This is a genomic window from Comamonas sp. DB36 (assembly GCF_057914905.1).
On sequence record NZ_CP196631.1, the window covers coordinates 1,045,865 to 1,100,308 of the forward strand.

Annotated in this window: 57 protein-coding genes and 1 tRNA gene (1 of these 58 running past the window's edge); 32 read left to right on the forward strand and 26 right to left on the reverse strand. The window is 64.7% G+C overall.

Translation table 11 applies throughout. The features are described 5' to 3' along the window. Positions 1–281: 281 nt before the first annotated feature. The 6 genes from asd to ACSVDO_RS04975 all read right to left on the reverse strand — a co-directional run bounded on the left by asd (position 282) and on the right by ACSVDO_RS04975 (position 7,109). Positions 282–1,391, reverse strand: a complete 1,110-nt coding sequence (asd, locus tag ACSVDO_RS04950) for an aspartate-semialdehyde dehydrogenase (RefSeq protein ID WP_489595180.1) — start codon at positions 1,389–1,391, stop codon at positions 282–284. Positions 1,392–1,710: 319 nt separating this feature from the next. Beyond that, positions 1,711–2,595 carry a hypothetical protein gene (locus tag ACSVDO_RS04955; RefSeq protein ID WP_489595182.1) on the reverse strand — a complete coding sequence of 295 codons (885 nt, stop codon included), beginning with the start codon at positions 2,593–2,595 and terminating at the stop codon, positions 1,711–1,713. A gap of 289 nt (positions 2,596–2,884) precedes the next feature. Further along, complete coding sequence (leuB, locus tag ACSVDO_RS04960) at positions 2,885–3,955, reverse strand: 3-isopropylmalate dehydrogenase (RefSeq protein ID WP_332549921.1); 1,071 nt, start codon at positions 3,953–3,955, stop codon at positions 2,885–2,887. A 78-nt stretch (positions 3,956–4,033) separates the two neighbouring features. Beyond that, the gene (leuD, locus tag ACSVDO_RS04965) at positions 4,034–4,687 is read right to left on the reverse strand and encodes a 3-isopropylmalate dehydratase small subunit (protein ID WP_332536785.1); all 654 of its coding nucleotides are present in this window, start codon (positions 4,685–4,687) and stop codon (positions 4,034–4,036) included. A 44-nt stretch (positions 4,688–4,731) separates the two neighbouring features. After that, the gene (leuC, locus tag ACSVDO_RS04970; RefSeq protein WP_489595183.1) at positions 4,732–6,153 is read right to left on the reverse strand and encodes a 3-isopropylmalate dehydratase large subunit; all 1,422 of its coding nucleotides are present in this window, start codon (positions 6,151–6,153) and stop codon (positions 4,732–4,734) included. A gap of 41 nt (positions 6,154–6,194) precedes the next feature. Further along, positions 6,195–7,109: a LysR family transcriptional regulator gene (locus ACSVDO_RS04975; protein WP_332536790.1), complete on the reverse strand. Its 915-nt coding sequence runs from the start codon at positions 7,107–7,109 to the stop codon at positions 6,195–6,197. Between the two features lie 178 nt (positions 7,110–7,287). Here ACSVDO_RS04975 and ACSVDO_RS04980 point away from each other — a divergent pair, with 178 nt between their 5' ends. Continuing rightward, positions 7,288–7,896 (forward strand): DUF6630 family protein, encoded by a 609-nt coding sequence (locus tag ACSVDO_RS04980; protein WP_489595185.1) that lies wholly within the window; start codon positions 7,288–7,290, stop codon positions 7,894–7,896. A gap of 43 nt (positions 7,897–7,939) precedes the next feature. On the opposite strand, the gene dnaJ is transcribed toward ACSVDO_RS04980, so the two are convergent. The 3 genes from dnaJ to grpE form a co-directional block, all read right to left on the reverse strand. Further along, positions 7,940–9,076, reverse strand: a complete 1,137-nt coding sequence (gene dnaJ / locus ACSVDO_RS04985; protein WP_332537274.1) for a molecular chaperone DnaJ — start codon at positions 9,074–9,076, stop codon at positions 7,940–7,942. 91 nt (positions 9,077–9,167) lie between these two features. Further along, entirely contained in the window at positions 9,168–11,120 is a 1,953-nt protein-coding gene (gene dnaK / locus ACSVDO_RS04990) for a molecular chaperone DnaK (protein WP_489595187.1), read from the reverse strand. Positions 11,121–11,207: 87 nt separating this feature from the next. Then, positions 11,208–11,762, reverse strand: coding sequence for a nucleotide exchange factor GrpE (gene grpE / locus ACSVDO_RS04995; protein WP_332549790.1), 555 nt, complete (start codon positions 11,760–11,762; stop codon positions 11,208–11,210). Between the two features lie 235 nt (positions 11,763–11,997). On the opposite strand from grpE, the gene rpsF reads away from it, so the two are divergent. From rpsF to dnaB, 5 genes are all read left to right on the forward strand, one after another. Then, entirely contained in the window at positions 11,998–12,360 is a 363-nt protein-coding gene (rpsF, locus tag ACSVDO_RS05000) for a 30S ribosomal protein S6 (RefSeq protein ID WP_159914409.1), read from the forward strand. 27 nt (positions 12,361–12,387) lie between these two features. Next, positions 12,388–12,678, forward strand: a complete 291-nt coding sequence (priB, locus tag ACSVDO_RS05005; RefSeq protein WP_332537278.1) for a primosomal replication protein N — start codon at positions 12,388–12,390, stop codon at positions 12,676–12,678. Positions 12,679–12,696: 18 nt separating this feature from the next. After that, positions 12,697–12,978 carry a 30S ribosomal protein S18 gene (rpsR, locus tag ACSVDO_RS05010; RefSeq protein WP_012207026.1) on the forward strand — a complete coding sequence of 94 codons (282 nt, stop codon included), beginning with the start codon at positions 12,697–12,699 and terminating at the stop codon, positions 12,976–12,978. Between the two features lie 12 nt (positions 12,979–12,990). After that, entirely contained in the window at positions 12,991–13,443 is a 453-nt protein-coding gene (gene rplI, locus ACSVDO_RS05015; protein WP_332537279.1) for a 50S ribosomal protein L9, read from the forward strand. 173 nt (positions 13,444–13,616) lie between these two features. Then, positions 13,617–15,032, forward strand: a complete 1,416-nt coding sequence (dnaB, locus tag ACSVDO_RS05020) for a replicative DNA helicase (RefSeq protein ID WP_332537281.1) — start codon at positions 13,617–13,619, stop codon at positions 15,030–15,032. A gap of 93 nt (positions 15,033–15,125) precedes the next feature. On the opposite strand, the gene ACSVDO_RS05025 is transcribed toward dnaB, so the two are convergent. The 4 genes from ACSVDO_RS05025 to ACSVDO_RS05040 form a co-directional block, all read right to left on the reverse strand. Continuing rightward, positions 15,126–15,524 (reverse strand): hypothetical protein, encoded by a 399-nt coding sequence (locus ACSVDO_RS05025; RefSeq protein WP_489595191.1) that lies wholly within the window; start codon positions 15,522–15,524, stop codon positions 15,126–15,128. A 3-nt stretch (positions 15,525–15,527) separates the two neighbouring features. Beyond that, a complete protein-coding gene (locus ACSVDO_RS05030; RefSeq protein WP_332537284.1) occupies positions 15,528–17,342 on the reverse strand; it encodes a PhoH family protein in 1,815 nt (604 codons plus the stop codon). 166 nt (positions 17,343–17,508) lie between these two features. Continuing rightward, positions 17,509–17,997, reverse strand: a complete 489-nt coding sequence (locus tag ACSVDO_RS05035; protein ID WP_332537286.1) for a peroxiredoxin — start codon at positions 17,995–17,997, stop codon at positions 17,509–17,511. 218 nt (positions 17,998–18,215) lie between these two features. Beyond that, on the reverse strand, positions 18,216–18,584 hold the full coding sequence (locus tag ACSVDO_RS05040; protein WP_332537287.1) for an Mth938-like domain-containing protein: 369 nt from the start codon (positions 18,582–18,584) through the stop codon (positions 18,216–18,218). A gap of 151 nt (positions 18,585–18,735) precedes the next feature. Here ACSVDO_RS05040 and ACSVDO_RS05045 point away from each other — a divergent pair, with 151 nt between their 5' ends. The 7 genes from ACSVDO_RS05045 to ACSVDO_RS05075 are packed head-to-tail and all read left to right on the forward strand — an operon-like array spanning position 18,736 to position 25,188. Then, complete coding sequence (locus ACSVDO_RS05045) at positions 18,736–19,965, forward strand: pyridoxal phosphate-dependent aminotransferase (RefSeq protein WP_332537289.1); 1,230 nt, start codon at positions 18,736–18,738, stop codon at positions 19,963–19,965. A 55-nt stretch (positions 19,966–20,020) separates the two neighbouring features. Further along, the gene (locus tag ACSVDO_RS05050) at positions 20,021–21,355 is read left to right on the forward strand and encodes a homoserine dehydrogenase (RefSeq protein ID WP_489595194.1); all 1,335 of its coding nucleotides are present in this window, start codon (positions 20,021–20,023) and stop codon (positions 21,353–21,355) included. Positions 21,356–21,365: 10 nt separating this feature from the next. Then, entirely contained in the window at positions 21,366–22,790 is a 1,425-nt protein-coding gene (thrC, locus tag ACSVDO_RS05055) for a threonine synthase (protein ID WP_489595196.1), read from the forward strand. A gap of 38 nt (positions 22,791–22,828) precedes the next feature. Further along, positions 22,829–23,380 carry a molybdopterin-guanine dinucleotide biosynthesis protein B gene (gene mobB, locus ACSVDO_RS05060; RefSeq protein ID WP_332548553.1) on the forward strand — a complete coding sequence of 184 codons (552 nt, stop codon included), beginning with the start codon at positions 22,829–22,831 and terminating at the stop codon, positions 23,378–23,380. 1 nt (position 23,381) lies between these two features. Continuing rightward, positions 23,382–24,611 carry a molybdopterin molybdotransferase MoeA gene (locus tag ACSVDO_RS05065; protein ID WP_489595198.1) on the forward strand — a complete coding sequence of 410 codons (1,230 nt, stop codon included), beginning with the start codon at positions 23,382–23,384 and terminating at the stop codon, positions 24,609–24,611. Continuing rightward, the gene (gene moaD, locus ACSVDO_RS05070; RefSeq protein ID WP_332548550.1) at positions 24,608–24,868 is read left to right on the forward strand and encodes a molybdopterin converting factor subunit 1; all 261 of its coding nucleotides are present in this window, start codon (positions 24,608–24,610) and stop codon (positions 24,866–24,868) included. Before ACSVDO_RS05065 ends, moaD begins: the two co-directional genes overlap by 4 nt. A gap of 2 nt (positions 24,869–24,870) precedes the next feature. After that, positions 24,871–25,188: a recombinase family protein gene (locus tag ACSVDO_RS05075; RefSeq protein ID WP_489595201.1), complete on the forward strand. Its 318-nt coding sequence runs from the start codon at positions 24,871–24,873 to the stop codon at positions 25,186–25,188. Positions 25,189–25,199: 11 nt separating this feature from the next. On the opposite strand, the gene ACSVDO_RS05080 is transcribed toward ACSVDO_RS05075, so the two are convergent. Both ACSVDO_RS05080 and ACSVDO_RS05085 read right to left on the reverse strand, forming a co-directional pair. After that, positions 25,200–25,538 carry a hypothetical protein gene (locus ACSVDO_RS05080; RefSeq protein ID WP_332537301.1) on the reverse strand — a complete coding sequence of 113 codons (339 nt, stop codon included), beginning with the start codon at positions 25,536–25,538 and terminating at the stop codon, positions 25,200–25,202. Between the two features lie 3 nt (positions 25,539–25,541). Next, positions 25,542–25,796, reverse strand: coding sequence for a hypothetical protein (locus ACSVDO_RS05085; RefSeq protein WP_332537302.1), 255 nt, complete (start codon positions 25,794–25,796; stop codon positions 25,542–25,544). Positions 25,797–25,866: 70 nt separating this feature from the next. Between ACSVDO_RS05085 and ACSVDO_RS05090 the strand changes: the two genes are divergently transcribed. The 7 genes from ACSVDO_RS05090 (at position 25,867) to ACSVDO_RS05120 (ending at position 33,258) form a co-directional block, all read left to right on the forward strand. Continuing rightward, positions 25,867–26,097 (forward strand): hypothetical protein, encoded by a 231-nt coding sequence (locus ACSVDO_RS05090; protein ID WP_332537303.1) that lies wholly within the window; start codon positions 25,867–25,869, stop codon positions 26,095–26,097. After that, positions 26,094–26,585: a molybdenum cofactor biosynthesis protein MoaE gene (locus tag ACSVDO_RS05095; protein WP_489595204.1), complete on the forward strand. Its 492-nt coding sequence runs from the start codon at positions 26,094–26,096 to the stop codon at positions 26,583–26,585. Before ACSVDO_RS05090 ends, ACSVDO_RS05095 begins: the two co-directional genes overlap by 4 nt. A 113-nt stretch (positions 26,586–26,698) precedes the next feature. Beyond that, positions 26,699–29,308 (forward strand): ATP-dependent chaperone ClpB, encoded by a 2,610-nt coding sequence (gene clpB, locus ACSVDO_RS05100; protein ID WP_489595205.1) that lies wholly within the window; start codon positions 26,699–26,701, stop codon positions 29,306–29,308. 31 nt (positions 29,309–29,339) lie between these two features. Next, a complete protein-coding gene (locus ACSVDO_RS05105) occupies positions 29,340–29,693 on the forward strand; it encodes a hypothetical protein (RefSeq protein WP_489595207.1) in 354 nt (117 codons plus the stop codon). A 130-nt stretch (positions 29,694–29,823) separates the two neighbouring features. Next, positions 29,824–31,263 (forward strand): coniferyl aldehyde dehydrogenase, encoded by a 1,440-nt coding sequence (locus tag ACSVDO_RS05110; protein ID WP_489595209.1) that lies wholly within the window; start codon positions 29,824–29,826, stop codon positions 31,261–31,263. Between the two features lie 274 nt (positions 31,264–31,537). Beyond that, the gene (locus tag ACSVDO_RS05115; RefSeq protein WP_159914499.1) at positions 31,538–32,059 is read left to right on the forward strand and encodes a GNAT family N-acetyltransferase; all 522 of its coding nucleotides are present in this window, start codon (positions 31,538–31,540) and stop codon (positions 32,057–32,059) included. A gap of 8 nt (positions 32,060–32,067) precedes the next feature. Then, positions 32,068–33,258, forward strand: a complete 1,191-nt coding sequence (locus ACSVDO_RS05120) for a methyltransferase (RefSeq protein WP_489595210.1) — start codon at positions 32,068–32,070, stop codon at positions 33,256–33,258. 57 nt (positions 33,259–33,315) lie between these two features. On the opposite strand, the gene ACSVDO_RS05125 is transcribed toward ACSVDO_RS05120, so the two are convergent. Then, on the reverse strand, positions 33,316–33,837 hold the full coding sequence (locus ACSVDO_RS05125; protein ID WP_489595212.1) for a hypothetical protein: 522 nt from the start codon (positions 33,835–33,837) through the stop codon (positions 33,316–33,318). A gap of 159 nt (positions 33,838–33,996) precedes the next feature. On the opposite strand from ACSVDO_RS05125, the gene ACSVDO_RS05130 reads away from it, so the two are divergent. After that, complete coding sequence (locus tag ACSVDO_RS05130) at positions 33,997–34,968, forward strand: tRNA dihydrouridine synthase (RefSeq protein ID WP_489595213.1); 972 nt, start codon at positions 33,997–33,999, stop codon at positions 34,966–34,968. A gap of 42 nt (positions 34,969–35,010) precedes the next feature. On the opposite strand, the gene ACSVDO_RS05135 is transcribed toward ACSVDO_RS05130, so the two are convergent. From ACSVDO_RS05135 to ACSVDO_RS05180, 10 genes are all read right to left on the reverse strand, one after another. After that, complete coding sequence (locus ACSVDO_RS05135) at positions 35,011–36,885, reverse strand: phospholipase D family protein (protein WP_489595215.1); 1,875 nt, start codon at positions 36,883–36,885, stop codon at positions 35,011–35,013. 115 nt (positions 36,886–37,000) lie between these two features. Beyond that, positions 37,001–37,630, reverse strand: coding sequence for a riboflavin synthase (locus tag ACSVDO_RS05140; protein ID WP_489595217.1), 630 nt, complete (start codon positions 37,628–37,630; stop codon positions 37,001–37,003). A gap of 44 nt (positions 37,631–37,674) precedes the next feature. Then, a complete protein-coding gene (gene ribD / locus ACSVDO_RS05145) occupies positions 37,675–38,784 on the reverse strand; it encodes a bifunctional diaminohydroxyphosphoribosylaminopyrimidine deaminase/5-amino-6-(5-phosphoribosylamino)uracil reductase RibD (protein WP_489595218.1) in 1,110 nt (369 codons plus the stop codon). A gap of 44 nt (positions 38,785–38,828) precedes the next feature. Beyond that, positions 38,829–39,269 (reverse strand): type IV pilin protein, encoded by a 441-nt coding sequence (locus tag ACSVDO_RS05150; RefSeq protein WP_489595220.1) that lies wholly within the window; start codon positions 39,267–39,269, stop codon positions 38,829–38,831. Positions 39,270–39,299: 30 nt separating this feature from the next. Then, positions 39,300–42,731 (reverse strand): pilus assembly protein, encoded by a 3,432-nt coding sequence (locus ACSVDO_RS05155; protein ID WP_489595221.1) that lies wholly within the window; start codon positions 42,729–42,731, stop codon positions 39,300–39,302. 10 nt (positions 42,732–42,741) lie between these two features. Continuing rightward, positions 42,742–43,446, reverse strand: a complete 705-nt coding sequence (locus ACSVDO_RS05160) for a pilus assembly PilX family protein (protein ID WP_489595222.1) — start codon at positions 43,444–43,446, stop codon at positions 42,742–42,744. Then, positions 43,443–44,291, reverse strand: coding sequence for a PilW family protein (locus ACSVDO_RS05165; protein WP_489595223.1), 849 nt, complete (start codon positions 44,289–44,291; stop codon positions 43,443–43,445). The genes ACSVDO_RS05160 and ACSVDO_RS05165 overlap by 4 nt, the downstream gene beginning before the upstream one ends. A 4-nt stretch (positions 44,292–44,295) precedes the next feature. After that, the gene (pilV, locus tag ACSVDO_RS05170; RefSeq protein ID WP_489595224.1) at positions 44,296–44,931 is read right to left on the reverse strand and encodes a type IV pilus modification protein PilV; all 636 of its coding nucleotides are present in this window, start codon (positions 44,929–44,931) and stop codon (positions 44,296–44,298) included. After that, positions 44,925–45,449, reverse strand: coding sequence for a GspH/FimT family pseudopilin (locus ACSVDO_RS05175; protein ID WP_489595225.1), 525 nt, complete (start codon positions 45,447–45,449; stop codon positions 44,925–44,927). The genes pilV and ACSVDO_RS05175 overlap by 7 nt, the downstream gene beginning before the upstream one ends. A 148-nt stretch (positions 45,450–45,597) precedes the next feature. Further along, positions 45,598–45,894, reverse strand: a complete 297-nt coding sequence (locus ACSVDO_RS05180) for a hypothetical protein (RefSeq protein WP_332548539.1) — start codon at positions 45,892–45,894, stop codon at positions 45,598–45,600. Positions 45,895–46,130: 236 nt separating this feature from the next. On the opposite strand from ACSVDO_RS05180, the gene rpsO reads away from it, so the two are divergent. The 11 genes from rpsO to nuoE all read left to right on the forward strand — a co-directional run. Then, complete coding sequence (gene rpsO, locus ACSVDO_RS05185; RefSeq protein WP_159914338.1) at positions 46,131–46,397, forward strand: 30S ribosomal protein S15; 267 nt, start codon at positions 46,131–46,133, stop codon at positions 46,395–46,397. A 207-nt stretch (positions 46,398–46,604) separates the two neighbouring features. Beyond that, complete coding sequence (pnp, locus tag ACSVDO_RS05190) at positions 46,605–48,812, forward strand: polyribonucleotide nucleotidyltransferase (protein WP_489595228.1); 2,208 nt, start codon at positions 46,605–46,607, stop codon at positions 48,810–48,812. A 122-nt stretch (positions 48,813–48,934) separates the two neighbouring features. Further along, on the forward strand, positions 48,935–49,921 hold the full coding sequence (locus ACSVDO_RS05195) for an NAD(P)H-quinone oxidoreductase (RefSeq protein ID WP_332539078.1): 987 nt from the start codon (positions 48,935–48,937) through the stop codon (positions 49,919–49,921). A gap of 2 nt (positions 49,922–49,923) precedes the next feature. Continuing rightward, positions 49,924–50,679 (forward strand): triose-phosphate isomerase, encoded by a 756-nt coding sequence (tpiA, locus tag ACSVDO_RS05200; protein WP_489595230.1) that lies wholly within the window; start codon positions 49,924–49,926, stop codon positions 50,677–50,679. A 38-nt stretch (positions 50,680–50,717) separates the two neighbouring features. Next, a complete protein-coding gene (gene secG, locus ACSVDO_RS05205; RefSeq protein WP_332539075.1) occupies positions 50,718–51,083 on the forward strand; it encodes a preprotein translocase subunit SecG in 366 nt (121 codons plus the stop codon). A gap of 121 nt (positions 51,084–51,204) precedes the next feature. After that, positions 51,205–51,289: transfer RNA gene (locus tag ACSVDO_RS05210), tRNA-Leu, on the forward strand. A 77-nt stretch (positions 51,290–51,366) separates the two neighbouring features. After that, the gene (locus ACSVDO_RS05215) at positions 51,367–51,726 is read left to right on the forward strand and encodes an NADH-quinone oxidoreductase subunit A (RefSeq protein WP_332539074.1); all 360 of its coding nucleotides are present in this window, start codon (positions 51,367–51,369) and stop codon (positions 51,724–51,726) included. A gap of 23 nt (positions 51,727–51,749) precedes the next feature. Further along, a complete protein-coding gene (locus ACSVDO_RS05220; protein WP_175504774.1) occupies positions 51,750–52,229 on the forward strand; it encodes a NuoB/complex I 20 kDa subunit family protein in 480 nt (159 codons plus the stop codon). Between the two features lie 10 nt (positions 52,230–52,239). Next, positions 52,240–52,848, forward strand: coding sequence for an NADH-quinone oxidoreductase subunit C (locus tag ACSVDO_RS05225; RefSeq protein WP_332539073.1), 609 nt, complete (start codon positions 52,240–52,242; stop codon positions 52,846–52,848). A 27-nt stretch (positions 52,849–52,875) separates the two neighbouring features. Continuing rightward, positions 52,876–54,129 carry an NADH-quinone oxidoreductase subunit D gene (locus ACSVDO_RS05230; protein WP_332539072.1) on the forward strand — a complete coding sequence of 418 codons (1,254 nt, stop codon included), beginning with the start codon at positions 52,876–52,878 and terminating at the stop codon, positions 54,127–54,129. Next, positions 54,126–54,444, forward strand: the 5' portion of a protein-coding gene (gene nuoE / locus ACSVDO_RS05235) for an NADH-quinone oxidoreductase subunit NuoE (RefSeq protein WP_332539070.1). 173 nt of this gene lie beyond the right edge of the window; 319 of the gene's 492 nt are visible here — the first part of the coding sequence; the start codon lies at positions 54,126–54,128; the stop codon falls past the right edge of the window. The genes ACSVDO_RS05230 and nuoE overlap by 4 nt, the downstream gene beginning before the upstream one ends.

Sequence of the window (54,444 nt, forward strand, 5' to 3'; positions counted from 1 at the left end):
GCCCGGGCGAGCGGCATAGTTGTTCTCAGGAATGACCGCCGTGCCGGCACAGCGTGCGAATCATAGTGAAAAATACCTTAGCAGCAATGCATAGCAGTGACAAGCCAAGGTGAAGAGGGCATTGTCCAACACCTGACGGGCAAGGCAGGGCGACACGCCCGGGGAACGCGCCAGATGTTGTCCCTGGGCAACGAGAAACCGCCCCCCAGCCCATTTTGCATGGTCCGGAGGGCGGCAATCGGCAGAAAAGGCTGCGGCGCAGGCCGCGGCCCGGTCCCAGCTTACTTGTCGAGCAGGATGCGCAGCATGCGGCGCAGCGGTTCGGCCGCGCCCCACAGCAGCTGGTCGCCGATCACGAAGGCCGACAGGTACTCGGGGCCCATGTTGAGCTTGCGCACACGGCCCACGGCGACTTCGAGGCCGCCGGTCACGGCCGCGGGCGTCAGTTCCTTGACGGTCACGGCGCGGTCGTTGGCGACGAACTTGACCCAGGGGTTTCCTGTCTGGATCAGCGTCTCGATCTCGGCCAGCGGCAGGTCATGCTTGAGCTTGATGGTCAGCGCCAGCGAGTGGCAGCGCATCGCGCCTATGCGCACGCACAGGCCGTCGACGGGAATCACGGCGCTGGTGCCGAGGATCTTGTTGACTTCGGCCTGGCCCTTCCACTCTTCCTTGGACTGGCCGTTGGGCAACTGCACGTCGATCCAGGGGATCAGGCCGCCGGCCAGCGGGGCGCCGAAGTATTCGGTGGGCACATCGTTGCGGATGGTGTGCGCGACCTGGCGGTCGATGTCGAGAATGGCCGAGGCGGGCGTCGCGAGGGCGTCGGACACGGCGGCGTGCACCACGCCCATACCCTTGAGCAGCTCTCGCATGTGGTTGGCGCCACCGCCCGAAGCTGCCTGGTAGGTCATGGAGCTGACCCATTCGACCAGGCCGGCCTTGAACAGTCCCGAAAGGCCCATGAGCAGGATGGAGTTGGTGCAGTTGCCGCCGATCCAGTTCTTGCCGCCTGCGGCGAGCTTGGTCTGGATCAGGTCGTCATTGACCGGATCGAGAACGATGACGGCATCGTCTTCCATGCGCAGCGACGAGGCGGCATCGATCCAGTGGCCTTGCCAGCCGGAAGCGCGCAGCGGGCCGAACACGGCCTTGGTGTAGTCGCCGCCCTGGGCGGTGATGATGATGTCGCAACGGGCCAGTGCCGCGATGTCGTTCGCGTCCTGCAGCGTGGTGTGGGTGCGGGCCTGGGCGGGCGCCTTGCCGCCGGCGTTCGACGTGGAGAAGAAAATCGGCTCGATCAGATCGAAGTCACCTTCGGCCTGCATGCGGTCCATCAACACCGAGCCGACCATGCCGCGCCAGCCTACCAAACCTACCAACTTGCTCATTTTCAACGCCCCTGTGGTTTAAGAAACAATGTTCGACCAGACTGGGACCCGGCTCGTCTGGCCGGGAGAGGGCGCGCGACGAACCGGGCTGGGTCAGCCTTTAATCGTCGTAATGGTGATTGCGCGCGCAGCCACGGCTGCCGCAGACGCAGCTGCCGTGCAGGCAGTGGTCAAAGGGGCGGTGCGGGAATGGGCGGCAAACATAGTTCGGTATTGTAATGGATTCCCCGCAGGCGCAGTCAAGCTGCGCACCTGCATGGTTGCAGGACGGCTGTCAGCCGGCGATGCTCATGACGCGACCGGCTGACAGCCTGCAGCCTCAATAGGCCATCACGGTGGCGCTGTGGCCCAGGTGGTTGTGCATCGACAAGCCTTCGAAAGCGTACGCCGCCGTGTAGTCCGCGTCGAAGTCTTCCAGGCCTTCGGCGGCTGCAAACGCATTCATTCCGATCTGCACGACTTCTTGCGCGCCGTCGAAATAGTCATGGTCATCGCCGGGAGCGCTGGAATCGCCTTGCGCGCTGCTGCCCAGGCTGGCCGCCAGCACCGAGGTCGACAGCACTTCGACGGGGACCAGGTTCGTGACCTGGGCCATGGCCGCGTGATCGAAATCAACGGCGAACGCGTCGAACTCCATAGGCTGGCCCGAAAGCACGGTCCAACCGTCCTTGGCCGCATCCGCGGCCAGGCCGGCCAGATGTTGGGCATCCTGCAGCAGCGCATGGCCCAGCGCCGGGGCCTGGACCTGCACTTCAGCCCAGATCGCCGAACCGGCTTGCGCGGCCTTGTCGGACAACAGGGCGTAGCCGCTCTTGAGCGCGCTGTAGCCGAAGTCCAGCAGCTTGCTGCCCGCTGCGCCGGCGAGTTCGGCGGCCATGATGGCGCTGCTTTTTGCCGGGGCATCGGCCGCGCTGCCGAATTGCCAGGCGTGGGCGCCGACCAGTGCCTTTTGGGCCAGATCCTTGACGCCATAGGCCAGGACCGGTGCGGCATTTGCCACTTCGCCCACGGCGTCGAGCGCTGCCTTGCCTACCTTGTCGGCAGCGGCTGCCGCTGCCAGCACGGGCAACAGGGCGACATCCTTCGCCAGATTGGTCGAGGTGGTCCAGTTGATGTTGTTGCTGTTGCAGTACTTCGCGATTTGAGGGAAGTAGGACGGTGCAGCGTTCCAGAGGCTGCTCAGGTTGTTGTAAATGAAGCTCATGGGTTAAAAAGTTTGATTGCATGAAATCAGGGTGCGCGTCTGGCTCACCCCGGAGGCTTTGCTGTGTGCAACCGTCTGCGAGGTCTTGCGGACCAGGCAGCTAGCCGCGCTACAGTGGGTTTATGTTCGCGCAATCAAAAAATAATATTGATAGGATAAAACTATCAAGGGTCGTAGGAATTGTCTTGCACCACAGCGCGGCCGGATCGGTTGCGGCAGGTCGTTGTCAGAACACAGGGGCAAAAAAAAGCAGCCATTGCTGGCTGCTTCTTGCTGGGAGGATGGGGGGTCAGCGCAGGGCCGCAACCACGGCATCACCCATTTCGGCGGTGCCCACGCGGGTCGTGCCTTCGCTCCAGATGTCGGGCGTGCGCAGGCCCTGGGCCAGCACGGCCTGCACCGCGTCTTCGATGCGCTGGGCCGCGGCTTCCTGGTTCAGGCTGAAGCGCAGCATCATTGCGGCCGACAGGATGGTGGCCAAGGGGTTGGCGACGTTCTTGCCCGCGATGTCGGGAGCGCTGCCGTGGCTGGGCTCGTACAGGCCCTGGCCCTTGGAGTTGAGGCTGGCCGAAGGCAGCATGCCGATGGAGCCGGTGAGCATGGACGCTTCATCCGAGAGGATGTCGCCAAACATGTTGCCCGTGACCACGACGTCGAAACGCTTGGGTTCCTTGACCAGCTGCATGGCGGCGTTGTCCACATACATGTGGTCCAGCTGCACGTCGGGGTATTCCTTGCCGACTTCGGTGACCACGTCCTTCCAGAACTGGAAAGTCTCGAGCACGTTGGCCTTGTCGACGCTGGTCACGCGCTTGCTGCGCTTTTGCGCGGCCTGGAAGGCCACATGCGCGATGCGCTCGATCTCGGGGCGCGAATAGCGCATGGTGTCGAAGGCTTCCTCGGCACCGGGGAAATGGCCGTCGGTGGCGACGCGGCGGCCGCGCGGCTGGCCGAAATAGATGTCGCCCGTGAGTTCACGGATGATCAGGATGTCGAGGCCCGCGACCAGCTCGGGCTTGAGGCTGGAGGCGTGCGTCAGCTCCTTGTAGCAGATGGCCGGGCGGAAGTTGGCGAACAGGCCCATGTGCTTGCGCAGGCCCAGGATGGCCTGCTCGGGGCGCAGCGGACGGTCCAGCGTGTCGTACTTCCAGTCGCCGACGGCGCCGAACAGCACGGCATCGGCTTCCATGGCCAGCTTGAGCGTGGCTTCGGGCAGGGGGTGTCCCGTGAGGGCATAGGCTGCGCCGCCGACCGGCGCCGATTCCATTTCGAAGTCCAGATCGAGGGCGTTGAGCACCTTGACGGCTTCCGCGACGATTTCGGGGCCGATGCCGTCGCCGGGCAAGACTGCAATTTTCATGGGAATTCTCTGTCGAAGTAAAAAATCGGGGGCTGCGGGCGCCGGCTTGGGCCGGAAGTCCCGCAGCAGGTCAAGCCATCAGCCCTGGACCAGGGTGTGGGCCAGCCAGGGCTTGGTTGCCAGGCGTTGGGCTTCGAAGGCCTTGATCTTGTCGGACTGGCGCAGCGTCAGGCCGATGTCGTCGAAGCCGTTGAGCAGGCAGTATTTGCGAAACGCATTCACCTCGAACGGGATTTCCTCGCCCTGCGGACGCACGATGACCTGGCGCTCGAGATCGATGGTCAGCTGGTAGCCGGGGAAGGCTGCGACTTCATCGAACAGCGCGGCGACCGTGGCTTCGGGCAGCACGATGGGCAGCAGGCCGTTCTTGAAGCAGTTGTTGAAGAAGATGTCGGCAAAGCTGGGCGCAATCACGGCGCGGAAGCCGAACTGGTCCAGCGCCCAGGGCGCGTGCTCGCGGCTCGAGCCGCAGCCGAAGTTCTTGCGTGCCAGCAGGATGGATGCACCCAGGTAGCGCGGCTGGTTCAGCACGAAGTCGGGGTTGGGCTTGCGGCTGGCCGGATCCTGGCCGGGCTCGCCGTGGTCCAGATAGCGCCATTCGTCAAACAGGTTCACGCCGAAGCCGGTCTTCTTGATCGACTTGAGAAACTGCTTGGGAATGATGGCGTCGGTGTCGACGTTCTCGCGGTCCATCGGGGCCACGAGGCCTTGTTGTACGGTGAATTTTTGCATGGAAATTATTCCTCGAAAGGGGAGCTCGGCGTTGTGGCGGTCGTTCAGACGAAGCGGCGCACGTCGACGAAATGACCGTGCACCGCGGCGGCCGCGGCCATCGAGGGGCTGACCAGATGGGTGCGTCCGCCCGCGCCCTGGCGGCCTTCGAAGTTGCGGTTCGAGGTCGAGGCACAGCGCTCGCCGGGCTCGAGCCGGTCGGCGTTCATTGCCAGGCACATCGAGCAGCCGGGCTCGCGCCATTCGAAGCCCGCGGCCTTGAAGATCTGGTCCAGGCCTTCACGCTCGGCCTGCTCCTTGACCAGACCCGAGCCGGGAACCACCATGGCCAGCTTGACGTTCTTGGCAACCTTGCGGCCGAGCTTCTGCACCATGGCCGCGGCTTCGCGCATGTCTTCGATGCGGCTGTTGGTGCACGAACCGATGAACACCTTGTCGATGCTGATGTCGTTGATCGCCTTGCCGGGCTCGAGGTTCATGTAGACCAGCGCGCGCTCGATCGCGCCGCGCTTGTTGCTGTCCTTTTCCTTTTCGGGATCTGGCACGACGGCGTCAATGCCCAGCACCATTTCGGGCGAGGTGCCCCAGGTGACCTGCGGCACGATCTGCGTGGCGTCGAGCGTGACCACCAGGTCGAACTGCGCATCGGCGTCCGACTGCAGCGTCTGCCAGTAGGCCACGGCCTGGTCCCATTCGACACCTGTGGGAGCGAGCGGCCGGCCCTTGACGTAGCGAATGGTCTTTTCATCCACGGCCACCAGACCGGCGCGCGCGCCGGCTTCGATCGCCATGTTGCAGACCGTCATGCGGCCTTCCATCGACAGGTCGCGTATGGCCTGGCCCGCGAATTCAATGGTGTAGCCGGTGCCGCCGGCCGTGCCGATCTTGCCGATGATGGCCAGCACCAGGTCCTTGGCGGTGACGCCGGGCGCGGCCTTGCCGTCCACGCGCACCAGCAGGTTCTTGGCCTTCTTGGCCAGCAGCGTCTGCGTGGCCATCACGTGCTCGACTTCCGAGGTGCCTATGCCGTGCGCCAGCGCGCCGAAGGCGCCGTGTGTGGAAGTGTGGCTGTCGCCGCAGACCACGGTCATGCCGGGCAGCGTCGCGCCTTGCTCGGGGCCCATCACGTGGACGATGCCCTGGCCCTTGTCCATGAACGGGAAGAACGCCGCCGAGCCGAACTCGCCGATGTTGTCGTTGAGCGTGGTGATCTGTTCCTTGCTGATCGGGTCGGCAATGCCTTCGTAGCCCAGTTCCCAGCCCGTGGTCGGTGTGTTGTGGTCGGCCGTGGCCACCACCGAGCTGATGCGCCACAGCTTGCGTCCCGCGACGCGCAGTCCTTCGAACGCCTGTGGGCTGGTCACTTCGTGCACCAGGTGGCGGTCGATGTAGAGGATGGACGTGCCATCTTCTTCGGTGTGGACGACGTGTTCGTCCCAGATCTTGTCGTACAGGGTGCGTCCCATGGCGTTCTCTCGGCTTTGTGGTTTCAGGTGGGTGGGTGATTTTAGGCGGCGGCCAGATGCTCTACCAGCAGCCGCGAAGTCATCGGCAGGGTCTCGAAATCGCGGGCCACGAGCAGCACTTCGCGCTCGGCCCAGTCGTCGGTCAGGACCACGGCGCGCAGGTGGCCCACGCCATGCATCAGCGCGAATGCGCGGTCGGGCAGCAGGCCCAGGCCCAGGCCGTTGTCTATCATGCGGCACATGGCGTCGAGGCTGGTGACCTGGATGCGCTGGCGCAGCGGCTTGCCCGCGTGTGCGGCCGCGGCCTGCATCGCCAGGCCTATGCTGGAGTCGGCCTTGAGGCCCACGATGTCCCAGTCGAGCACCTGGGCAAAGGCCACGCTGGGCGTGGACGCAAGCGGGTGGGCTTCGGGCACGACCACCACCAGGCGGTCGCTGCGGTAGGGGCGGGTCTGCAGGTCGCCCGCGCCGCCCGTGCCCAGCGTGCAGATGCCGATGTCGGCCGTGCCTTCCTGCACCGCATGCAGCACTTCGGCGCTCAGCCGCTCCTGCAGGTCGATCTTGATCTGGCTGTGGGCGCGCGCGAAGCGTCCCAGGTCTTCGGGCAGGAACTGCAGGATGGCCGACATGTTGGCGTGCATGCGCACATGGCCGCGCACGCCTTCGGCGTATTCGCTGAGTTCGCCCTGCATGCGCTCCAGGCCGAACAGCACGGTGCGCGCATGGTGCAGCAGGCTTTCGCCGGCCGGCGTCAAGGTCACGCCGCGGCTGTGGCGGTAGAGCAGGGCGGTGTCGACCGCGGCTTCGAGGTCGGACAGGCGCTTGCTGACGGCCGAGGCGGCAATGAACTCGCGCTCGGCCGCGCGCCCGATGCTGCCCAGCTCGCAGACGGCGACAAACAGCTGCAGGGAAGTGAGGTCGATGCGGCGCGCAAAACTGCGCTCGGAATTCTTCATGGGTTTTATATGCTTCTCGAAAAGAGAAGTTGGAGGTATTTTCGCTGATTATTTTGGCTCTGCCATCGTAAACGACGATGGCATGAATGTCTTTCAGCGAATCGTTCCCATCCCGTCACCCTCAGTGGCATTGCTAGACTGGTCACCGCCAGGTGTCTAAAGCCTGCGAGGAAGTGGAATGAAGTTCTGGAAAAAGCTGTTTGGTGCCGCCGCGCCTGCGCACCCTGAGCGCATGGAGCCTGACCGCACCGATGCGCAGGCACGCGCCCGGGCTGCGGCGGGGTTCGATGCGTTCATCGCGCTGTTGACGAACGCCAGCGCCGAAGAGGAAGCGCAGCGTATCCGCGGCGTCGCGCGTGCGGCCTGGCAGGCGCGCGCGGCCCAGGATGCGGCCGCCGGGGCGTTTGACGCCGTCGATGCCTATCAGGTGCTGGAGGAGGTGGCTGCGGGAGAGGATGGCCAGCGTCCGGGTCAGTGGCTGCTCATTCATCTCGACTGGAAAGCGACGGACGAGATCGGCTGGCAGGTCGCGGACATCCTGGCGCAGCGCGCTGTCGCGCCGACCTGGTCCGGGATCGAAGCGGAGTTCGACACCGTGCCCGCGGCCTTGATGGACCTGGCGCAATGGCTGCACCCGCGCGGGCTGGCGCTGCTGGACATAGAGACCGATGCAGATGCGTTCTGTTCCTTCATCGTCGATGCCGCGCAGGTCACGCACGCCAGGCAGCTGGCGGCAGCCGCGCGGCTCACGGTCTACGATGCCGAGGAATTCGCCGCGCGCAACTGAGCGCGGTCGAAAAAAAGCCCCGCGAGCGGGGCTTTCAGGGAGTTCAGCTGAAGAACTTCTTGAGCTTGTCGGTCCAGCTTTCGCCGCTGGGCGAATGCCGGCCGCCACCCTTTTGCAGCGATTCCTCGAGCTCGCGCAGCAGCTTGCGCTGGTACTCGGTGAGCTTGACCGGGGTCTCGACCACGATGTGGCAATACAGATCGCCAGGGTAGCTCGCGCGGATTCCCTTGATGCCCTTGCCGCGCAGGCGGAACTGCTTGCCGGCCTGGGTGCCTTCGGGAATGTCGATCGCGGCCTTGCCGGCCAGCGTGGGCACTTCGATCTCGCCGCCCAGGGCGGCCGTGATGAAGCTCACCGGCACCTGGCAATGCAGGTCGTCACCTTCGCGCTCGAAAATGTCGTGCTTGCGGATGCGGATCTCGATGTAGAGGTCGCCCGGAGGGCCGCCATTGGTGCCTGGCTCGCCGTTGCCCGTGGAACGGATGCGCATGCCATCGTCAATGCCCGCGGGAATCTTGACTTCGAGCGTCTTCTGGTGCTTGACCTTGCCCTGGCCGTTGCAGGTGGTGCAGGGCTCGGGAATGATCTTGCCCGTGCCGCGGCAGTGGGGGCAGGTCTGCTGCACGCTGAAGAAGCCCTGGCGCATCTGCACCGAACCCTGGCCCGCACAGGTGGTGCAGGTCTTGGCGCTGGTGCCGGGCTTGGCGCCCGAGCCATGGCAGGTGTCGCAGCTGTCCCACGAAGGGATGCGGATCTGCGCGTCCTTGCCCTTGGCCGCTTCCTCGAGCGTGATCTCCATCGCGTAGCTGAGGTCGTTGCCGCGGTAGACCTGGCGTCCGCCGCCGCGCCCGCCGCGTCCCTGGCCCTGGCTGAACATATCGCCGAAGATGTCGCCGAAAGCTTCGGCGAAGCCGCCATAGCCTTCGCCGCCGCCCATGCCGCGGTTCGGGTCCACGCCGGCGTGGCCGTACTGGTCATAGGCCGCGCGCTTCTGGGCGTCCGAGAGCATCTCGTAGGCCTCCTTGGCCTCCTTGAAATTCTCTTCGGCCTTGACGGCCGTGTCGCCCTGGTTGCGGTCGGGGTGATGCTTCATCGCAAGCTTGCGATAAGCCTTCTTGATTTCCTCGTCCGAGGCGTTCTTGGCAACGCCGAGGACTTCGTAATAGTCGCGTTTGGACATGTTGTTTCGTGGAGCCGGTTGGAACAGGAACGCCGCGCCGCCCCGAAAACGGGACGACGCGGCGGCGGTCAGTCACTGAAGACCTGGCGCGTCAGTCCTTCTTGACTTCCTTGACTTCAGCGTCGACGACGTTGTCGTCATGGGGTGCCGAAGCACCCTGGGCCGCGCCTGCTGCGCCGGCCGCACCGGCCGCAGCCGCTGCCTCGGCACCGCCCGCGGCCTGCGCGTCGGCGTACATCTTCTCGCCGAGCTTCTGGCTCACGGTCATCAGGGCCGTGGTCTTGGCATCGATCGCGTCCTTGTCCTCGGCCTTGAGCGCTTCCTCGACTTCCTTGACGGCCGCCTCGATCGACGCCTTCTCGGCGGCATCGAGCTTGTCGCCGTGCTCGGCCAGGCTCTTGGTCACACTGTGCACCGCGGCTTCGCCCTGGTTCTTGGACTGCACGAGTTCCAGCTTCTTCTTGTCATCGGCCGCGTTGAGTTCCGCGTCCTTGACCATTTGCTGGATCTCTTCTTCCGACAGACCCGAGTTCGCCTTGATGGTGATCTTGTTTTCCTTGCCCGACGCCTTGTCCTTGGCGGACACGTTCAGGATACCGTTGGCGTCGATGTCGAAGGTCACTTCGATCTGCGGCACGCCGCGGCTGGCTGGCGGGATGCCTTCGAGGTTGAACTCGCCGAGCATCTTGTTGCCCGAAGCGATTTCGCGCTCGCCCTGGAACACCTTGATCGTCACCGCGGGCTGGTTGTCGTCAGCCGTGGAGAACGTCTGCGCGAACTTGGTCGGGATGGTCGTGTTCTTGGTGATCATCTTGGTCATCACGCCGCCCAGGGTCTCGATGCCCAGCGACAGCGGAGTCACGTCCAGCAGCAGCACGTCCTTGCGGTCGCCCGACAGCACCTGGCCTTGCACGGCAGCGCCGACGGCCACGGCTTCATCGGGGTTCACGTCCTTGCGGGGTTCCTTGCCGAAGAATTCCTTGACCTTTTCCTGCACCTTGGGCATGCGGGTCATGCCGCCGACCAGGATCACGTCATGGATGTCGGACACGGAGATGCCGGCGTCCTTGATGGCCATGCGGCAAGGCGCAATCGTGCGCTCGATCAGTTCGTCGACCAGGCTTTCGAGCTTGGCGCGCGTCAGCTTGATGTTCAGGTGCTTGGGACCCGAAGCGTCGGCGGTGACGTAAGGCAGGTTGATGTCGGTCTGGGCCGAGTTCGACAGTTCGATCTTGGCCTTTTCGGCAGCTTCCTTCAGGCGTTGCAGCGCGAGCACGTCCTTCGACAGATCAACGCCTTGTTCCTTCTTGAACTCGCTGATGATGTAGTCGATGATGCGCTGGTCGAAGTCTTCGCCGCCCAGGAAGGTGTCACCGTTGGTCGACAGCACTTCGAACTGCTTTTCGCCGTCCACGTCGGCGATTTCGATGATCGAGACGTCGAACGTGCCGCCGCCCAGGTCATACACGGCGATCTTGCGATCGGCCTTGTCCTGCTTGTCGAGGCCGAAGGCCAGGGCTGCAGCCGTAGGTTCGTTGATGATGCGCTTGACGTCGAGACCGGCGATGCGGCCTGCATCCTTGGTGGCCTGGCGCTGTGCGTCGTTGAAGTAGGCCGGCACCGTGATCACGGCTTCGGTCACGGGCTCGCCCAGGAAGTCCTCGGCGGTCTTCTTCATCTTGCGCAGCACTTCGGCGCTGATCTGTGGAGGTGCCATCTTCTGGCCGCGCACTTCGATCCAGGCGTCGCCGTTGTCAGCCTTGGTGATCGTGTAGGGCATCAGATCGATGTCCTTTTGCACTTCCTTCTCGTCAAACTTGCGGCCGATCAGGCGCTTGGAAGCGTAGATCGTGTTGCGTGGGTTGGTCACGGCCTGGCGCTTGGCCGATGCGCCGACGAGAATCTCGCCGTCTTCCTGATAGGCAATGATCGATGGCGTGGTGCGCGCACCTTCGCTGTTTTCGATCACGCGGATGGTGTTGCCTTCCATCACAGCCACGCAGCTGTTGGTGGTGCCCAGATCGATACCGATGATTTTTCCCATGTTCTTCTCCGAAATATTAAATATATGAATGGCTGATAGCTTGTGGCGCGCGGGCCTGCTTCAAGCCGCCCGGCCGAAATTTTTCAGCTAGTTGGGGGCCGTGACGGTCACGAGTGCGGGGCGCAGGATGCGGTCGGCAATCGAATAACCCTTTTGCAGCACGGCGACCACGGTGTTGGCGGCCTGATCGGCGGGCACCACGCTGATCGCCTGGTGCAGGTGGGGATCGAACTTGTCGCCGGCCGCGGGATCGATGGGCTGGACCTTGTTGCGCTCCAGCGCCGAAATCAGCTGGCGGCGCGTGGCGTCGGCGCCTTCGCGCAACTGCTCGGACGTGGCCGACTGGATGGCCAGCGCGGCGTCGAGGCTGTCGCAGACGGGCAACAGGCTTTCGGCAAAGCTTTCAATGCCGAACTTGCGGGCCTTGGACACTTCGTCCTCGGCGCGGCGGCGTGCATTTTCCGCTTCGGCCTTGGCGCGCAGGAACTGGTCGGCCAGTTCGGCGCTCTTGGTCTTGATCTCCGCGAGCTCGGCCTGCAGGCGGGCGATTTCGTCCGCGCTGTGGGCAGCCATTGCGGCTTCCACTTCTTCAGGCGAGGCATCTGCCGGGGCAGGGTGGGCTGTAGGATTCTGTTCAGACATGGATTAAGGCTTCAAGAATAAGAGGAATTAAACAACTGCTGCGCAGATGGGGCGCCTTCCGGCGGATTTCAAGACCGGCTGCAGCAGCGCATCCGTGGAGTGGTAAACCGCCATCTGGCAAGGACATCTCAAGGCGGGAGTGTACAAGCGTAACCAAGCGACGCTATAATTGCCTGCTTTGCCTTGCCACACCGCTACAGACGCAGCGGGGGGCCCAACCCAAAAGGGAGTTTACATGCGTCATTACGAAATCATTTTGTTGATCCACCCGGATCAAAGCGAACAAGTTCCAGCCATGCTGGAGCGCTACAAGGGCATGATTACCGCCGGCGGCGGTAAGGTGCACCGTGAAGAAGACTGGGGTCGTCGTCAACTGGCCTACATGATCAACAAGCTTGCCAAGGCCCACTACCTGTGCCTGAACATCGAAGCTGATCAAGCCGTGATGGCTGAACTGGAACACGCGTTCAAGTTCAACGACGCCGTGCTGCGTCACCTGACCGTGCAAAAGAAGAAGGCTGACACTGCACCTTCTTCGATGATGAAGACTGTCGAGCGCGAAGAAGCCCGCAAGGCTAACCAGGCCGAACAGGCCTAAAGCTCAGCGTCTCATCACGCCCACGGAGTGGAAAACCACGTTGTCCTGACTGCCTGTATCGCCGAGGTCGAACCCCTGCGCTACACGCCCGCCGGACTGCCAGCGCTGGATCTGCGAATCGAACACGAGTCGCAGCAGCAAGAGGCAGGTACCCAGCGGAAAGTCACGGCAGCTGTCAAAGCGGTGGCCTTCGGTGCACTGGCAGAGCGTCTGGCTCGTCAGGCCCCGGGCAGCAGCTGGAAGTTTCAAGGCTTCCTCGCTACCCCGCGCAACAGCAAGACAGTGGTGATGCACATCCAGGATATTCAACAAAATTAATTTTCAAGAGGTCCAGCAATGGCCACGTTCAAGAAATTCAACAAAGACAAGCGCCCCAAGCGCAACACCCAGTCGCTGCTGTTCAAGCGCAAGCGCTTCTGCCGCTTCACCGTGGCTGGCGTTGAAGAAATCGACTACAAGGATGTCGACACGCTGCGCGATTTCATCGGCGAAAACGGCAAGATCGTGCCCGCACGTCTGACCGGCACCCGCGCCATTTATCAGCGTCAGCTGAACACCGCCATCAAGCGCGCGCGCTTCCTGGCCCTGGTGCCTTACAGCGACCAGCACAAGATCTAAGGAGCACGAACCATGCAAATCATTCTGCTCGAAAAGGTTGTGAACCTGGGTAACCTCGGCGATATCGTCAAGGTCAAAGACGGCTACGCCCGTAACTTCCTGATCCCTTCCGGCTCCGCACGCCGCGCGACCGAAGCCAACAAGGCCGAGTTCGAAGCCAAGCGCGTTGAACTGGAAAAGGCTGCTGCTGAAAAGCTGGCTGCTGCACAAGCTGAAGGCGAAAAGCTCGCCGGCAGCAATGTCAAGCTGTCGCAAAAGGCTGGCGTTGACGGCCGTCTGTTCGGCTCGGTGACCAACCACGACATCTCGGCTGAGCTGAACAAGCAAGGCTACAAGGTTGTGAAGTCGCAAGTGCGCCTGCCCAACGGTCCCATCAAGACCATTGGCGATACCACCGTCAGCGTGTCCCTGCACACCGACGTGGTCGTCGACGTGACCGTTTCGGTCTACGGCGAAGCCGCCTAATCAGCGCCTCGGCCCTGAACGAAAGCCGCCTTAGGGCGGCTTTCGTGTTTTTGTCCCTCCCCTTTGGTTGCGGCTGCAAGCCATAGCCGCGTCTGACGTGCGTGCAACGCGCGTCAAGGATGACGCCGGCGCCCGCTGCGGCTAGGATGGAGGGCTTGCCCCCAAGGAAATTCATGTCCTCTGTTATGCCTCCCCTCGAGCTCGATGATGCTTTTTCTCCGCCGGATCGCCAGGTCGCGCAACTGCGCGTGCCGCCGCATTCCATGGAGTCCGAATCGAGCGTGCTGGGCGGCCTGCTGCTGGACAACAATGCCTGGGACCGCGTGGGCGACCTGCTGTCGGACGGCGATTTCTATCGCCACGAGCACAAGCTGATCTATGAGGCCATAGGCAAGCTGATCAATGCGAGCAAGCCCGCCGACGTGATCACGGTCTACGAGAACCTGCAGACCATGGGCAAGGCCGAGGAAATCGGCGGCCTGATGTATCTGAACCAGCTGGCCCAGTACGTGCCCAGCGCGACCAACATCCGCCGCTATGCGGAAATCGTGCGCGACCGCTCCATCCTGCGCAAGCTGATCACGGCCAGCGACGATATCGCGACCAACGCGTTCAATCCCCAGGGCAAGACCGTGGAGCGCGTGCTCGACGAAGCCGAGTCCAAGATCTTCGCGATCGGCGAAGAGGGCGCGCGTAACAAGCAGGGCTTCCAGTCGCTGGATACGCTGGTCGTCGACCTGCTGGACCGCGTCCAGGAAATGGCCGACAACCCCATGGACGTGACCGGCGTGCCCACGGGCTTTGCCGACCTGGACCGCATGACTTCGGGCATGCAGGCCGGCGACCTGGTGGTGCTGGCCGCGCGTCCTTCGATGGGCAAGACCGCGCTGGCGGTCAACATCGCCGAGCATGTGGCGCTCAACGAAGGCCTGCCCGTTGCGATCTTCTCCATGGAAATGGGCGCGGCCCAGCTCGCGGTGCGTATCGTGGGCTCGATCGGCCGCGTGAATCAGGGCAATCTGCGCACTGGCAAGCTCAATGACGACGAGTGGCCGCGGCTGACCGAAGCCATCGAGCGCCTGCGCACGGTGTCGCTGCACATCGATGAAAGTCCGGGTCTGACGCCGGGCGAGCTGCGCGCCAACTCGCGCCGTCTGGCGCGCCAATGCGGCAAGCTGGGCCTGATCGTGGTCGATTACCTGCAGCTGATGAGCGGCTCGGGTTCGGCGGCGAGCTCCGACAACCGCGCGACCGAACTGGGCGAAATTTCGCGCGGTCTGAAGATGCTGGCCAAGGAGCTGCAATGCCCGGTGATCGCGCTGTCTCAGCTCAACCGCTCGGTCGAGCAGCGCACCGACAAGCGCCCGATGATGTCCGATCTGCGTGAATCGGGCGCCATCGAGCAGGATGCCGACATCATCATGTTCATCTACCGCGACGACTACTACAACAAGGACTCCAAGGAGCCCAATATCGCCGAAGTCATCATCGGCAAACAGCGTAACGGACCCACGGGTACCGTGAAGCTGTTCTTCCAGAAGAACCAGACGCGCTTTGAAAATCTGGCAATGGGCGCGGATGATTTCTGACGTGCTTCCCGAGTTGGCGCGCGCCAGTTCATGGACTGCGCAATAAAAAAACGGCCCTGAGGCCGTTTTCTGTTTTTGGGGCGGGCGCGCTGCTCAACCCATGCGCCACACCGCGATCGCCAGCCCGACCACGGTCACCCCCAGCGCCACGCAGGCCCAGGCCAGGCGCTGGGCGCCGGTGCGCAGCAGGTCGACGGTGCGTATCACCTGGGCGTTCTGCTCCGCGAGTTGCTGGATCAGCTCGGCCGACTGCTGCTGGCCCTGTTCGAGCTGGCGTATGCGGCCTTCGAGCGACTGGATCAGCTGCAGCGCCTGCTCGCCCGAGGAGTGGGGCGTCGAGAGCCTGCTGGACGCCGCAGGCGCGGCGGCTTCTTCGGCCGCGGCGTCCTTCTTGCGCAGCAGGCCCTTGGCGGCCTTGACCACCTGGGGCGTGGCTTCGATGACATCGCCCCAGGGAACGAGCTTCAGTGCGGTGATCCAGCTGATCGCCATGGCTTAGAGCACCTCGCTGGCGAAGTCGGCCAGACGCGAGCGCTCGCCGCGCGCCAGCGTGATGTGGCCGCTGTGCGGCCAGCCCTTGAAACGGTCCACCGAGTAGGTCAGGCCCGAAGAGCCTTCGGTGAGGTACGGGGTGTCGATCTGCGCCAGGTTGCCCATGCAGATGATCTTCGTGCCCGGGCCGGCGCGTGTGATCAGCGTCTTCATCTGCTTGGGCGTGAGGTTCTGCGCCTCGTCGAGGATCAGATACTTGTTGAGGAAGGTGCGCCCGCGCATGAAGTTCATGCTCTTGATCTTGATGCGGCTGCGGATCAGCTCGTTGGTCGCGGCGCGGCCCCATTCGCCGGCATTGCCGCCGTCGCCCTTGGCCAGGAACTCGAGGTTGTCGTCGAGCGCTCCCATCCAGGGGCCCATCTTTTCCTCTTCGGTGCCCGGCAGGAAGCCTATGTCCTCGCCCACGCTCACCGTGGCGCGCGTCATGATGATCTCGGTGTAGCGGCGTTCGTCGAGCACCTGGGTCAGGCCCGCGGCCAGCGCCATCAGCGTCTTGCCGGTGCCGGCCGTGCCGGTCAGCGTCACGAGGTCGATTTCCGGGTCCATCAGCAGGTTCATCGCGAAGTTCTGCTCGCGGTTGCGCGTGGTCACGCCCCAGACCGCGTTCTTCGCATGGCCATAGTCGCGCAAGGTCTTGAGCACCGCTGTGCGGTCGCGGATCTCGGTCACGCGCAGGAACAGGCTGGGCTCGCCCGGCGCTTCGTAGTAGACGAACTGGTTGATCATGAACTGGCCGACGATGGCGCCCGTGACCCGATAGCAGGTGTAGGGGCCTTCGTTCCAGCTTTCCATGCCCTTGCCGGCCTTGGTCCAGAAATCCTGGGGCAGCGGCATCAGGCCGGAGTACAGCAGGTCGCCGTCCTCGAGCACCTTGTCGTTCTGGTAGTCCTCTGCGGCCAGGCCCAGCGCGCGCGCCTTGACGCGCATGTTGATGTCCTTGGACACCAGCACCACGTCGCGGCCTTTGCGCTGCTGGCGCAGCGCTTCGACCACGCCCAGGATCTGGTTGTCGGCCTTGCCCTGGGGCAGGCTGGTGGGTAGCGTGCATTCCAGCGCTTCGGTCTGGAAGAACAGCTGGCCGGTGGCGCTGCGGTGGCCCGAGGCGGACAGGCTCAGGCCCTTGTCGAGGCTGGTCTCGCCCTGGGCGGCGACCAGCGCGTCAAGGCTGCGGCTGACCTGGCGGCCGTTGCGTGCGACTTCGGTCATGCCCTTCTTGTGTGCATCGAGCTCCTCGAGCACCACCATCGGCAGGAAGATGTCATGTTCCTCGAAGCGGAACAGGCTGGTCGGGTCGTGCAGCAGCACATTGGTGTCGAGCACGAACAGCGTGGTGTTGTCCGAGCGCGACTTGCGCTTGCTGACCTTGGTGGCGACCACGGGTGCCGGGGCTGGCGCGGTCGGCGCCGCGGCCACCGGAGCCTTGGCCTTGGCCTCGATGGCCGGGGCTGGCGCGCTGTCGCGCTTGGCACGGCGCGCGCGCGCTGCAGGGGGCGCCACCGCAGCGGGTGCGGAAGCGGCCACCGGAGCCGCAGGCGTGCGCACTGTGGTTTCCACCTGGATCATGGGGGCGTCGGCATCCACGCTGGCGCTGCGCCGGCGTGCCGGGGCGGCGGGGGCAACCGCGGCAACCACCTCGGGGAGGTCGTCGAAGTCGTCGTCAGCAATGTTCGGGCGCGTGTCCTTGCGCTGTGCGACTACGCTGAAAGCTTCGGCAGGGAGAGTGGCCGCGCGGCGGCTGGGTGCAGGAGGCAGTGGCATATTCGGCAGGCCCAATCAAAAAACAGCGGAACAAAAAGCACAAAGCCGCCACGGAGACCGGGGCGGCTTGGGATTGGAAACACAGGATGAAACGAAGCTCAGGAGCATCGTTCCATTATGCATACCTCTGTGACAGACAGAGGCATTCAGGGGCAGCGGCGGAAAATCAGGCCGCTTCCTTCTTCAGCGACTTCAAGGACTTGACGGCCTTGAGCACTTCCTCGACATGGCCGGGCACCTTGAGGCCGCGCCATTCCTGGTGCAGGATGCCGTCGGCATCGATCAGGAAGGTGCTGCGCTCGATGCCCTTGACCTTCTTGCCGTACATGATCTTGTTCTTGACCACGCCGAACATGTGGCACATCTTTTCTTCGGTGTCGGCGATGAGTTCGAAGGGCAGCTCGAGCTTTTCCTTGAAATCATCATGGGATTTCATGTTGTCGCGCGACACACCGAAGACAGCGGCACCGGCTTTGACAAAATCCTTGTATTTATCCCGAAACTGCATCGCTTCGGTGGTACAACCGGGCGTATTGTCTTTAGGATAGAAGTAGAGAATCACAATCTGGCCGTTGTGGGAGGTGTTGGACACCTTGAGCCCGCCGGTTGCATTGGCTTCGAATTCAGGGAGTGGTTTGTTGACAACGATCGCCATGCGCTTCTATCTCTCGGGTGTAGTCGTTGAATAGTTGAGGGCAAAGGTCTGTTATTGCTTTGGTGCAACCCCCAACCGCAGCCGTGTATTTTACCCTGAATTGATTTACAGCGTCTAAACACAACCCTTGAGGCGTCGTTGTGCGGGCTTGCCGCGCCTGCAGCGCAAATACTGCCCTGTGGTTTTGACCACGTCGGGCGCATTTCTTTTCGCTGGAATTACTCCAGCAGCAATGCCGCGACCACGTTTCTGCCTTCTCCGGCGAGGATGTTGTAGGTGCGGCAGGCGGCCTGCGTGTCCATGGTCTCGAGGCCGATTCCCTTGGCCATCAGCGGCTGCAGCCAGGCGGGCGACACGAAGCGGTTGCGTGTGCCGCTGCCAAACAGCACCAGCTCCGCGGGAATTTCGGCGAGCGCGGCGAAGTGCGCGGGCGTCAGATCCTCGAAACGCTGGCAGTTCCAGTCCTGGCGCAGTCCCTGCGCGCTGATGATCAGGCTGTGGCTGAATTTCTCCTGCTCGATGGCGATCCAGCCGGGGCCATAGCCGCGTATGGTCTGTGCTTCGGAGCGGTCGGGTTGGAATTTCATGCTGCGCTCGGTTGTGGCTGCTCGGGCAGCCGGCGTGAAAAGTGCATGCCCATGGGCACGATGGTGCAGTGCGGAACTGTGGTCAAATTATAGGTTTCACCAGGGGGTCTTTGCCCTTTGGCGTGTTCTGCAGTAACTACTCCCTACCAGCATGAAGACCGTCCTCAAATCCGCCAAACTTGCCAACGTCTGCTATGACATCCGCGGGCCCATCATGGACGCGGCCAAGCAGATGGAGGAAGACGGCCACAAGATCATCAAGCTCAACATCGGCAATCTGGCGGTGTTCGGCTTCGATGCGCCCGAGGAAATCCAGCAGGACATGATCCGCAATCTGCCCAATTCCGCGGGCTATTCGGACAGCAAGGGCATTTTCGCGGCGCGCAAGGCGGTGATGCACGAGACCCAGCACCAGGGCATCAAGGGCGTGACGCTCGACGACATCTACCTGGGCAACGGCGCGTCCGAGCTGATCGTGATGGCCACCAACGCGCTGCTCGACAACGGCGACGAACTGCTGCTGCCCGCGCCCGACTATCCGCTGTGGACGGCGGCGGCGAGCCTGTCGGGCGGAACGCCCGTGCACTACATCTGCGACGAAGCCAACGGCTGGATGCCCGACCTCGACGACATCCGCGCCAAGGTCACGCCGCGCACCAAGGGCATCGTGGTCATCAACCCGAACAATCCCACGGGCGCGCTGTACTCGACCGAACTGCTCAAGGGCATCGTCGAGATCGCGCGCGAGCACGGCCTGGTGATCTTTGCCGACGAGGTCTACGACAAGGTGCTCTACGACGGCGCCAAGCATGTGCCGCTGGCCAGCCTGTCGACCGATGTGCTGACGCTGACGTTCAATTCGCTGTCCAAGGCCTACCGTTCGTGCGGCTACCGCGCGGGCTGGCTCGTGGTGTCGGGCGACAAGAAGCCCGCACGCGACTACATCGAAGGCCTGAACATGCTGTCGAACATGCGGCTGTGTGCCAACGTTCCCGGCCAGTGGGCGGTGCAGACGGCGCTGGGCGGCCACCAGAGCATCGACGACCTGGTGTGTGCGGGCGGGCGGCTGCGCGTGCAGCGCGACCTCGCGCATGAACTGATCACCGCGATTCCGGGCGTCAGCTGCGTCAAGCCCCAGGCCGCCTTGTACATGTTCCCCAAGCTCGATCCCGTGATCTATCCGATCAAGGACGACCAGCAGTTCTTCCTCGAAATGCTGCAGGAGACCAAGGTCATGCTGGTGCAGGGTACGGGCTTCAACTGGCCCGAGCCCGATCACTTCCGCATTGTTTTCCTGCCGCACGAGGCCGACCTGCGCGAAGCGATCCGCCGCGTGGCCGTGTTCCTCGAAAAAGCGCGCCTGCGTTTCGGCACGAACTGATTCACTGCTTTCCCCCTGCTGCGCACCGCAGCGTTTTTTGACTGGCAATTTGTATATGAAACCGATCCAAGTAGGCCTTCTGGGCATTGGCACCGTGGGTAGCGGCACTTTCAACGTGTTGCAGCGCAATCAGGGCGAGATTCGCCGCCGCGCAGGTCGCGGGATTGAAATTACCATGGTGGCCGACTTGGACACAGAGCGCGCCAAGAGCGTGGTCGGTGACGCTATCCGCGTGGTCGGCGACGCGCGCGAAGTCATTGCCAATCCCGACATCGACGTCGTGGTCGAGCTGATCGGCGGCTACGGCATCGCCAAGCAGCTGGTGCTCGAAGCGATTGCCGCGGGCAAGCATGTGGTCACGGCCAACAAGGCGCTGCTGGCGGTGCACGGCACGGAAATCTTCCAGGCCGCGGCCGACAAGGGCGTGATGGTGGCCTATGAAGCCGCGGTCGCGGGTGGCATTCCCATCATCAAGGCGCTGCGCGAAGGCCTGACCGCCAACTCCATCCAGTGGCTGGCCGGCATCATCAACGGCACGACCAACTTCATCCTGTCCGAAATGCGCGACAAGGGCCTGGACTTCGACGTGGTGCTCAAGGAAGCCCAGCGCCTGGGTTACGCCGAAGCCGACCCGACCTTCGACATCGAAGGCGTGGACGCCGCCCACAAGGTCACGCTGATGAGCGCGATCGCGTTCGGCATTCCCGTGCAGTTCGAGAAGGCCTACATCGAAGGCATCACGGGCCTGGCCGCGGCCGACATCCGCTACGCCGAACAACTCGGCTACCGCATCAAGCTGCTGGGCATCACCAAGCGCACCGACAAGGGCATCGAACTGCGCGTCCACCCCTCGCTGGTGCCGTCCAAGCGCCTGATCGCGAACGTCGAAGGCGCGATGAACGCCGTCGTGGTGCATGGCGACGCCGTCGGCACCACGCTGTACTACGGCAAGGGCGCGGGCTCCGAGCCCACGGCCAGCGCCGTGATCGCCGACCTGGTCGACATCGCGCGCCTGGCCGATGCCGACGCCGCGCACCGCGTGCCGCCGCTGGCCTTCCAGTCGAACACGCTCGAAGGCGCGATGAGCAGCCTGCCCGTGCTGCCGATGAGCGAAGTCGTGACCAGCTACTACCTGCGCCTGCGCGTGTCCGACGAAGCCGGCGTGCTGGCCAAGGTCACGGGCATCCTGGCCGGCGCCGGCATCAGCATCGATGCCGTGCTGCAGCGCGAAGCCGACGAAATCGGCGGCGAGGGCTCGACCCAGACCGACCTGATCATTCTCACGCACGATACGCGCGAAGGCGACATGGACGCCGCCCTGGTGCAGATCCAGGCGCTGCCCACCGTGCTGGCTCCTATCAACCGCATCCGCAAGGAAGAGCTGAACTGAAAGCCCCGCCATGCTGTACCTTTCCACCCGTGGTCATTCCGAACGCAAGCGTTTTTGCGACATCCTGCTTGAAGGCCTGGCGCCCGACGGCGGCCTCTATCTGCCCGAGAGCTATCCGCAGATCGACGACGCCCAGCTGAGCGAGCTGCGCCGCGTCTACCACGAGCAAGGCTATGCCGAGCTCGCCTTCCGCATCCTGTCGCTGTACATCGACGACATTCCGGCCGACGACCTGCGCGCGCTGTGCGCCAAGACCTATACGGCCGAAGTCTTCGGCACCGGCGAGATCGTTCCGCTGCGCCATGTCGAGGACGGCCTGTGGCTCGAAGCCCTGTCCAACGGCCCGACGCTGGCCTTCAAGGACATGGCGATGCAGCTGCTGGGCAACCTGTTCGAATACGAACTCGCGCGCCGCGGCGAAACGCTCAACATCCTGGGCGCGACCAGCGGCGACACCGGCAGCGCGGCCGAGTACGCGATGCGCGGCAAGAAGGGTGTGCGCGTCTTCATGACCAGCCCGCACGGCCGCATGAGCCCGTTCCAGCAGGCGCAGATGTTCAGCCTGCAGGACGAGAACATCCACAACATCGCCATCGACGGCGTGTTCGACGACTGCCAGGACATCGTCAAGGCGGTCTCCAACGACCACGCGTTCAAGGCGCGCTACAAGATCGGCACGGTCAACTCGATCAACTGGGCGCGGCTGCTGGCCCAGGTGGTGTACTACTTCGCGGGCTACCTGCAGGCCACCGAGAGCAACGACCAGAAGGTCAGCTTCTGCGTGCCCAGCGGCAACTTCGGCAATGTCTGCGCGGGCCATGTGGCGCGCCAGATGGGCCTGCCCATCGAGAAGCTCGTGGTCGCGACCAACGAGAACGACGTGCTCGACGAGTTCTTCCGCACGGGCATCTACCGCGTGCGCGGCAGCGCCAATACGTACGAGACATCGAGCCCGTCGATGGACATCAGCAAGGCCAGCAATTTCGAGCGCTTCGTGTTCGACCTGCTGGGCCGCGACGGCGAGCGCACGCGCCAGCTGTTCAATGAAGGCGTGGCACGCGACGGCTTCTTCGATCTGAGCGCCGATCCGCTGTTCGCCGAAGCGGCCGGCCGCTACGGCTTCGTCAGCGGCAAGAGCACGCATGCCGACCGCCTGGCGACGATCCGCGATGTCGCCGAGCGCTTCGGCATGGTGATCGACACCCACACCGCCGACGGCGTCAAGGTGGCGCGCGACCAGCACTCCACGGTGCCGATGATCGTGCTCGAGACCGCTTTGCCGATCAAGTTTGCCGAGACCATCCAGGAAGCGCTGGGCCGCCTGCCCGACCGTCCGGCGAAGTTCGTCGGCATCGAAGACCTGCCCAAGCGCGTGCAGCGCATGCCGGCCGACGTCGAGCAGGTCAAGGCCTATATCGTCGCGCATTGCGACTGAACGCCTCTCCTGATGGCGATGCGCAAGAAGGGCCGGCCATGAAAGTGGTCGGCTTTGCCGGTTATTCCGGCGCGGGCAAGACCACGCTGGTGGAGCAGGTCATAGCGCGCCTGCGCGCGCGCGCACTGCGCGTGTCGGTGGTCAAGCATGCCCACCACCGCTTCGACATCGACCAGCCGGGCAAGGACAGCTGGCGCCATCGCCAGGCCGGGGCGTTCGAGGTGCTCGTGGTCTCGGACCAGCGCCTGGCGCTGATGCGCGAGTTCGAAGCGCCCGCCGCGCTCGATATCCACGCCATGCTTGCCGAGCTCGATGCCGGAGTCGACTGGGTGCTGGTCGAAGGCTTCAAGCATGGCGACCTGCCCAAGATCGAGGTCTGGCGCGCGCCGGCCGCGGGCGAACCCGAGCGGCCGCTGCGCTGCACCGAGGACGCCGGCGTGCTCGCGCTGGCGACCGACGATCCCGCACAGCTGCCGGTCACGCTGCCAGCGCGGCTGACCCTGCTGGATCTGAACCGGCCCGAAGCGGTGGCCGACTGGCTGATTGCCGCAGGCGCGCGCTTCGAATACCGTTCCCTGAATGAAAGCTGATATGCGCGATTCCCTGACTTCCCTTGATTCCGCGCTGGCCGCCGTGCTGGCACAGGCGCGCACGCTGGATGGCAGCGAGCAGGTCAGCACCTTCGATGCCGACGGCCGCGTGCTGCTGGCGCAGGCGGTGTCGCCGCTGCAGGTGCCGCCGCACGACAACAGCGCGATGGACGGCTATGCGCTGCGCAGCGCCGATGTGGCGGCTGCCGGCACGCTGCTGCCGGTGTCGCAGCGCATTGCCGCGGGCCAGATGGGCCAGGCGCTCGCACCCGCGTCCGCGGCGCGCATCTTCACCGGCGCGCCGCTGCCCGCAGGCGCGGATGCGGTGGTGATGCAGGAAGACTGCGAAGTACAGGCCGACGGCAGCGTGCGCGTCAACGCCCAGCCCCGCGCCGGCCAATGGGTGCGGCGCGCGGGCGACGACATCGTGCGCGGCGCCGTCGTGCTGGAAGCGGGCACGCGGCTCACGCCGGCCGAGCTGGGCCTGGCGGCCAGCATCGGGCTGGCGCAGCTGGAGGTCGCGCGCCGCCCGCGCGTGGCGCTGTTTTCCACGGGCGACGAACTGGTGATGCCCGGCAGCGTGCGCCCCGAAGCCATGCCGCCGGGCGCGATCTACAACAGCAATCGCTTCTTTCTGCGCGCGATGCTGCAGCGCCTGGGCTGCGAAGTCACCGACCTGGGCATTGTTCCCGACCAGCGCGAAGCAACCGTCAACGCGCTGCGCGACGCGGCCAGCGCGCATGACCTGATTCTGACCAGCGGCGGCGTGTCGGTGGGCGAGGAAGACCATATCAAGCCTGCGGTCGAGCAACTCGGCGAGCTGGGGCTGTGGAAGATTGCGATCAAGCCCGGCAAGCCGTTTGCCTATGGCCGCCTGGGCCCGCAGAACGCCACGCATTTCATGGGCTTGCCGGGCAATCCGGTGTCGAGCTTCGTGACTTTCCTGCTGCTGGTGCGGCCCTTTGTGCTGCGCCTGCAGGGCGTGGCCGATGTCGCGCCGCGCAGCATTGCGGCGCGCGCCGATTTCGACTGGCCGCGCGGCGACCGCCGGCGCGAGTTCCTGCGTGTGCGCTACAACGAAGCCGGCGGCCTGGAGCTGTTCCGCAACCAGACCTCCAACCTGCTGACGTCGGCGGCCTGGGGCGACGGCGTGGTCGACAACCCGCCCGAGAATGCAATTGCGCGCGGCGATACGGTGCGCTTCCTGTCCTTTGCGGAGCTGATGGCATGACAACCCCGATCACGGTCACCGTGCGCTACTTCGCCTCGATACGCGAGGCGCTGGGCAGCAGCGAAAGCTGCTCCACGAGCGCCGCGACGCTGGGCGCGCTGCGCGATGAACTGATTGCGCGCGGCGGCGCCAGCGCCCAGGTGCTGGCGCGCGACAAGGCGGTGCGCATGGCGCACAACCAGGTGCTGAGCGACGAGTCCGCACCCTTGGCTGCGGGCGATGAAGTCGCGTTCTTTCCCCCCGTGACCGGAGGCTGAGAATGGCCAAGGAAACTTCCGCGCCGCTGTCCGTCAGCGAGCGTACGCGCGCCGCGCTGGCCGAGGCCAAGGCGCGCGGCGTGGTGCTGGGCAGCGCCGGCACGCGCAATCTGCAGGCCACGCTGGAAAAACGCACGGCCTCGGCCGATGAATTCGCGCGCCTGCAGCAGCCGGTGTTTGCCGAGTTCCAGGCGCGCGGCCTGACGCACCGCGAAATGGCGGCCGAACTCAACCGCCGCGGCATTGCTGCCGCGCGCGGCGGCGAATGGACGCATGGGCAGGTGCAGCGGATGTTGAACAGGCTGGCATCCCAGACCTGAGGGCAGGCCGTTCAGGCCTGCGCCGCCGCGCCGCCTTCCGGCGCGCTCAGCGCCGGGCATTTCCATTCCAGCAGCTCTGCCAGCCGTTGCACCACCCAGCCGGCTTCGGCGGCGCTCAGCAGGCTTTCGTCGGCGCGCAGCGCGGCATGCATGCCCAGCAGCACGCCGGCTTCGGACGGCGCTTCGCGGTGATAGAGGATCTGCGCCTGTTCCACCAGATGGCTGGCCAGGTCTTCGCAGAATTCATAGCGCGCCAGCACTTCGGCCAGCGCAGTGCGCACCCGGCCGCTGCGGTCGGCGTAGAGCGCCGCAAAGCTGGGCGCGACGGTCAGTTGGTTGCCTTCGGACATGGCTCAATCGGGCGTGAAGTTTTTTTCGAAGTGGATGGCGTCATCGACCTGCTCGAAGGTCGCGAGCTGCCCCATCTTCATGTCCTTGAGCCGGCAGGCGGCAAACAAACTGTACTTGCCCTTGAAGCCGTAGCTCGGCAGATCGATCAGTTCGTAGGGGTAGGGCACGAAGACTTCGAACTCGAAGACCACGCGGTGTTCATTGCGCGGCGACGGGAAAAGCTTGTAGTGGCTGGTGGTGATTGCGAGAGAGGCCATGGTCTGAAGGTTACAGTGCGGGTCAATGCTAACGAAAATGGCATTGCCGTTTTGACTATGAGAGGGCGCCATGGCGCACAACAAGAATGAATGGGCCAACAAAGTGTTTGGCCTGATACGCGCCGGCAATGCTGGCGCAGCTTCCGCACAGATCAAGGTGGCGCCCACCGTGGGCGATCTCCAGCGTCTGCAGGCCCTGGTGGTCGGCTTGCCGAACACCAAGGAGAACCGCCAACTGGCCACCGTGGTGGAAGAGGAACTGGCGCTATTGTCGGCCCCGCGGCTGCACCGTGCGCCATGAAGGATATGGCGGTTGACGTGCCTGCGGTGCATATCGCCGTGCAGCCGCAGGATTTCGACGCCAGCGCCGAGCTGGCGGCGCTGCGTGCGCAGGATGCGCGCGTGGGCGCGGTCTGCTGCTTTGTAGGCTGCGTGCGCGACCGCAACGACGGCGACGCCGTCGCGTCGATGGAGCTCGAACACTATCCGGGCATGACCGAGGCGTCGATCGCGGCCATCGTCGACCAGGCGATCGCGCGCTTCGGCATTTTCGGCGCGCGTGTGATCCACCGCGTGGGTCTGCTGCAGCCGCTGGACCAGATCGTGCTCGTGGCCGTGAGCGCGGCCCACCGCGGCGCGTCGTTCCAGGCCTGCGAGTTCATCATGGACTATCTCAAGACCCAGGCGCCGTTCTGGAAAAAGGAGCAGACGCCCCAGGGCGCGCGCTGGGTCGACGCGCGCAGCGCCGACGATGCCGCGCTCGCGCGCTGGAACCGCGACGCGGTTTGAGTGCTGGCGCGGCAGGGTGTTCGGGCCCTTGTCTGTCAACCGTACGCGTCTTTTCTGGGTTGAAATAGTGGGATTGCGCCCCACCTGTGGAGCAATTCGGAGGTATTTCACCCATGCGTATAGATAAACTGACGACAAAATTCCAAGAAGCCCTGTCTGAAGCCCAGACGCTTGCGCTGGGCCACGACCATTCCAACATTGATCCCCTGCACCTGCTGCTGGCCTTGCTGCAGCAGGACGACGGCCCGCGCTCGCTGCTGCAGCGTGCCGGCGCCAATGTGAGCGCGCTGCAGGCCGCGATGCAAAAAGCCGTCGACGACCTGCCCAAGGTGCAGGTCCAGGACCAGGTGCAGGTCGGCTCCGACCTGGGCCGGCTACTGCAGGCGACCGAAAAGGAAGCGCTCAAGCGCGGTGACCAGTTCATCGCCAGCGAACTGTTCCTGCTCGCGCTCAGCGACAGCCCGACGCGTGCCGGCCAACTGCTCAAGCAGCACGGTCTGTCGCGCAAGAGCCTCGAGTCGGCAATTGAAGCCGTGCGCGGCGGCAACAGCGTGGACAACGCCGAAGCCGAAGGCCAGCGCGAAGCCCTGAAGAAATACACGTTCGACCTGACCGAGCGCGCGCGCAGCGGCAAGCTCGATCCGGTGATAGGCCGCGACGAGGAAATCCGCCGCGCCATCCAGGTGCTGCAGCGCCGCACCAAGAACAACCCCGTGCTGATCGGCGAGCCCGGCGTGGGCAAGACCGCCATCGTCGAAGGCCTGGCCCAGCGCATCCTGGCCGGCGAAGTGCCTGAAAGCCTCAAGAACAAGCGCGTGCTGTCGCTCGACATGGCAGGCCTGCTCGCGGGCGCGAAGTACCGCGGTGATTTCGAGGAACGCCTCAAGGCCGTGCTCAAGGAGCTGGGCCAGGAAGAAGGCCGGGTCATCCTGTTCATCGATGAAATCCACACCATGGTCGGCGCCGGCAAGGCCGATGGCGCCATGGATGCGGGCAACATGCTCAAGCCCGCGCTGGCGCGCGGCGAGCTGCACTGCATTGGCGCGACCACGCTCGATGAATACCGCAAGTACATCGAGAAGGACGCGGCGCTCGAGCGGCGCTTCCAGAAAGTGCTGGTCAACGAGCCCAGCGTCGAGGACACGATCGCCATCCTGCGCGGACTGCAGGTCAAGTATGAAGCCCACCATGGCGTGGATATCACCGACCCGGCGATTGTCGCCGCGGCCGAGCTGAGCCATCGCTACATCACCGACCGCTTCCTGCCCGACAAGGCCATCGACCTGATCGACGAGGCCGCGGCCAAGATCAAGATCGAGATCGATTCCAAGCCCGAAGTGCTTGACCGGCTCGACCGGCGCATGATCCAGCTCAAGATCGAGCGCGAGGCGATGAAGAAGGAAAAGGACGAGGCCTCGCAAAAGCGCCTGTCGCTGATCGAGGAGGAGCTGGCCAACCTGGAGCGCGAATACGCCGATCTGGAAGACATCTGGAAAAGCGAGAAGGCCAGCGCCCAGGGATCGGAGCAGATCCGCAAGGACGTCGACCAGATACGCATCCAGATCGAGGAATTCAAGCGCAAGGGCGACTTCAACAAGGTCGCCGAGCTGCAATACGGCAAGCTGCCGGCGCTCGAGCAGCAACTCAAGGAAGCCCAGGAGCATGAAGACGGCGTGGGCGCCGGCGGCGCGCCCGCGCACCGGCTGCTGCGCACCCAGGTGGGCGCCGAGGAAATCGCCGAAGTCGTGAGCCGCGCCACGGGCATTCCCGTGGCCAAGATGATGCAGGGCGAGAAAGACAAGCTGCTGAAGATGGAAGACAAGCTGCACGAGCGCGTGGTCGGCCAGGACGAGGCCATTGCCGCGGTTGCAAATGCGATCCGGCGCTCGCGTTCGGGCCTGTCCGATCCCAACCGTCCCACCGGTTCGTTCCTGTTCCTGGGCCCCACGGGCGTGGGCAAGACCGAGCTGTGCAAGGCGCTCGCGGGCTTCCTGTTCGACAGCGAGGACCATCTGATCCGCGTCGACATGAGCGAATTCATGGAGAAGCACTCGGTCGCGCGGCTGATAGGCGCGCCGCCAGGCTATGTGGGCTACGAGGAAGGCGGCTACCTGACGGAAGCCGTGCGCCGCAAGCCTTACAGCGTGCTGCTGCTCGATGAGGTCGAGAAGGCCCATCCCGACGTGTTCAACGTGCTGCTGCAGGTGCTCGACGATGGCCGCCTCACGGACGGCCAGGGACGCACCGTGGATTTCAAGAACACGGTGATCGTGATGACCAGCAATATCGGATCTTCGCTGATACAGGCCATGGTCGGCGAGGATGCAAGCGACATCAAGGATGCGGTGTGGGGGGAACTAAAAAACCATTTCCGACCCGAATTCCTTAACCGCATCGACGAAACTGTGGTCTTCCATGCGCTGGATGCGAAAAATATCGCGTCGATTGCACGGATACAGCTGCAACTGCTCGAGAAGCGTCTGGCGAAAATGGACCTCACCCTCGAGGTCTCGCCCCAGGCCGTGGACGAGCTGGCCAAGGTCGGTTTCGATCCGGTGTTCGGTGCGCGCCCGCTCAAGAGGGCAATACAGCAGCGCATCGAGAACCCGCTGTCGCGCTTGCTGCTCGAAGGGCGTTTCCCGCCCAAGAGCGTGATCGCGGTGCAGGTCGATCCGGTGCTCGAGCCGGGCGTGTTCCAATTTACATTGGCTGAACCGGAGTAAACCTCCTGGTCGGCGAGAAAGGGCCCTCACTTTGAATGACTTCATGACTCTGGTGGTCCGCTGGTCGGTGCGCATTTTCCTGCTCATCGCCGCGACTGTGTTCTTCCTCAGCCTGTTGGCTGCGGCCAGCTTGCTGGCGCTGGTATGGGGCGCGCGTGCGCTCTGGGCCAAGCTCACCGGTCGGCCGGTCACGCCATGGGTCATGGGTGTCAATCCGGGTGCGGCCTGGAGCACCGTCTACCGTTCGCGCACCGTATGGACCGGCGCGGGCGCCGCGGCGCCCGCGCCGGAAAGTGCGGCGGACAGTCTGCGCCATCGCGGTGGAATCCTGCGCGGCAACGAGGAAATCGTTGACGTGCAGCCGCGTGAGATCCGTGAACATTGAGTAGCCCGCAAGGTTCGTGCGGGTCGCTTTCCACAGCCCCTGAGCCGGCGTCGCCCCACGGGGGTGCCTGGCGCAAGGGTCCCGCGGGGGCGCAGTCGCCCGGCGGGTGTTTACCATTTGATGAGTCTGAATGAATCCTGCCGATCTCCATCGTTTGTTCGAGGCCCAGCATCAGGCCAGTCGTGCCCAGGTCGAAGTACCTTTGCTGGTGCGGCGCGAGCGCCTGCTGCGCATTCGCAAGATGCTCGACGAAAATGGGGCGGTACTCGCTGCCGCGGTGCAGGCCGATTTCGGCATGCGTTCGCCACGGCTGACCGAGGTGGCCGATTTCTTCGTGCTGCGCAATCTGCTCAATCAATGCCTGCGCAAGCTCTCGCGCTGGATGCGGCCGCAGCGCGTGCGCACGCCTTTGTATCTGCTGCCGGCGCGCGCGCGCATCGAGCGCCAGCCGCTGGGCGTGGTCGGTGTGATCTCGCCCTGGAACTATCCCGTGCAGCTCGCGCTCGCGCCCGCGATCACGGCGCTGGCCGCGGGCAACCGCGTGATGCTCAAGCCCAGCGAGCTCACGCCCCACACGTCGGCCCAGCTCGCGGCGCTGGTCGAGCAGTTCTTTTCGCCGGACGAGTTCTGCGTGGTGCAGGGTGATGCGAGCATCGCGACCCAGTTCTCGGGCCTGCCGTTCGATCATCTGGTGTTCACCGGCTCCACGGCCGTGGGCCGGCGCGTGGCCCAGGCCGCGGCCGTGCACCTGACGCCCACCACGCTGGAGCTGGGCGGCAAGTCGCCCTGCCTGATCGCGCAGGATTGCGACCTCGAAGATGCCGCGCTGAAGATCGCGCACGGCAAGCTGCTCAACGCGGGCCAGACCTGCATCGCCCCCGACTATGTGCTGCTGCCGCGCGGGCGCGAACAGGCGTTTGCCCAGGCCTACCGAGCGGCCGTGGCGCGGCTGTATCCGACCATCGTCGGCAATCCCGATTACGCTTCCATCCTGACCAAGCGCCATCTCGCGCGGCTGCGCCAGATGCTGCGCCAGGCGCAGACCCTGGGCGCGCGCATCGACGTGATGGGCCCGGCCCATTCCCAGCCCGGCGAGGCCGCGGCGAGCCTGTGGAGCGATGCGGCCGAGCGGCAGATGCCGCCCGCGCTGGTGTTTGGCGCGACCTCGGAAATGCAGTTGATGCAGGAAGAAATCTTCGGTCCCATCCTGCCGGTGATCACTTACGAGCGCCTCGACGACGTGGTGACGGCGCTCAATGCCGGGCCCCGGCCCTTGGCTCTATACTGGTTCGGCAGCGATGAAAATGTGCGGGACGGTATACTCCGGCAAACTGTCAGCGGCGGGGTGACGGTCAACGACACCCTGATGCATATAGCGCACGACAACCTGCCGTTTGGCGGGGTTGGCGACAGCGGCTGGGGGGCGTACCACGGAGAGCAAGGCTTTCTGCGGTTCAGCCACCAGAAGTCGGTGTTGCTGCAGTCGCGCTGGTCCATGGGAGCGTTGTTCTATCCTCCCTACGGGCCTAGGCTTGACCGGGTGATGGGGCTGCTCCGGCGCTGGTTATAGCGCCTGTACAGCCTGCGTCAGCCGCAGGATTTCAGGCCCGAGCAAGGCATTTTTGTCACCATCCATCGAACGTTGAAGCCTGTCCGGGTTGGCCAGGCCGACGCCGGTGTTTGCCTGTTTTGCAGGCGTTATCACATCGGCTTTTGCAGGGCAAGGCGATCAAGACAGCCGTACTCGCGTGAATGGCTACACATTCGCGCAAGCCGGCAAAAAAACGTTTGCGGCGACAATTGCCGCTTTTCCCATTTTCACCTGTTTTCGTTTCGGTATTTCCATGTCCAGTTTCCAGGTTCGTCCCGCCACGCTTCGCGATGCCAAGGCCATTGCACAGATCCATACCGCTTCCGCTACGGAGGCATACCGAGGGCTGGTTCCTGACGATCAGTTGAAATCCATGTCGTCGGTTGAAAAGCGCCAGGCGTACTGGCGTGAAGCCATTGAATATTGTGAGCCCCAGGTCCAGGTCGCCATCGATGGCGACAAGATCGTGGGCTTTGTCGGCTTCGATCGCTCGCGCGATGAGAAGTCCCGTCCTACCACCGGCGAGATCTGGGCCATTTACGCGGCTCCCTCGCATTGGGGCCAGGGCGTGGGTGTGACCCTCTGGGACGCAGCCCGCGACGGCCTGGCCGAAGAAGGCTGCACCAATGTCACCGCCTGGGTGCCGCTGCGCAATGAACGCGCTCTGCGCTTCCATGAGATGGCCGGTTTCAAGCGCGAAATGTCGACCGCCAAGACTGCTGTCATTGGCGGCATCAAAATTGAAGAAGTGCGCCTCAAGCGCCCATTGAACTGAAAGCCCCGATGCTGCATTGGCATGAAAAAAACAAGGAGCGCAGCGCTGTCTGGCGCTCCGAAAGCGGTCTCGCGGCACCCCGCAAGGTGGTCATTGCCGACGACACCCTGTCTGCCGATGCGGCCCATCGTCTGGCCTGCGAAGGGACCTCGCTGCTTTGGCGCGGCGACTTCCAGAACGCGCGTCTGCTGCTGCAGGCGTTGATGCGCCGCCAGGAGCGCGATCCGCGCAAGTCGTCGGCCAAGGCGCGCCATCAGAAGCGCCAGGCCGCGCAGAAGCAGGAAATCCTGCCCGAAGAGACCTTCCCGCATGCGTTTCACCTGCACCGCCAGGCCCAGGCCCAGCGCGCGCGCGTGCTGTCGAGCATTCTGATCGAGCTGCAGCCCGACTATGTGATCAGCCTGCGCCGCGCGCCCGATCTGCGCCTGCCGATCACCGAAGGCTGGGGCCAGCCCGGCAAGCTCGACCAGACCATAGTCACGCCGCTGCGTGAGCTGCTGGGCCTGGTCGGTGCGCACGAGTGGCGCAAGAAGGGCGTCGAAGTCGAAGCCCTGGGCATTGCGCCGAACAACCGCATCTACCCGCACTACGCGGTGTTCTCGCCGGTGCGCGCCGAGTATGTGGGCCTGGTCGCCGAAGCGCCGCTGCCGCCGGGCGCACAGACGCTGGCCTATGACATCGGTGTCGGCACGGGTGTGCTCACGGCCGTGCTGTCGCGCCGCGGCGTCAAGCGCATCGTCGCCACCGACATGTCGGCGCGCGCCATCGACTGCGCACGCCAGAACCTGCAGACACTGGGCTGCCTCAACAAGGTCGAGCTGCTGCAGACCGACCTGTTCCCCGCGGGCCGTGCGCCGCTGGTGGTCTGCAACCCGCCCTGGGTGCCGGCCAAGCCCAGCTCGGCGCTTGAACATGCGATCTACGATCAGGACAGCAAGATGCTGCGCGGTTTTCTCGGCGGTGTCGCCGAGCATCTGACGCTCGACGGCGAAGCCTGGCTGATCCTTTCGGATCTGGCCGAGCACCTGGCATTGCGCAGCCGCGAAGAACTGATGGGCTGGATCGATGCTGCGGGCCTCAAGGTCGTCGGCCGTCTCGACGCCAAGGCCCAGCACGGCAAGGTCGCTGACACCACCGACGCGCTGCACGCCGCGCGCGCGGCCGAAGTCACTTCGCTGTGGCGGCTTGCGGTGCGCTGATCCAGCGCCTGCGTGAAATCCGCGAAGCCGGGACTCCCATGGGAGCCCCGGCTTTTTTCATGGCGCATGGTCATGGGATTCCAGGCTCCAGTCGGGCACCAGATGCACCAGCTGCTGGCTCAGCTGCGTGGCGCGCTCGGCACCCGCATGCTGGGCGACGGCGTTGAGCATGCTGTCGCAGACGCTGCGCAGCGCCTGCGCATCGCGAGCCTCGCGCAAGGCCTGGCGCAGCCGGTCGGCAAGCAGTTGCTGGCGATTGGCAAACAGCCGCTCGACCATGTCGAACAGATACATGCGCGTGCCGGCCAGCGTCATGGCAGCCGGCGCGGGCGGGGCCGGAGTTGGGGCCACGGTTGCGGGCGCAGGGCCGGGCGGGACCGCATACGTGTTGCGGCATTCCAGATAGCCCGATTCCAGCAACTGGCCCACCAGGGCCTGGCCCTGGCCGTGGTACATCTGCGCCAGCTGCATGTACGGCGTGCCTTCGGCGAGCAGCAGCAGCGAGCGCTGGCGCAGGTTCAGGCTGCGCGCGCCGGGTGCGAGTTCCTGATGGGCTTTGGTCGTCTTGTACAGCAGCATGGGCAGACCATCGATCCGAGAAACGCTGATTGCACTCCATGCAGATGACGGGGCTGTGACTTGCGTGGCGGCGGGACATGCGCCTTGGCGCGACAATGCGGGTCGAATCAGTGGGAATGCGGAAATATTTATGAATAACAGGGTGAGCAGGGTGGGCCAATGAAGCTGTTGCTTGCGCCCATGGAAGGGCTGCTGGATTTTGTGCTGCGCGATGTGTTGACGCGTGTCGGCGGCGCCGACCGCTGCGTGAGCGAGTTCATTCGCATCACGGGCAGCGTGCTGCCCGACAAGGTGTATCTGCGCACCATGCCCGAGCTGCGCAACGGCAGCCGCACGCTCGCCGGCGTGCCGGTGCGCGCCCAGCTGCTGGGCTCGGACCCCGAAAGCCTGGCCGAGAACGCGGCCAATCTCGCGCGTCTGGGGCCTGAAGGCATTGACCTCAATTTCGGCTGCCCGGCCAAGGTGGTCAACCGCCACGGCGGCGGCGCGGCGCTGCTGCAGGACCCCGAACATATTGCGCGCGTGGTCGGCGCGGTGCGCGCCGCCGTGCCCGCTCACATGCCGGTATCCGCCAAGATGCGCCTGGGCTTCAACGACACCAGCCTGATGCGCGAATGCGCCCAGGCCATGGCCGCGGGCGGGGCCTGCGAGATCGTGGTCCATGCGCGCACCAAGCTCGATGGCTACCGGCCGCCGGCTTACTGGGAGCTGATTCCGCGCATCCGCGAGGCCGTGGCCGTGCCCGTGATCGCCAATGGCGAGATCTGGACGGTGGAGGAAGCGCTGCGCTGCCGCACGCAGTCGGGCTGCGACGACCTGATGCTGGGCCGGGGCATAGTCGCCGATCCCGGGCTGGCGCTGGCCATACGCGCCGCGGTCGACGGGCCCCAGGCACAGGCGGCGCTGGTCGAGGTCAGTTGGGCGTCGCTGCTGCCGCAGATCGCGCGTTTCTGGGAAATGGTCTGCGAAGACCTTGAGCCGCGCCAGCGTGCGGGCCGGCTCAAGCAATGGCTCAACCTGCTGCGCCGACGTTATCCCGAAGCCGAAATCGCGTTCCAGGAAGTGCGCGTGCAGACCGATCAGGCGGCGATCACGCGCTGGGTCGAAGGTCTGCCCCATCGCTGGGGCTAGGCCGGGCGAGAGCTGCCAGGCTTGGGGGCCAGGCGGCCCGCCTTACAGCAGATGATCGGGCGCCAGCGGGCCCAGCAACTTGAGCATCCAGCGCAGCGGCAGGCTCGCGTCGGGCTCGGTATGCGCGTCTTCGAGGCCGCTGCCCTGCGGCGCGCGCCACAGCAGCTGCTGGTCTTCGGTCAGCACCACGTTCCAGGCGCTTTCGGCCAGGCCGGCTTCGATGTTTTCCGTGGCCTGGCGCCCCAGCGCCTGGCTGGCAATCAGCAAGGCAATTTCGGTGTTGTGCAGCTGCGAGCGCATGTCGAGGTTCATGGAGCCGACCGCCACCAGGCCGCCGTCAATCACCAGCAGCTTGGAGTGCAGCATGGCGCGTGAGGCGCCGGCGCCGCTGCCCGACGACAGACTGTCGCGCAGGCCCGCGCGTTCGCTGCGCATCTCGTAGAGTTGCACACCCATGTCAAGCAGCTCCTTGCGGTGGCGCACATAGCCTGCATGGGCCACGGGTGCGTCGTTGGAGGCCAGGGAGTTGGTCAGCACACGCACGCGCACGCCGCGCTTGCGCGCCGCGGCAAACGCCTGCTTCATGTCGTCGCCGGGAACGAAATAGGGCGAGACCACGAGCAGATCGCGGCGCGCCTGGCGTATCAGCGCCAGCAGGCCGTCGACCACGGTATCGGCCTGCAGGCCCACGGCCGCCAGGTTGCCGCCCGAGCGCACGGCCATGGTGCCGGTTCCGGGGCGCAGGCCCGGCGGCTGGGTGGTGGTGGCGCTTGCCGCGGGCGCATCGGCTTCATCGCGTGATTCACCGGGCTGGCGAGTCGCTGCGGCCGCGGCCGCCGTGCTGGCAACCGTGGGCGTAGGGCCTTCGCCTTCCAGTGCGATCTTGGCGGGCTTGTCGGCCAGCACCGCGGCGCGCGCCCAGACCCAGGGCGCCTTGTCCAGATCCATGGGTGTCTGGTCCCAGATGGTGGAAGAAGGCTTGTCGGGCGGCGGAGGTGCCGCCGCCGCCGCAGGCAGCAGGCTGTCGCCGGTGGCCGGCGCCGGCGCCGGCGCCGCCTGCGGCATGCCGTTGGGCAAGCGGGCCTGGGCCGCCTTGCGCGCCGCGGCCTGCTCGGAAGTCTCCATGCGCTCGAGCTCCTCGCGGCTGACCAGCGATTGCACGGGATAGGCGCGCTGGTTGTTCCAGTAGCTGTCGAAGCTGCGCGACAGGTCCTGCACGATGGGGCCGGCGGCCATCACGTCGAGATCGACGAAATTGCCGCTCTCGTCCTGGTCGAAATAGGCATCGCCCAGGTTGCGTCCGCCCGCGATGCCGATGACGTTGTCCGCGAGGAACAGCTTGTTGTGCATGCGCTGCTGGGCGCGGTGGAAGTCGGTCAGCGTGCTCAGTGCGCGCATCACCGTGGAGTTGCGCGGTCCGGGAACGGGGTTGAACAGCCGCATCTCGATGTTGGGCACATAGGCCAGGCGCAGCACCTGGGCGTTGTTGCCCACGCTGTGGAAGTCGTCGAGCAGGATGCGTACGCGCACGCCGCGCTCGGCGGCCGTGACCAGGCCGCGCAGCAGCCGCCCCGAGCTCGCATCGGCATGGATGGCGTAGTACTGCAGGTCCAGCGTCTTTTGCGCGCCTTCGATCAGCGCGAGCCGGCTGCCATAGGCCGCGGGCGCACCCGAAAGCAGCATGAAGGCCGAAGGGTGGCGCGCCTTATCGGCTACCTGCCGCTGGCGCACCCATTGTCCCAGCGCGGTCTGGCTGGGCTGGTCCCAGGCCTGGGACACGGGACGCACCACGTCCTTGGGAAGACTGCCGCAGGCGCTCAGGCCCAGCGTCAGCAGCACGGTGCACAAGGCCCCGCGCCAGCGCAAGCTCCTCGGACGGGGGATCGTGTCCAGCCGGTTTTCGGGGGCAGTAGGCATAAGGAGGGGCGCAGCAGAGGTGGGATGGAGGGCCGGCGTCAAGCCAGCCCCGCTGCCCTAGGTATAGCTGGAGTTGCCAGGCTTTCTTGTAAGACAAGGCTGGCTTGCGCGAAGTTCAGGCGCTGGCAGCAGGCCTGTCCATCATGCGGCCTACATAGCGCGCAATCAGATCGATTTCAAGGTTGACCAGCGAGCCGGCGCTCAGCACGCCCAGCGCGGTGTTTTCCACCGTGTGCGGAATCAGGTTGATGCTCAGTTCGCAGCCGTCGGCCTGATCGCGCACCTGGTTGACCGTGAGGCTCACGCCATTGACGGTGATCGATCCCTTGTAGGCCACATAGCGCGCGAGCTCGGCAGGAGCATGGATGCGCAGCTCCCAGCTTTCGCCCAGCGGCGCGAAATGTGTCACGCGGCCCAGGCCGTCCACATGGCCCGAGACCAGATGACCGCCCAGACGATCATGGGCCTGCAGGGCTTTTTCGAGATTGATCGGGCCGGTCTGCGCCAGGCCCGAAGTCTTGTCCAGCGATTCGGCGGAAATGTCGACCGTGAAGGTATTGGCGGACTTGTCGAAGGTGGTGACCGTCATGCAGGCGCCGTTGAGCGCGATGCTGTCGCCCAGGCCGACATCGTCGAGGTAGCCCGCGGGCGTTTCAATGACCAGGCGCTTGCCGTGGGCCGCAGTGTCGCCAAGCGACTGCACGGCGGCAATGCGCCCCATGCCGGTGATGATTCCAGTAAACATGTGCTTGATTGTGGCAGGTGAAAAAAAGAAGGGCAGGGCCAGGGCTAGAACGCGGGGCGCTGGGCGAAGCGCGCAAGCACGCGGATATCGGGGCCTACGCTGGTCACGCCGTGGAACGCGAGTTCGGGCCCGTCGGCCAGCGCGCTCAGCGGGCCGATATGGCAGATGCCGCGGCCCGAGCCCAGCAGCTTGGGCGCGAGGTAGAGCAGCAGTTCGTCGACCAGGCTTTCACGCAGCAGCGAGCCGTTGAGCTGGAAGCCGGCTTCGACATGCAGTTCATTGATGGCGCGCTGGCCCAGGTCGCGCAGCATGGCTGCGAGGTCGACCTTGCCCTGGGCATTGGGCAGGTGGATGACGACCGCGCCCAGCGCCTGCAGGGCCTGGGTCTTGGCCGCGCTGTCGCTGGCGGTGTAGATGTAGCAGTTGCGGCCGGGCACGAACAGCTTGGCGTCCAGCGGCGTCTGCAGGCGGCTGTCGACGATCACCACATGCGGCTGGCGCGGGGTGTCCAGGCCGCGCACGTCCAGGCGCGGGTTGTCCTGCAGCACCGTGCCTATGCCGGTGAGCACGGCGCAGGCCCGGGCGCGCCAGGCATGGCCGTCGGCCCGCGCTTCGGGCGAAGTGATCCATTGGCTCTGGCCATTGGCCAGCGCCGTCGTGCCGTCAAGCGAGGCCGCGGCTTTCATGCGCACCCAGGGCGTGCCGCGGACCATGCGGCTCAGAAAGCCGATATTGAGTTCGCGTGCTTCCTGCGCGCCGGTACCGACCTCGACCGCCACGCCCGCGGCGCGCAGCCGCGCAAAACCCTGGCCCGCGACCAGCGGGTTGGGGTCTTCGAGCGCGGCGACGACGCGGCCGATGCCGGCCGCGACCAGCGCATCGCAGCAGGGTCCGGTGCGGCCCTGGTGGGCGCAGGGCTCCAGCGTCACATAGGCGGTCGCGCCGCGCACATCGTTGCCCAGCGCCGCGGCGTCGCGCAGCGCCATGACTTCGGCATGCGCTCCGCCCACGGGCTGGGTGTGTCCCTGGCCCAGTACGCAATGGCCGTCGGGCGCGACGATCACGCAGCCGACGCGCGGATTGGGATTGCTCGAATGAAGCGCCCGGGCGGCTTGCGCCAGCGCTTGTTGCATAAAGTCAGGAGAGGCCGTCATGTGGCCGCCATCCTAGCGCACAAGTGCCTGGTTTTCGCGCGCGCTCAGCGGTTCCAGCAGTCGGCCGAGGTCACTCCCGATTTCATGCCGGTATTGTTGCGCTCGCCATTTTGCGCCAGCGTGAACGTGCCACATTTGTCGCCCACCTGGGCATTCTGCGGTGTCGCGGTCAGCACAAAGGCGGTGGTGGTGCTGCTGGCCGCCGGCAAGGCAATGGCGTAGCGGTTGGACGGCACGCTGCGCAGTCCGGAGGGAAAGAAATTCGCATTGTTGGTGTTGGCCACGGTCGGATAGACGCCGGAGACCGTCGCCGCGCGCTCCATCCACTGCGCGGCCTGCAACAGGCCGGCCTTGGCTTCGGAGCGCGCGCCGCGGCGCAGGTATTCCTGGTAGTTGGGAAGGGCCACGGCCGTGAGAATGCCGACCAGGGCCACGACAATCATCATTTCAATCAGCGTGAAGCCGCGTTGGGAAATTGCTGGCATGAATCTGGCCTTTGTGTGGGGGGGGCGCCTTCAGCGCAACTGGCGCCAGCTGGGACGCAGCGGTTGTTCGGGCAGCTTGTTGAACGCGTCGACGATGTTGTCGGAGCCGGTGCGGATTTCCTTGCTCTGGTTGCTGGCCTTGCTTTCCTTGACCGAAGCCGTCATGCGCGAGGTCCCCCTGTCCGTGGTGCTGTTGTAGATGCCGTCGCCGTTGGTGTCCATGAGTTGCACGCTGGGCTTGCGGCCGTCCATGATGTTGATGAAAGTGCGGAACAGCTTGGGCACGGTGGCCGGCGGCGAGCAGCTTTCCTCGAGCACGCTGCTGCCCGAGCCCGGCACTTCGGTCAGCACTTCGAGGATGTTGCTGCCGTCGAAGAACGATGGGGTGGCCAGCAGCCGTTCGCCGGTCACGGGCAGATGCAGGTACCAGCCCTTGCGCGCGTTGCTGCCGGAGAACTCCACCGTGTTCTGACTCACCGTGTAGAAGGTGCGCGCGCTGCTGCTTCCCGTGCCGGGAATCGCGACGTTGGAGATGGTCTGCTGCACCAGGTTGCCCCAGCCCGTGCCCACGGGCTGGGCCGCGCCCTTGGCCGAGTCGACGGCGAGCTTGCCGTCGACAAACTTGTAGACCGTGCTGTCTAGCACCGAGTAGATCGACTGCACCGATGTGTCGGTGCGGTCGCCTTCGGTGATGTTGCGGCCGGTGCCGAAGGCGACCATCAGACCCAGGCCGTCGCGGTCGTTGAGCTTGACCACGGGAGCGGCGGTGATGGGCTGCACGCTGCTTGAATTGCCCGAGGTGTAGACCGCGGAATACAGCGGGCGGCTGCTGAACGCCGTGTTCCACAGACCCGGGTCGGCGGCGCCTATGTCGAACTTCCACAGATTGCCGCGCAGGTCGCCCGCATAGACGATGTCGGGCGTGCCGTTGCCGTCGAGGTCCACAAGGCGCGGCGCCGACAGGCCGTTGCTGGCCGCGTTGTCGCCGGTCGTCGCGGCCACCAGCGTCTTGAGTTCCCTGGCGCCGTCGAGGTACTGGATCAGCAGCACGGGGCGCTCGTTGCGGCTGTTGTAGCCATTGCCCATGACCACGGCCCAGCGGCCGTTGTTCAGGCGCACGACCTGGGTCGATTTCTGCGGATTGTTGTCTTCGACGATAGGCGCGGCGAAGATGTGGCCGATGTCGGCGGCGTCGCCCGTGGCGGCGTCGCCGGCCACGGCGGTCTTGTCCATGACCACCAGGCTGGTGGCATTGGCCGCGGAAAAGTTGCTGGCCACGGCCGTGGCGCCTGTGGTCGCGGTGCTGCCCGGCGTGGTGATGTCGAGCACGAAATAGCCTTTGCCCCCCGCGCCCAGTGTGCCTATCAGCATGGTGCGCCAGTTGGGCGCGGTGCTGCCTGTGTCCACGTCGCCGCTGAACGGCGAGCCGTCCACATAGTAGCGGTGGGTATAGCCGGACAGGGCCAGGTCCTTGAGGTTGGGAACCACGCCCTTGGGCACATAGGCGATCCTTTCCGCGCCATTGAGGGCCGAGAAGCCATGCAGCATGCCGTCGTTGCCCCCCACATAGACCATGGGGCTGCGTGCCGCCTGCTGGGCGGCAAATGCGCGGTAGCCGTCATAGGTATGGTTGCTCACGGGCGGGCCCACGTACCAGAGCGCCGAGTTGACGATGTCGCCCTGGCGTGACTTGCGCTGGCGCACCGTGCCCGTGCCTTCGGTGCTGCGATCGCCGCGCAGGAAGTTGACGCGTGCCGTTGCGCTGGCGTCGGTTTCTGCCGTGGTGAGCTTGATTGCGGCTTTCTGCGTGGTGCCCAGGTTGGCCCAGGTGAAGGCCACGGGCGCTTCGGCGCTGTTGGTCGCGGTGGCCGTCGCGGTGGTGAGAATCAGCCGGTTCGTGATGTCGCCGGCGCTGAGTGCATCGAGCTTGTCGGCCGTCGTCGTGGCGTTGGCGGGTGCGGCCACGCCGGCCTTGACGCCCCAAAGGGGGTTGGGCGTCGCGGCCGCCGTGCCCCGGGCCAGCGTATCGGAGCGCACATAGCCGGTCCAGCCGTCGGCGTTGTAGCCCGATGAAAATTGCGAAGTTCCGCTGCGTGTCACCGACGAGGAGGCGCTGGTGAAACTGGTGACCGGCGTGGAAGTGTCCTCGACGATGTTGCTGACGATATCCTTGAATGCCTTGGTCAGTTCATCGGCCGTGGGCGCGGGCGTGAACTTGCCGCGGCCGTTGAGCGCCGCATGCCACAGTTCGATGCGCCGGCCGTTGTCCTTGGCGGTGGCGGCGTAGCCGGTGCTGCCGTCACAGGCGTTGTTGCCGCTGCCGGTGTTGTTGTTGCCGCACAGCGGAGAGGGCCAGCTGAGGTCGCCGGTCACGAGGCGGTTCAACTCGCCGGAATAGGTGTCGCTGCCGAAGGTCGGGCTGCCGCTCCAGGCCGAGGCCCCCGTGCCGAAGCCTATGGTGTAGGTCGTCATGTGCTGCCAGGTCGCGGGATTGTTCCTGGGGTTCCAGAACTGCGGCAGCGTCGTGGTCTTGAGGCTGCTGCCCGCGCCCGACGTGAAGGTTTCGTCGCCGCTTTTCTTGATCAGCGGCTTGATCTCGTTGGCAATGCCGGGCTGCAGGTCGGTGGCCCAGTAATGGAATGCCAGGTCGGACAGCGTATTGAGGCCGTAGGTGGTTTTTGTGACGTCCTTGCAGATCAGGAACAACGTGCATTCGCGCTCGACGGTGGTCGTGGTGTTGAAGCCCCAGTCGTCCTTGTAGAGCCGCGAGGTCACGGCCGCGGGGTTGTAGGCGGTGCTGCCGTCGCCCAAGGTCGTCGCCGTATTGTCGATATTGCCGATGTTGTTGATCGCCTGGTAGGCCGCAAGATCGCGGTCGCCGTCGACATGCTGCGAGGTATTTGCCGTGCCGCTGTTCCAGGCGCCGTCGGTCATGAAGATATGGTACGAGCGCCGGCAACTGATCAGCGGCGCTTCCTTGGTGCCGGGGTCGGAGGCCCAGGGGCTGTTGATTCCCAGGTCGGTGCGCTTGAGGTAGTCGCCCGCATTCCTGACCATGCGGTGCGACGGCGTGCCGCCCGAAGGCGTGAGTGTCTCGACCCAGCCCAGGAAGTTGGTGCGGTGCGTGCCCTTGAGGCTCTTGAGCGCGTTCTTGCAGTTTGTGGTGTTGAGCGGAATGGTGTCGCAATCGCTGTTCATCGACTGCCAGCTCAGGCGTATCAGGCCGTCCGCGACGTTCTCCGAGGAAAAGGTCTGGCGCAGCGCGGCCTTGAGCGTGTTGATGCCCGTGGTTCCCATGCTTCCCGAGTCATCGACCGACACGATGACATTGGGTGCGGGTTCGCGGCTGGCGGTGCCTGCCGGGTATTGCACCAGGCCCAAAGGCGCGGCCAGCGCGGGCTGCAGTGCGGCGCCCGCAGCGGCCAGCAGGACGGCGCCTGGCAAAAGGGATAGGTTGTTCATGCGCACTCCCTCAGTCCTTGATTTTCTGCCGTGCCAGCGTCGACTGCAGCACCACCTGGGTGCCTGACTTGAGCCCCTGGGCAATGGCCGTGATGCGGTAGACCAGTGCCGGTTTCAGATTGAGCATCAGTGGCTCGGCGCGCGGGTTGTTGGTGATCAGCGCGCCCGCGCTGGAGGCATAGGGCATGACCTCGATCCAGTACCAGGCACCCGCGCCGTCGGCCGTGGCCTGCAGGATGGGATTGCTGTAGCTGCCTTTTTGCGCGCCGGTATACATGCCGTAGCGTGCGCCCTGGGCGCGCATCTTGACGAGCAGTTCCTTGTCGTTCCAGAAGTCCTGTTTGCCGGTGCGCTTGGCGCAGATGGCGTCGAGGCAAGGTACATTCGGCGCGGCTTCGAGCGTGGCCAGCAGCGCGACGAAATCCTTCTCCTCGCCTATGAACCAGACCTTGCCCGCAGTGCGACAGACCTTGGCGTCGCTGGTGGGCACGCAGGTGCTGCCGTCGATGTTCTGTCCCAGAATGTCCTGTTCCGCGTCCTGGAGCATGGCTTGTGCGGCTTCGAACGCGCGCTGGTAGTCGGCGTCATTGCCGACGATCAATTCGTTGAGCAGCGCCGTCTTGGATGCCCAGACGGTCATCAGCATCGTCAGCAGCACGACGACGATGACGATCAGCAGGGAGACGCCGCGCTGGCGTTGGCGGGCGAATGTCATGGCGGCGGGGTGCTGGGACGGCCCTGGCTGCGCAGCTGATAGGTGTTGCGAAACACCATGCGCAGCCGGCTGCCGCGCGCGACGGTCTGGTTGGCGCAGTTCACGTACTGCGTGGCGCCGGTGTCGGTCTGGTTTTCCGAGCCTTCCATTTCAAGGCAGATCTCGACCGCATGGATGCGCGGCCAGGCATCGGCGGCGACCGCTTCGGCCGTGCGGTACTGCATGGTGGGAATTCCGGTGGCGACATTGGCCTGCTGTTCAACGAAGCGCACGCGGAAATCGGCCACGTTCGCGATCACGGGCTGGCTCACGTCATTGGTGCCCGCGCAGCGCAGCTCGCCGCTGGTCGCGCCCACGGCCTTTTCGAGCACGAAGCCGCTGCGAATGGCGCTGGTCGACGGCGCCTGGCCCAGGCAGTCGCGGAACATCGACTGTTCGGTGGCGCTGCCGACCACGCTCTCACTGTAGTTCTGGTAACCGAGCACCAGCTGGTACTCGTTCTTTCCCGGAGCACTTTTGCCGCCCACCGTCGTGACCCCCTTGGGCACTTCGAACGCCACGCTGTCGCCGGCGTCTATGGGCTGGGTGCCGTCCTTGGCGATGGCCAGGTTCAGGCGCACCGAGCCCGCCTGGCGCGCCTGCTGGCCTATGGTGCGAAACGCCTGCGCCGCCTGCTGCTGCAGCTGGCTCGCATCGTTGACCGTGCCCGACACCTGGCGCGATATCACCAGCGTGCCTATCGCCACCGCGATGGTCAGCAAGCCTATGGTCAGCCCGACCAGCAGCTCGATCATGCTCAGACCGTGCTGGCGCTGCGGGCGGCGAGGGGCGTGCGGGGCGCGCATGGTGTCAGCCCGGGCAGATGGCCAGATTGGAGCCCGCGGCGCCCGCGCTGTAGGGCAGGCAGCGCGCGCTGGGCTGGATGTACTGCAGATGGCAGCTGCGGTCGGGCGGGCAGACCGGCTTGTTGGCGCCGGTGGCCACGGGCTGCAGCACCGCGCGGTACCTGGCCTGCTCGGTCTTGTCGGCGGCGGAAGTGCCCGAGGGCAGCTTTTCGTTCTCGCGCCAGCTGATCATCACGCCCAGCTGCCGGCGGTTGGCATTGTTGGTTTCGTCGGCCGCGAGAAAGATGGTGGCATCGCCCAGCGGCAGCGTCTGCTGGACATTGGCCAGCCACAGGTTTCTGTCGTCGGTCGCCAGATTGGAGCTGGTGCAGGCGGCGGCCGTGCAGTTGCCGGCCTTGGCCGGCTTGGTCTCCCAGGCGACGACGTACTGGTTCAATTCGGCCAGGCCCCGCGGGTTCATGCGTATGCGTTCGCTCAGGTCTTCGATCAAGCGCACGGCCTGGGCGCGCCGCACGCTGGTCTGGCTGTCGGCCAGCGTGCGCAGCTGCACGCCCAGGATGCCGAGCACGCCCAGCGCCATCACCACGATGGCGGCCAGGGACTCGAGCAGCGTGATGCCGCGCTGGTGGCGTTTCAGCATGTCGCCCCGATTTTCTCGGCGATGCGCCCGCCCGCGGAAACGCACAGAGTGCGGGTGACCGGTGAGCCCGTTCCTTCGGCGTACGGGTAGACGATGATGCTCTTGGCGTTGATGCCGTCCATGTTGCCCCAGCGGTTGATGGCGATGGTCTCGGCGTTGGTTCCGGCCGCACCGAGAACATGCGTCACGCCGACTCCCGGGGGCACGCGCGCCGCGAGCAGGACTTCCTCGCCTGCGGTGTAGTTGCCGCTGGCATCGCTGTCGACAAACAGCCGCCAGCCGCAGCCCCAGTCGACCGCCAGAGGAGCGGTCGTGCAGCCATCGGTGTTGTTGGGCATTTTCTGCACCACCACATTGCCGCCGCGCTTGATCGCTTCGGTGCGTCCCAGCCGTATGGTGTCCGTGACCGCGCCCTCGGCCTGGCGCACGCGCCAGCGATCGAGCAAGGGCTTGAACGAGGGCACGGCCAGCGTCATGAGCAAGGCCACGATAGACAGCGTCACCAGAATCTCGACCAAGGTCAGCCCTGCCGCAGGGCGCCGGCAAAAAGTTGCTGGGCTGGAAGATCGGATCTTCATGCGTGCACTTGAGCACACAAAGACATGCTGTTCCAGCAAATTGCCGACAGGCGGCATGATGCACCCGACCAGCGGAGCAGATCGGGCCTCAGCGCCGGCCGGATGCGGCGCGCGGCGGCGCTGCAGCGTAGCCCAGGCAGGCGCCCGCATTGGGCAGGCCGCGGCATTCGCGCGCCAGGCGGCGGTCGCGCTGCGCGCGGCTTTCTTCCGAGGGGCTGGGAAGATGCACGATGCGGGGTTTGCGCCGGCTCGCGCGTTCGCGGTGATCGGCAGCCAGCGCGCTGCTGCGCGCGTCCGGCGGAGCTTGCCTGGTGGCTGCTTCAGCGGCGGCATCGCCCAGGAACAGCGCCAGCGCGATGCCGCCCAGTGTCAACATGGAGGGCATGGCAGGCCTTTCCAATGGGAAAATGGACGGCGGAAATTGTCTTCCCGGGCAGCCTGCCGCAGCGCATTCGACCCTGGCCGCATCGCGGCAAAGCGGCCGGCCATCGAAGTCGGAAAACACCGCGCGCTATAATCACGGGGTTTTGCATGGTGCAAGACGCACGCCGATGGCCGTTCCAGCCGCCGGCGCAAGTCATCAGGGGCGCGTTCACGCCGCTCCACATACAGGAAAAAATAATGATCGCATCCTCTATCAAGGCCGAAGTTGTCAAGGCCAATGCCCGTGCTGAAAACGACACTGGCAGCCCAGAAGTGCAAGTCGCGCTGCTGACCGCTCGCATCAACGAACTGACCCCCCACTTCAAGCAACACGCCAAGGACCACCACGGTCGCCGCGGCCTGCTGCGCATGGTGAGCCGTCGTCGTAAGCTGCTGGACTACCTCAAGTCCCGCGATGCAGACCGTTACACCGCGCTGATCGCCAAGCTGGGCCTGCGTAAGTAAATCGAGTCAGAGATAAAAACGCCTGAGTTAGCCTGCTAGCTCAGGCGTTTTTTACTTCGGAGGATGGATAACAGAGCGAAGCTATGTCATTCCAACAGCCCTGTGGGGCCCTGCAAGCCACTGGTCTGCTGGAATGGCATCGTGTTCTGGATTGTCCTCCAAACTATTGCTGACTATGAATAGTTGGCTATCAATCTAGGAGCAAAAATGAGCATTTTCAACAAAGTGACCAAGACTTTCCAATGGGGCCAGCACACGGTCACCCTGGAAACCGGCGAAATCGCCCGCCAGGCATCCGGCGCGGTGCTGGTCAACATCGACGACACCGTGGTGTTGGCAACGGTCGTGGCCTCGAAGAAGGCCAAGTCGGGCCAGGATTTCTTCCCGCTGACCGTGGACTACATCGAGAAGACATACGCCGCAGGCAAGATCCCCGGCAGCTTCTTCAAGCGCGAAGCCAAGCCCAGCGAACATGAAACGCTGACCAGCCGCCTGATCGATCGCCCGATCCGCCCGCTGTTCCCCGAAGGCTTCTACAACGACGTGCATGTGGTGATCCACACCGTGTCGCTGAACCCCGAAGTCGATGCCGACATCGCCGCGCTGATCGCCTCGTCGGCCGCGCTGGCCATCTCGGGCATCCCATTCAGCGGCCCCATCGGTGCCGCCCGCGTGGGTTACATCAACGGCGAATATGTGCTCAACCCCGGCCAGACGCAGCGCAAGGGCTCGCAGATGGACCTGGTCGTTGCCGGCACCGAAGCCGCCGTGCTGATGGTCGAGTCCGAAGCCCAGCAGCTGTCGGAAGAAATCATGCTGGGCGCCGTGGTCTTCGGCCACGAGCAAAGCCGCATTGCCATCGACGCCATCCATGAGCTGGTGCGCGAGGCCGGCAAGCCCGTCTGGGACTGGCAAGCTCCCGCCAAGGACGAGCCGCTGATCGCCCAGGTCGGTGCACTGGGTGAAGAAGCCCTGCGCAACGCCTACCAGATCCGCAACAAGCAAAGCCGCACGCACGCCTGCCGCGATGCCTACGCCGCCGTCAAGGCCGGCCTTACGGCGCAAGGCGTGGTGTTCGACGAAGTCAAGGTCGAAGGCATGCTGTTCGACATCGAAGCACGCATCGTCCGCAGCCAGATCCTGGCCGGCGAGCCGCGCATCGACGGCCGTGACACACGTACCGTGCGCCCCATCGAGATCCGCAACTCGGTGCTGCCCCGCACCCACGGTTCGGCCCTGTTCACGCGTGGCGAAACCCAGGCGCTGGTCGTGGCCACGCTGGGCACGGAACGCGACGCCCAGCGCATCGACGCGCTGGCCGGCGAGTACGAAGACCGCTTCATGATGCACTACAACATGCCTCCCTTCGCCACCGGCGAAGTCGGTCGCATGGGTTCGACCAAGCGCCGCGAAATCGGCCACGGCCGTCTGGCCAAGCGCGCGCTGATCGCCGTGCTGCCGACCAAGGAAGAGTTCCCCTACACCATGCGCGTGGTGTCGGAAATCACCGAGTCCAACGGTTCCTCGTCGATGGCTTCGGTCTGCGGCGGCTGCCTGTCGCTGATGGACGCCGGCGTGCCGATGAAGGCCCACGTGGCCGGCATCGCCATGGGCCTGATCAAGGAAGAAAACCGCTTTGCCGTGCTGACCGACATCCTGGGTGACGAAGATCACCTGGGTGACATGGACTTCAAGGTGGCCGGCACGACCAACGGCATCACCGCGCTGCAGATGGACATCAAGATCCAGGGCATCACCAAGGAAATCATGCAGGTTGCACTGGCCCAGGCCAAGGAAGCGCGCATGCACATCCTGGGCGAAATGCAGAACGCCATGGGCGAAGCCAAGACCGAAGTCTCGAACTTCGCTCCCAAGCTGTACACCATGAAGATCAACCCTGAGAAGATCCGTGACGTGATCGGCAAGGGTGGCTCGGTGATCCGCGCGCTGACCGAAGAGACCGGCTGCCAGATCAACATCGACGAAGACGGCACGATCACCATTGCCGCGACCGAAGCCGCCAAGGCCGACGAAGCCAAGAAGCGCATCGAGCAGATCACGGCGGAAGTCGAAATCGGCAAGATCTACGAAGGTCCCGTGACCAAGATCCTCGACTTCGGCGCGCTGATCAATCTGCTGCCCGGCAAGGACGGTCTGCTGCACATCAGCCAGATCGCCCACGAGCGCGTCGAGAACGTCAATGACTACCTGCGCGAAGGCCAGATCGTCAAGGTCAAGGTCATGGAAACCGACGAAAAGGGCCGCGTCAAGCTGTCCATGAAGGCCCTGGCCGAGCGTCCCGCAGGCGAGCAGCGCAGCGACCGTCCGGCTCCCGCCGAGCGCCGCGAGCAGCGTGATTCGCGCGAGCCCCGTGCGCCGCGTGCCAATGACCAGCAGCAGCAACAGCAGCAATAATCCGCTGCTCCGCTGAGAAATCGGCCTCCGTCATGGGAGGCCGATTTTTTGGTTTCTGCCAGGCCCGTAACTGCGGCTGCAGTTGACGCCCGAATTTCTTTCCCTTTTTCGTGAGATTGCCCATGCGCGCTGTCGAAATCACATCCCCCGGAGGCCCTGAGGTTCTGCGGCTGACCGAGCATCCGGCCCCCGTGGCCGGTGCTGGCGAGTTGCTGATCCGGGTTGCGGCCAGCGGCATCAACCGTCCCGACGTGCTGCAGCGCAAGGGCCGTTACGCTCCGCCTCCGGGCACTTCGGAGCTGCCCGGCCTCGAAGTCGCCGGCGTGGTCGAAAGCGGCGATGCCCAGGCCATGGCGGCTGCGGGCCTCGCGGTCGGCGACCGTGTCTGCGCGCTCGTGGCCGGTGGTGGTTACGCCGAGTATTGCGTCGCTCCCGTGGCGCAGTGCCTGCCCGTGCCCCAGGGCCTGTCGGATGTCGAGGCGGCTTCGCTGCCCGAGACCTATTTCACCGTCTGGAGCAATGTGTTCCAGCGCGGCGCGCTGCAACCGGGCGAGACGCTGCTGGTGCAGGGCGGCAGCAGCGGCATAGGGGTCACCGCGATCCAGCTGGCCAAGGCCTGGGGCGCGCAGGTGATAGTCACCGCGGGCACCGATGCCAAGTGCGACAACTGCGTCGCGCTGGGCGCCGACCACGCAATCAACTACGCCACCCAGGATTTCGCGGCCGAGGTGATGCGCATCACCGAAGGCCGGGGCGTGGACGTGATCCTCGACATGGTCGCCGGCGATTACGTGGCACGGGAAGTCAACTGCCTCGCGGAAGACGGGCGGCTGGTGATCATTGCGGTGCAGGGCGGCGTCAAGGCGCAGTTCGATGCGAGCCTGGTGCTGCGCCGGCGCCTGGTGGTCACGGGCTCGACCCTGCGTCCGCGCCCCGTGGCCTTCAAGGGCGAGATCGCCAAGGCCTTGCGCGAGAATGTCTGGCCCTGGCTGGAATCGGGCAAGGTGCGCCCGGTGATCTTTCGCCAATTCGCCGCCGAAGAAGCCGTGCAGTCGCATGCGCTGATGGAATCGAGCGAGCACACCGGAAAAATCGTTTTGACATGGTAATCATGAAGAAAAAACTCATCGTCGGAAACTGGAAGATGAACGGCAGCCTGGCTGCCAATGCCGCGCTGATCGCCGCGCTCAAGGATGGCCTGGCCGCGCAGTCGGGTGACTCCGGCTGCGGCGTCGCGGTCGCCGTGCCCGCGCCGTATCTGGCGCAGGTCCAGGCGCTGGTCGACGGCAGCCGCATCGCGCTCGCGTCGCAGGACGTGTCGCAGCATGCGGTCGGCGCCTTCACCGGCGAGACTTCGGTGGAAATGTTGCGCGAATTCGGCGTGCGCTATACGCTGGTGGGGCACTCCGAGCGCCGCCAGTACCATGGCGAGACCGATGCGGTCGTGGCCGCCAAGGCGCAGCGCGCGCTGGCCGCGGGCATCACGCCCATCGTCTGCGTGGGCGAGACGCTTGCCGAGCGCGAAACCGGCGAAACCGAGAGCGTGGTCAAGCGCCAACTCGCGGCCGTGGTGCACGCGGTCGGCCATTGCGTGACCGAACTGGTCGTGGCCTACGAGCCCGTCTGGGCCATAGGCACCGGCCGCACGGCCACGCCAGAGCAGGCGCAGGAAGTGCATGCGGTGCTGCGCGCCCAGCTGGCCGCGGCGACCACCCATGCCGACGGCATTGCGCTTTTGTATGGTGGCAGCATGAACGCGGCCAACGCCGCGCAACTGCTGGCCCAGCCCGATATCGATGGTGGTCTGGTGGGCGGCGCGGCGCTCAAGGCCGCCGATTTCCTGCAGATCATTGCCGCCGCCGACTGAGGCGCTGCACTTTTATTGTTAGTTGAGGAGTTGAAGAAATGAATGCATTTGCAAGCGTGATCCTGGCCATCCAGATGTTGACCGCACTGGCCATGATCGGCCTGATCCTGATCCAGCACGGCAAGGGTGCCGACATGGGTGCGTCGTTTGGCGGCGGCAGCTCGGGCAGCCTGTTCGGTGCCTCGGGCAGCGCCAACTTCCTGTCGCGCACCACCGGCATCCTGGCCGCGGTGTTCTTTGTCGCGACCCTGGCGCTGGCCTATATCGGCAACCACCGCGCACCGACCACGGGCAGCGTGCTCGAAGGCGCAGCCGTGAGCGTGCCGGTTCCTGCGGCTGGCGATGCTCCCGCAGCGGTGCCCGCAGCACCGGCCGAAGGCGCGGCGCAGATTCCAACCAAGTAATTGGAAAATTCTGAGAAATCTCTTTTAGTAGGGGTTTTTCAGAGTAGAATACTTAGATTGTCCGGGAGGTCAAAGTCTTACAAGACACCTCTAGCTTCCCGGAAGAAAAGATTGAGACGAAGCCGTCGTGGTGAAATTGGTAGACACGCTATCTTGAGGGGGTAGTGGCGAAAGCTGTGCGAGTTCGAGTCTCGCCGACGGCACCATAATATATGCAAAGCCTGCCCAGATGATCAGGCTGTGATCGTGCTGGGCGTGCCTTTGAAGAAGGTATGAGCCCCAGATGAACATCGATCAGTATCTCCCCGTTCTTCTGTTCATCCTGGTGGGTGCATCCATCGGCATCCTGCCTCTGGCATTGGGCTATCTGCTTGGCCCCAATCGTCCGGACGCCGCCAAGAATTCCCCCTACGAATGTGGCTTTGAAGCCTTCGAGGACGCACGTATGAAATTCGACGTGCGCTACTACCTCGTGGCCATCCTGTTCATCCTGTTTGATTTGGAAATCGCTTTTCTCCTTCCTTGGGCAGTGTCGCTCCAAGAAGTGGGTCTGGCAGGTTTCGCCGCTGTCGTGATCTTTCTGGCCATTCTGGTCGTCGGCTTTGCCTACGAGTGGAAAAAAGGTGCGCTGGACTGGGAATGACCGGTATTCAATAAGGAAACACGATGATCGAAGGCGTGATGAAGGAAGGCTTCATCACCACGAGCTATGACTCCGTGGTGAATTGGGCCAAGACCGGTTCGCTCTGGCCCATGACCTTTGGTCTGGCCTGCTGCGCGGTCGAAATGATGCATACCGCCGCGGCGCGCTATGACCTGGGTCGTTTCGGCGCCGAGGTGTTCCGTGCCAGCCCGCGGCAATCCGACTTGATGATTGTTGCCGGTACGCTGTGCAACAAGATGGCTCCGGCCCTGCGCAAGGTTTACGACCAGATGTCGGAGCCGCGCTGGGTCATATCCATGGGATCCTGCGCCAATGGTGGTGGCTACTACCATTACAGCTATTCCGTGGTGCGCGGTTGCGACCGCATCGTCCCGGTGGATGTCTACGTGCCTGGTTGCCCGCCAACCGCAGAAGCACTGATCTACGGGATCATCCAGCTGCAGCAGAAGATTCGCCGCACCCATACCATCGCCCGCGTTTAAAGGCTCGATGATGACCGCAATTGCAATTCAGCCCGAAAAACTTCGGGATCTGGTGGCTGCTGCTTTGGGCGATCGCGCCCGCAGCGTGACCGTGGCCCTGGGTGAAGTGACCGTCGAAGTGGCCGCAGCGCATTACCTGCAGGCCATGTCGGTGCTCAAGGACCACGCCGACTGCCGCTTCGAGCAGCTGATCGACCTGTGTGGCATCGACTACTCGGCCTATGCCGAAGTCGGTCGCGACGGCCTGCGCTATGCCGCGGTGTCGCACCTGCTGTCGGTGAGCCTCAACCAGCGCGTGCGCGTGCGCGTGTTCTGCCCGGACGACGATTTCCCTGTCGTGGCTTCGGTCAGCGACATCTGGAACTCGGCCAACTGGTTCGAGCGCGAAGCCTTCGATCTGTTCGGCATCGTCTTCGACGGCCACAACGACCTGCGCCGCATCCTGACCGACTATGGTTTCATCGGCCATCCTTTCCGCAAGGATTTCCCGCTGTCCGGCCATGTCGAAATGCGCTACGACGCCGAACAGCGTCGCGTGGTGTACCAGCCCGTCAGCATCGAGCCGCGTGAAATCACGCCGCGCATCATCCGCGAAGAGAAGTACGGAGGCCTGCATTGAGATGCTTTGCATCTTGAGTAGACGCACATGGCTGAAATCAAAAATTATTCCCTGAACTTTGGACCGCAGCACCCGGCAGCGCACGGCGTGCTGCGTCTGGTGCTTGAGCTCGACGGCGAAGTGGTGCAACGCGCCGATCCGCACATCGGCCTGCTGCACCGCGCGACCGAAAAGCTCGCCGAGCACAAGACCTACATCCAGTCGCTGCCTTATATGGACCGACTGGATTATGTGTCCATGATGTCCAACGAGCACGCCTACTGCCTCGCGATCGAGAAGCTGCTGGGCCTCGAAGTGCCCAAGCGCGCGCAGTACATCCGCGTGATGTTCGCCGAAATCACGCGCCTGCTCAACCACCTGATGTGGCTGGGTTCGCACGGCAATGACTGCGGCAGCTCGACCATCCTGATCTACACGTTCCGCGAACGCGAAGACCTGATGGACATGTACGAAGCGGTGTCGGGCGCGCGCATGCACGCGGCCTATTTCCGTCCGGGCGGCGTCTACCGCGACCTGCCCGAAAGCATGGCCCAGTACAAGGTCAGCAAGGTCAAGAACGCCAAGGCCATCGAACAGCTCAACCGCAACCGCCAGGGTTCGCTGCTCGACTTCATCGACGACTTCACGCAGCGCTTCCCGCATTGCGTGGACGAGTACGAAACCCTGCTGACCGAGAACCGCATCTGGAAGCAGCGCACCGTGGGCATCGGCGTCGTGCCGCCCGAGCGCGCGCTGAACCTGGGCATGACCGGCCCCATGCTGCGTGGCTCGGGCATTGCCTGGGACCTGCGCAAGACCCAGCCCTACGAAGTCTATGGCGACCTGGACTTCGACGTGCCCGTGGGCGTGACCGGCGACTGCTACGACCGCTATCTGGTGCGCGTGGCCGAAATGCGCGAGTCCAACCGCATCATCAAGCAATGCGTCGACTGGCTGCGCGTGAATCCCGGCCCGGTCATCACCGACAACCACAAGGTGGCGCCGCCATCGCGTGAGTCGATGAAGTCCAACATGGAAGAGCTGATCCACCATTTCAAGCTGTTCACCGAAGGCTTCCACGTGCCCGAAGGCGAAGCCTATGCGTGCGTCGAGCATCCCAAGGGCGAGTTCGGCATCTACCTGGTGAGCGACGGTGCCAACAAGCCTTACCGCCTGAAGATCCGCGCGCCCGGCTTCGCCCATCTGGCGACGCTCGATGAGATGGCCCGCGGCCACATGATTGCCGATGCCGTGGCAATCATAGGCACTATGGATATCGTGTTCGGAGAGATTGACCGATGATGACTGAAGCGACTAAAGCGCGCTTTGCGCGCGAGGTGGCCAAGTACCCGGCCGACCAGAAACAATCGGCTGTGATGGCCTGTCTGTCCATCGTCCAGCAGGAAGAGGGCTGGGTCAGCGCCGAGAACGAGGCCATCATTGCCGACTACCTGGGCATGCCCCAGATCGCCGTGCATGAAGTGACCACGTTCTACAACATGTACAACCAGCAGCCCACAGGCAAGTACAAGCTCAACGTTTGTACCAACCTGCCGTGCCAGCTGCGCGATGGCTACAAGGCCTTGCACCACCTCGAGTCCAAGCTGGGCATCAAGA

Bases quoted from the DNA above. Each gene is read 5' to 3' on its own strand.
- ACSVDO_RS05120 (WP_489595210.1), top strand. From the start codon at position 32,068: ATGCTGCATTGGCATGAAAAAAACAAGGAGCGCAGCGCTGTCTGGCGC.
- leuD (WP_332536785.1), bottom strand. From the start codon at position 4,687: ATGCAAAAATTCACCGTACAACAAGGCCTCGTGGCCCCGATGGACCGC.
- ACSVDO_RS05075 (WP_489595201.1), top strand. From the start codon at position 24,871: ATGGCCAAGGAAACTTCCGCGCCGCTGTCCGTCAGCGAGCGTACGCGC.
- ACSVDO_RS04975 (WP_332536790.1), bottom strand. From the start codon at position 7,109: ATGAAGAATTCCGAGCGCAGTTTTGCGCGCCGCATCGACCTCACTTCC.
- dnaB (WP_332537281.1), top strand. From the start codon at position 13,617: ATGTCCTCTGTTATGCCTCCCCTCGAGCTCGATGATGCTTTTTCTCCG.
- ACSVDO_RS04955 (WP_489595182.1), bottom strand. From the start codon at position 2,595: ATGAGCTTCATTTACAACAACCTGAGCAGCCTCTGGAACGCTGCACCG.
- ACSVDO_RS05215 (WP_332539074.1), top strand. From the start codon at position 51,367: ATGAACATCGATCAGTATCTCCCCGTTCTTCTGTTCATCCTGGTGGGT.
- pilV (WP_489595224.1), bottom strand. From the start codon at position 44,931: ATGCTGAAACGCCACCAGCGCGGCATCACGCTGCTCGAGTCCCTGGCC.
- ribD (WP_489595218.1), bottom strand. From the start codon at position 38,784: ATGACGGCCTCTCCTGACTTTATGCAACAAGCGCTGGCGCAAGCCGCC.
- rplI (WP_332537279.1), top strand. From the start codon at position 12,991: ATGCAAATCATTCTGCTCGAAAAGGTTGTGAACCTGGGTAACCTCGGC.
- ACSVDO_RS05115 (WP_159914499.1), top strand. From the start codon at position 31,538: ATGTCCAGTTTCCAGGTTCGTCCCGCCACGCTTCGCGATGCCAAGGCC.
- ACSVDO_RS05050 (WP_489595194.1), top strand. From the start codon at position 20,021: ATGAAACCGATCCAAGTAGGCCTTCTGGGCATTGGCACCGTGGGTAGC.
- secG (WP_332539075.1), top strand. From the start codon at position 50,718: ATGAATGCATTTGCAAGCGTGATCCTGGCCATCCAGATGTTGACCGCA.
- moaD (WP_332548550.1), top strand. From the start codon at position 24,608: ATGACAACCCCGATCACGGTCACCGTGCGCTACTTCGCCTCGATACGC.
- ACSVDO_RS05110 (WP_489595209.1), top strand. From the start codon at position 29,824: ATGAATCCTGCCGATCTCCATCGTTTGTTCGAGGCCCAGCATCAGGCC.
- ACSVDO_RS05090 (WP_332537303.1), top strand. From the start codon at position 25,867: ATGGCGCACAACAAGAATGAATGGGCCAACAAAGTGTTTGGCCTGATA.
- ACSVDO_RS05095 (WP_489595204.1), top strand. From the start codon at position 26,094: ATGAAGGATATGGCGGTTGACGTGCCTGCGGTGCATATCGCCGTGCAG.
- dnaK (WP_489595187.1), bottom strand. From the start codon at position 11,120: ATGGGAAAAATCATCGGTATCGATCTGGGCACCACCAACAGCTGCGTG.
- ACSVDO_RS05035 (WP_332537286.1), bottom strand. From the start codon at position 17,997: ATGGCGATCGTTGTCAACAAACCACTCCCTGAATTCGAAGCCAATGCA.
- ACSVDO_RS05195 (WP_332539078.1), top strand. From the start codon at position 48,935: ATGCGCGCTGTCGAAATCACATCCCCCGGAGGCCCTGAGGTTCTGCGG.
- ACSVDO_RS05030 (WP_332537284.1), bottom strand. From the start codon at position 17,342: ATGCCACTGCCTCCTGCACCCAGCCGCCGCGCGGCCACTCTCCCTGCC.
- ACSVDO_RS05040 (WP_332537287.1), bottom strand. From the start codon at position 18,584: ATGAAATTCCAACCCGACCGCTCCGAAGCACAGACCATACGCGGCTAT.
- grpE (WP_332549790.1), bottom strand. From the start codon at position 11,762: ATGTCTGAACAGAATCCTACAGCCCACCCTGCCCCGGCAGATGCCTCG.
- rpsR (WP_012207026.1), top strand. From the start codon at position 12,697: ATGGCCACGTTCAAGAAATTCAACAAAGACAAGCGCCCCAAGCGCAAC.
- mobB (WP_332548553.1), top strand. From the start codon at position 22,829: ATGAAAGTGGTCGGCTTTGCCGGTTATTCCGGCGCGGGCAAGACCACG.
- ACSVDO_RS05150 (WP_489595220.1), bottom strand. From the start codon at position 39,269: ATGCCAGCAATTTCCCAACGCGGCTTCACGCTGATTGAAATGATGATT.
- ACSVDO_RS05125 (WP_489595212.1), bottom strand. From the start codon at position 33,837: ATGCTGCTGTACAAGACGACCAAAGCCCATCAGGAACTCGCACCCGGC.
- dnaJ (WP_332537274.1), bottom strand. From the start codon at position 9,076: ATGTCCAAACGCGACTATTACGAAGTCCTCGGCGTTGCCAAGAACGCC.
- ACSVDO_RS05230 (WP_332539072.1), top strand. From the start codon at position 52,876: ATGGCTGAAATCAAAAATTATTCCCTGAACTTTGGACCGCAGCACCCG.
- ACSVDO_RS05080 (WP_332537301.1), bottom strand. From the start codon at position 25,538: ATGTCCGAAGGCAACCAACTGACCGTCGCGCCCAGCTTTGCGGCGCTC.
- ACSVDO_RS05155 (WP_489595221.1), bottom strand. From the start codon at position 42,731: ATGAACAACCTATCCCTTTTGCCAGGCGCCGTCCTGCTGGCCGCTGCG.
- leuC (WP_489595183.1), bottom strand. From the start codon at position 6,153: ATGGGACGCACCCTGTACGACAAGATCTGGGACGAACACGTCGTCCAC.
- ACSVDO_RS05165 (WP_489595223.1), bottom strand. From the start codon at position 44,291: ATGCGCGCCCCGCACGCCCCTCGCCGCCCGCAGCGCCAGCACGGTCTG.
- asd (WP_489595180.1), bottom strand. From the start codon at position 1,391: ATGAGCAAGTTGGTAGGTTTGGTAGGCTGGCGCGGCATGGTCGGCTCG.
- pnp (WP_489595228.1), top strand. From the start codon at position 46,605: ATGAGCATTTTCAACAAAGTGACCAAGACTTTCCAATGGGGCCAGCAC.
- rpsF (WP_159914409.1), top strand. From the start codon at position 11,998: ATGCGTCATTACGAAATCATTTTGTTGATCCACCCGGATCAAAGCGAA.
- ACSVDO_RS05130 (WP_489595213.1), top strand. From the start codon at position 33,997: ATGAAGCTGTTGCTTGCGCCCATGGAAGGGCTGCTGGATTTTGTGCTG.
- ACSVDO_RS05180 (WP_332548539.1), bottom strand. From the start codon at position 45,894: ATGCCCTCCATGTTGACACTGGGCGGCATCGCGCTGGCGCTGTTCCTG.
- ACSVDO_RS05025 (WP_489595191.1), bottom strand. From the start codon at position 15,524: ATGGCGATCAGCTGGATCACCGCACTGAAGCTCGTTCCCTGGGGCGAT.
- clpB (WP_489595205.1), top strand. From the start codon at position 26,699: ATGCGTATAGATAAACTGACGACAAAATTCCAAGAAGCCCTGTCTGAA.
- ACSVDO_RS05225 (WP_332539073.1), top strand. From the start codon at position 52,240: ATGACCGCAATTGCAATTCAGCCCGAAAAACTTCGGGATCTGGTGGCT.
- rpsO (WP_159914338.1), top strand. From the start codon at position 46,131: ATGATCGCATCCTCTATCAAGGCCGAAGTTGTCAAGGCCAATGCCCGT.
- ACSVDO_RS05135 (WP_489595215.1), bottom strand. From the start codon at position 36,885: ATGCCTACTGCCCCCGAAAACCGGCTGGACACGATCCCCCGTCCGAGG.
- ACSVDO_RS04980 (WP_489595185.1), top strand. From the start codon at position 7,288: ATGAAGTTCTGGAAAAAGCTGTTTGGTGCCGCCGCGCCTGCGCACCCT.
- ACSVDO_RS05065 (WP_489595198.1), top strand. From the start codon at position 23,382: ATGCGCGATTCCCTGACTTCCCTTGATTCCGCGCTGGCCGCCGTGCTG.
- thrC (WP_489595196.1), top strand. From the start codon at position 21,366: ATGCTGTACCTTTCCACCCGTGGTCATTCCGAACGCAAGCGTTTTTGC.
- tpiA (WP_489595230.1), top strand. From the start codon at position 49,924: ATGAAGAAAAAACTCATCGTCGGAAACTGGAAGATGAACGGCAGCCTG.
- ACSVDO_RS05045 (WP_332537289.1), top strand. From the start codon at position 18,736: ATGAAGACCGTCCTCAAATCCGCCAAACTTGCCAACGTCTGCTATGAC.
- ACSVDO_RS05160 (WP_489595222.1), bottom strand. From the start codon at position 43,446: ATGACATTCGCCCGCCAACGCCAGCGCGGCGTCTCCCTGCTGATCGTC.
- ACSVDO_RS05140 (WP_489595217.1), bottom strand. From the start codon at position 37,630: ATGTTTACTGGAATCATCACCGGCATGGGGCGCATTGCCGCCGTGCAG.
- leuB (WP_332549921.1), bottom strand. From the start codon at position 3,955: ATGAAAATTGCAGTCTTGCCCGGCGACGGCATCGGCCCCGAAATCGTC.
- ACSVDO_RS05085 (WP_332537302.1), bottom strand. From the start codon at position 25,796: ATGGCCTCTCTCGCAATCACCACCAGCCACTACAAGCTTTTCCCGTCG.
- ACSVDO_RS05220 (WP_175504774.1), top strand. From the start codon at position 51,750: ATGATCGAAGGCGTGATGAAGGAAGGCTTCATCACCACGAGCTATGAC.